Source organism: Pseudomonas sp. MS15a(2019) (assembly GCF_013277805.1).
In the GTDB taxonomy this organism is placed as follows: domain Bacteria; phylum Pseudomonadota; class Gammaproteobacteria; order Pseudomonadales; family Pseudomonadaceae; genus Chryseomonas; species Chryseomonas benzopyrenica.
Genome location: NZ_VBTN01000016.1, coordinates 1 through 55026 on the forward strand (window position 1 = coordinate 1; position 55026 = coordinate 55026).

Here is a 55026-nt window from a genome sequence, read left to right on the forward strand (position 1 = left end):
ATGTGTGTTTTTAGAGGTGCCCCAAAGGCTACACTGGCGCGCTCTGGCCGGGCCTGGAGCGGACCATCCTCGCCGCCAACAGCTTCATCGTCGCCACCGAACCCGTGACCGGCGAGGCAGCGGCGAGCATCCTGCCCGGCGGCGAAACCGCGTCCACCGCTCAACGCTTGCTGCTCTACCTGCGCCGCGATGCCGAGGGTCGGCTATTGATGGGCGGTCGTGGCCATTTCGACGATCCCCAAGGCGCGGGTGATTTCGCCCATCTGGAGCGTTCCCTGGAATTGCTTTTTCCTCAACTCGGCAAGCCGCGCTACGGCCATCGCTGGGCAGGACGCATCGCCATCACTCGTGATTTCTTGCCGCACCTGCACGAACCGGCGCCGGGGGTCACCCTGGCCCTTGGTTGCAATGGCCGTGGCATCGCCCTGTGCACCAGCCTCGGACGCCAATCTGGCGAACCGCCTGACGGACACCGGAGCGGACTTCCCCTATCCGCTCAGCCCCTTGAGCCCCATCCCGCTGCACCGCTTGCAGCGTTTTTACATAGGCGCCGGAGTTGCCTGGTACTGAATCACCCCGGGTTTCGTGGAGGCCTCAACTCTTGAGAAGATGAGGCCATGAAAAAGACTACGACCTACTCCCCTGAAGTCCGTGAACGTGCCGTGCGCATGGTTCTGGAGCATTTGAACGACTATCCCTCCGAGTGGGCCGCCATTGAAGCCATCGCGCCGAAGATTGGCTGTGCAGCGCAGGCGTTGCATGGCTGGATTCGCCGTCATCAGACCGACGCAGGTCAGCGTCCAGGCCCGACAACCGAAGAGCGCGAACGCATCAAGGCGTTGGAGCGGGAGAACCGCGAACTGCGCAAAGCCAATGAAATTCTGCGTCTGGCCAGTGCGTATTTTGCCCAGGCGGAGCTCGACCGCCGCACCAAGTCCTGAGGGCTTTTATCGATCAGTACCGTGACCGTCTTGGGGTCGAGTCGATCTGCCGCGTCTTACAGATCGCCCCGTCCGGTTACCGTAGGCATGCGGCCCAGCAGCGCAACCCCGAATTACGTTGCTGCCGCGCTCGACGCGATGACGCATTGATCATGGAAATCCAGCGCGTATGGGACACCAACATGCAGTGCTATGGCGCAGTGAAGGTCTGGAAGCAGTTACGGCGAGAAGGCATCGCAGCTGCCAGGTGCACGGTAGAGCGATTGATGCGTCGTGCTGGATTACAGGGCATAAGGCGTGGCCAGGTCGTGCGCACAACGGTGGCTGGCGACAAGGCTCTTTGCCCGCTGGATCGCGTCCAACGCCAGTTCCATGCCGACCGCCCGAACCAGTTGTGGGTGTCGGACTTCACCTATGTATCGACCTGGCAGGGCTGGCTGTACGTGGCGTTCGTGATCGACGTCTTTGCACGCCGGATCGTCGGCTGGCGAGTCAGTACTAGCATGAAGACAGACTTCGTACTGGATGCCCTGGAGCAAGCCCTGTATGCCCGTCAGCCGCATTGCACAGGTGGGCTGATCCATCACAGCGACCGTGGCAGTCAGTACGTCTCCATTCGCTACACTGAGCGATTGGCAGAGGCCGGTATAGAGCCCTCGGTGGGTAGCAAGGGAGACAGCTACGATAACGCCCCGGCCGAAACCATCAACGGGCTGTACAAGGCCGAGCTGATTTACCGTCAGTCATGGAAGAGCCGCGAAGCCGTCGAAATGGCGACCTTGAAATGGGTGCACTGGTACAACCACCAACGCCTGCTGAGCTCAATCGGCTATATCCCGCCTGCGGAGGCTGAGGCAAACTTCCACCAGCAGCAAACAGATCAGGCCGTGGCGGCCTGACTTAAACGAAACGGCCTCCACGAAACCCGGGGTGATTCAATGTTAGGCTTGTGCTTCACGAGAGGGCTCCTAATTCCAATCGCCCAGCACCGATTATTGCGTTTGTGTCTTTGGTCCTGCTAAGCCCGCATGACCTACGAGCCATGGGTCATATAATGGCCATACATAACCGCTTGTCTTAAAAATAAGACCGCTTGGTCAATCTTCCTATCTCGCGGATTTAGATTCGCCTGATTTCACCGATACATCGCTCATTCACTCTTCCAGGTAGGGGCGCGTCATGTTCAACAAAGGCCTAAAACAAGAACTGCAGCGCCTCCGCGAGCAGGTGGACTCCTTCAAGCGGCTGAAGGCCGAGCTCGACGTGGAAATGCTGGGCCTGGAACTGGATGGCCGCGGCTGCATCTCCGCGGTGAACGCCAACTTCGAAAAGGAGATGGGCGTGCGCGCCGCGGATTTGCTGGGACGCCCCCTGGCGGACCTCCTTCCGGCGCACGTCCGCAACCAGGAATACAGCCGCCGACTGCAGCAGGCGCTGAGTCGCGGCGAGCCCTATAGCGGTGCCCTGCATCTCTTGCGTGGCGACGGTCAGGAAGCCTGGTTGCGCGGCATCCTGCACCCCTTCCATGACAGCCAGGGCCAGGTGACGCGCTTCCGACTGTTCTGCAACAACCTGACGAGAACCATCGAAACCTCGCGTGAGCATGAAAGCCTGCTCAAAGCGCTGCGCCGCTCCACGGCGGTGATCGAGTTCAACCTCCAGGGCGAGGTGCTCGATGCCAACGAGCGCTTCCTGCAGGCCATGGGTTATTCCTTGGCGCAGATCAAGGGCAAGCACCATCGGCTGTTCTGCGAGCCGGCCGAGGCCAATTCCGAGGCCTACGAGCAATTCTGGGCGCGCCTGCGTCGCGGCGAATTCGTCGTGGATCGCTTCAAGCGCCTGGATGCCCATGGCCGCGATGTCTGGCTGGAAGCCTCCTACAACCCGGTGATCGATGCCCATGACCGGCTGTACAAGGTGGTCAAGTTCGCCACCGTGATCACCGATCAGGTCCAGCAGGAGCAGGCGGTGTCCGAAGCCGCCAGCGTGGCCTTCGAGACCTCCCGGCACACCGACGACACGGCCCGCAAGGGCGCGGCGGTGGCGCAGCAGACGGTGGAGGTGATGCGTGCCCTGGCCACCCAGATGCAGGAGGCGGTGAAGGGCATCGAGGCGCTGGACAACCAGTCCCAGGTGATCGGCACCATCATAAAGACCATCAGCGGCATCGCCGAGCAGACCAACCTGCTGGCGCTCAACGCGGCCATCGAGGCGGCCCGGGCCGGCGAGCAGGGCCGCGGCTTCGCCGTGGTGGCCGACGAGGTCAGGCAGCTGGCCTCGCGCACCAGCAAGGCCACCGAGGAGATCGTCGGGGTGGTGCAGCAGAATCAGCAACTGGCCGGCGAAGCGGTGACGGTGATCGAGAACGGCCGTCGCCAGGCCGAGCAGGGCCTGGAACTGGCGGGTCAGGCCGGCCAGGTGATCGTGGAGATCCAGGACGGCGCTCAGCGCGTGGTCGGCGCCGTGGGGCGCTTTGCTCAGCACCTATCGACCTAACCATGCTGTACCTGCCGACAGGTGGCGAGCGGCCGGAGGTGAAGGAGGGAGGACGAGGCCCTTCTCAAGACGCCTTCACCTATCTGGTAGGCGGCATACCTACGAGGCCTGGGTCTAGGGCCTAAGCTCAAGCGTGAATTTGCGAAATTCCCACGCCAAACCCGATCAGGCTACCGCTTTCGCACGTGTGCTTTCGCAAAGCTTACGACCACTACCAACAGTACGGTCCATTGCCATGATCGGCACGATCATCAGCAGCGACCTTGAGTTGATCGGCCAGCTGCAGCCGTACTAGACGGCGGTTCGTGGCGGTAACCCTGGAAGACGCGCTGGCCGCACGGCGTCTTTACCGTGAACGCCTGCAGCGACTGGAGCAGCTGTTGGCGAGCTAGAGAACCGTTGGCAAGCGGGTGACCCGTCGAGAGATCCTGAAGGCGTCGTTCGTAACGGACGCGTTTTCAGGATCGTCACTCCAAGAAATCCTGAATTTCGCAAAAGAGGCTGATCGACAACACCAGGGTAGGGAAGCGAGAGTCGCAGCTGGGGGCCGTATCAGGGGTAAAGCTAAAGACTGGATGGGAAGGCAAAGGGCAGTCGTTAGCCTAGACCCATATCCAATTTAACATAAGTTGTGTTATGCGAAGTGGACGTGTTACGGCCAAATAGTAATGTCGCGATCCAGCCAGATAGAAATGTCCCGATCACGTATTGCAGCTAGCCTACCGGCTTTGCAGCCGATGCGGAGCGATCAGGATGTCAGCCTACGAGCGGATCACGATGAGCCTACGTGAAGTTGGTCGCCTCAAGGTCATCCAGGCGGTGACCGAGGGGTTCCTTACGCCAACACGCGCCGCCCAGCGCCTGCAGCTGAGTTCCCGGCAGGTTCACCGCCTGGTGCAACGTTACCGGGACGCCGGCGTTTCGGGCCTGATCTCATGTAAGCGCGGCCAGCCCAGCAATCATCAGCTGAAGCCTGGTCTTGAGCAGCGCGCCGCCGCTCTAATCCGGCAGCACTACCGGGATTTCGGCCCGACACTTGCGGCCGAAAAGCTCGTTGAATGTCACGGCCTACGCCTGGCCAAGGAAACGGTCCGGCGCATCATGATGGATGCCGGCTTATGGACGCCGCGTCGGCAGCGACCGCCCAAGGTGTACCAGCCGCGCAATCGCCGAGCCTGTCTGGGCGAACTGATCCAGATCGATGGCAGCGATCATCGCTGGTTCGAGGACCGAGCACCGGCATGCACCCTTCTGGTCTACATCGACGACGCCACCAGTCGCCTGATGCACCTGGCATTCACCCGCAGCGAATCGACCTTCAGCTACTTCCAGGCTACCCAAGCCTATCTAGAGCATCACGGTAAGCCGTTGGCGCTCTACAGCGACAAGGCCAGCGTATTTCGAGTCAATAGCAAGGATGCTCAGGGCGGTGATGGCCACACCCAGTTCGCCAGAGCCATGTTCGAGCTGAACATCGATACCTTCTGCGCTAACTCCAGCCAGGCCAAGGGGCGTGTTGAGCGAGCACACCTCACCTTGCAGGATCGTCTGGTCAAGGAACTGCGACTACGAAACATCAGCACCGTCGAACCCGCTAACGCTTATCTGCCGCTCTTCATGGCCGATTACAATCGCCGCTTCGGTAAAGTTGCCCGCTCGGACTTCGATGCGCACCGGCCAGTACGCGACGACGAGGACCTATCTCTAATCTTCACATGGCGCGAACCGCGGCGGGTATCGAAAAGCCTCACGCTGCAGTACGACAGACGTCTCTATGTCCTGCACGACACGGTACAAGCACGAGCTTTACCAGGCCGGTACGCAGAGATCTATCACTACCCTGACGGCCGGATTGAGGTCCGATCAGCAGGGATTACCTTTTCCTACGAGACGTTGGATCAGTTGCCTGAGGTCAGCCAAGGCACCATCGTGGAAAACAAGCGGCTGGGCCACGTCCTGCAGGTCGCGAAGCGGATGCAAGAGCAGCGCGATAACCGTCGCTCCCAAGCGGTACCTGGCAATCCAAAGCCAACCAAAGCGCAGCGCCAAGAGCCGCCGAAGAAGAAGGCGAAAGATTTCACACCGGAGGACATCGTGGCCGCCCTCGATAAAAGGCGGTCTCCGAAGCGTAGCCGTCATGCGTCAGTCAATCAGCGCTGAAGGGCTCAGTGCGCTTGTAGCGGCCGGGGCCGCATACGACGTGCGCGCAATTCCAGGTCCCGAGGGCCATGGGTGGCAATTGCAGGTGCGTTATAGCAAAGAGAGCCGACATTTTCCTCTCCGCTCCCGGCGCGAATTAATAAGGGTGTTTCGGTCACTCGATGCGCTCAATAGGTATGCACAGGGTATTGGAATACGAGGGTTCAGGATCGAAACCTGACTCTTTTGTAATCCTCGGCTCAGTCAACTGAAAGCTTTCCAGCGCTACCTTGTGGTCCGCGGCATGTGCCGCTGTATTTGCCTGAGGTGCTTCGTCATGAACCTTTCTAAAGCTGTGTTCCTCGCTCTTGCTTTAACCCTTTCCTCGTCTGCTTTTGCTGAAGGCGGTGCCGATCGCGTCTTCACTCGCATGATGGACGCCCAACAAGCAGCGCAAAGCAAGAAAGCCGAGCCGAGGCTAGCTGGCACGTCTGCAGAAAAAAAGATGAAGACGGCAAGGCTTGCTGCTAGCGAAGCGGCCTACCCAATGCTTACAGAAATGTAATCACACCCTACAAAGCGCTGTGACATCTTCCTGACTAGTCTTCTAACTCCTGTACACGGCACCGGTGCCGTCCTCGCTACCAGGACCTGCTCGTATGGAATCAAGAACCTCTCGACGTACCTTCGTCAAAGGCCTCACGGCTGCTGGCATGCTTGGTGGGCTGGGTCTGTGGCGTTCGCCCAGTTGGGCGGCGGCTGGGTCGACAACGCCCCGCACACTGACGGGTACAGAGTTCGATCTGTCGATTGGCGAGATGCCGGTGAACATCACCGGGAAGCGCCGTACGGCGATGGTGATCAATGGCGGATTGCCGGGCCCCCTGTTGCGTTGGAGGGAGGGCGACACGGTGACGCTTCGCGTGCGCAACAGGCTTGATGCGGCTACCTCCATACACTGGCATGGCATCATCCTGCCTCCAAATATGGACGGGGTACCGGGACTGAGCTTCGCGGGTATCGAGCCAGGCGGCATGTATGTCTACCAGTTCAAGCTCCAGCAAAACGGGACCTACTGGTACCACAGCCACTCCGGCTTCCAAGAGCAGGCCGGTGTGTATGGGCCTTTGGTCATCGAGGCTAAGGAGCCGGAGCCGTTCAAATACGATCGTGAGCATGTGGTGATGCTGACGGACTGGACGGATGAAGATCCGGCTTCGCTGATGCGCACGCTGAAAAAACAGTCCGACTACTACAACTTCCACAAGCGCACCGTTGGCGACTTCGTCAACGACGTGGCTGACAAGGGCTGGGCCGCGACGCTGGCGGATCGCAAGATGTGGGCTGAGATGAAGATGAACCCCACGGATCTTGCGGACGTGAGCGGTGCAACCTACACCTATCTGCTCAATGGCCAGGCTCCAAACATGAATTGGACTGGCCTGTTCCGTCCTGGCGAGAAGCTACGCCTTCGATTCATCAATGGCTCCGCCATGACGTACTTCGACATCCGTATCCCAGGCCTGAAAATGACCGTAGTAGCGTCTGATGGTCTTTACGTGAACCCGGTTGAGGTCGACGAGCTTCGTATCGCCGTGGCCGAAACCTACGATGTCATCGTCGAGCCCACAGGGGAGGCTTACACGGTGTTCGCCCAGTCAATGGATCGTACCGGCTATGCCCGCGGCACCCTTGCCGTGCGAGATGGCTTGGTGGCTCCAGTCCCTCCGCTTGATCCTCGGCCCTTGGTCACGATGGACGACATGGGTATGGGCGGTATGGACCATGGCGGCATGGACCACGGCAGCATGAAGGGTACGAATTCTGTGGCCGGTGATGATATGCAGACCATGAGCAGCATGGGAGGCAGCCCTATGCCAGCCATGGACCACAGCAAGATGTCCTCTATGCAGGGCATGGATCACAGCGCTATGGCGGGGATGGACCACGGTTCGATGTCTGGGATGAGCGGCATGACGATGCAAAGTCATCCCACGAGTGAGAAGAACAACCCGCTGGTCGACATGCAGGCGATGACGCCTACCGCCAAATTGAATGATCCCGGCCTCGGCCTGCGTAACAACGGACGCAAGGTACTCACCTACGCCGACCTCAAAAGCACTTTTGAAGACCCTGATGGCCGCGAGCCAAGCCGTACCATCGAGCTACACCTGACAGGACACATGGAGAAGTTTGCCTGGTCCTTCGATGGGATCAAGTTCTCCGAAGCTCACCCTCTGGTTCTCAAATACGGGGAGCGGGTGAGGATCGTGCTGGTGAACGACACGATGATGACGCACCCGATTCACCTGCACGGAATGTGGAGCGACCTGGAGGACGAGGAAGGCAACTTCCTGGTTCGCAAGCACACCATCGATATGCCACCCGGATCCAAGCGCAGCTATCGCGTCACCGCCGACGCCCTGGGGCGATGGGCCTATCACTGCCATCTGCTGTACCACATGGAGATGGGTATGTTCCGCGAAGTCCGGGTAGAGGAGTGAAGCTAGTGACCGCGTTGAATCGACTCCACGTTTGTTCGCTGCTTGCCATCACCAGCTTCAGCATCGCTTCGGTTGGTGCCTTTGCTGCCGAAGCGGGCAGTTCTGACCTGGACCACAGCCAAATGCAGGGGATGGATCATTCCAAGATGCAGGGCATGGACCACAGCCAGATGCAGGGAATGGATCATTCCAAGATGCAGGGCATGGACCACAGCCAGATGCAGGGGATGGATCATTCCAAGATGCAGGGCATGGACTCTGGAATGACCACCATGGCGCCCAGCAAGCCGGCAGCCCTCGCTCAAAGCCGCACACCTATTCCGCCCATCACGGATGCCAACCGGGCGGCCGTCTATCAAAGCGGCAAAGGTCACACGGTCCATGACGATGCCCTCAACTACTTCCTGTTGTTCGATCAGCTTGAGTGGCAGGACGCTGATAACGGCAGTGTGCTGAGTTGGGACGTCAACGGTTGGGTAGGGGGGGATATTGATCGGCTGTGGATTCGCTCCGAGGGGGAGCGCACCAACGGCAAAACCGAATCCGCCGAGCTACAAGCGTTGTGGGGCCACTCGATCGGCCCGTGGTGGGACGTGGTGGGTGGCGTACGGCAGGACTTCAAACCAGGGCCGCCTCAGACGTGGGCCGCATTTGGTCTCCAGGGTCTGGCCTTATACAACTTCGAGGCCGAAGCGACCGCTTTCCTTGGAGAGGGTGGCCAAACTGCGTTGAGGCTGGAAGGCGACTACGACATCCTGCTGACCAATCGCCTGATCTTGCAGCCCACCGCCGAAGCTAATTTTTACGGGCAGAACGACCCCAAACGCGGAATCGGCTCAGGCTTGTCCGAGACGGAAGTCGGAGTGCGCTTGCGGTACGAAATCTACCGAGAGTTCGCCCCGTACATTGGCGTCAGCTGGAACCGCTCCTATGGCAACACTGCCGATTTTGCCCGGGAGGAAGGGGAAGACCGCAGCGAAGCCCGACTGGTCCTGGGTGTACGTATGTGGTTCTAACCAGACACCAAATCTCATTCCCCACGAACGCCCCTTGGGCTGTAGGAGTTCGCATGTTCAATCGTGCACCTTTCATCACGCTCTTTGCCGCTGGAATGCTGTTTAGCGCCCTGGCTCAAGCCCATCCCAAGCTGGTGTCTTCGACGCCTGCCGAAGGAACTGAAGGCGCCGCCCCGGCAAAGATCGAGCTGCACTTTTCTGAAAACCTGGTCACTCAGTTTTCCGGCGCGAAGCTGGTCATGACGGCGATGTCGGGTATGGAGCATCCGCCGATGGCGGTCAAGGCGGCTGTTTCGGGTGGCAGTGATCCTAAGACCATGGTCATCGCACCTGCCTCGCCGTTGACGGCCGGCACCTACAAGGTCGATTGGCGGGCAGTGTCATCAGATACCCACCCCATCACCGGTAGCGTGACATTCAAGGTCAAGTAAGTATGGAAGATCCGTTCAGCATCGGACTTCGCTTCGCGTTGTATGCCGATTTGATGATGCTGTTCGGGCTGGCGCTCTTCGGCCTTTATAGTTTGCGTGGCCCTGAGCGCCGCTCGGGCATGGTATTGCCGTTCTTGCCTCTGCTGGCTACAAGCGCGGCGACGGGCCTCTTGCTCTCGGTCGTGTCCATGGTGCAAATGGCCAAGGCTATGAGCGGGGTTGAGGAATGGGGCGAGGCCATACCGCATGTTGAGATGATGATCGCCGAGACGGAGCTTGGCACCGCCTGGCTTATCCGTATGGCCGCCCTCGTGGCCGCTGCTGTGACCATTGCCTTCAATCCTCGTTGGCCAATGGCGAGCCTGACCGTGGTTTCGCTGCTGGCAGGCGTGGCGCTGGCCACACTGGCGTGGGCCGGGCACGGCGCCATGGACGAAGGCTCCCGCCGCTTCTGGCACTTCAGCGCAGACATACTTCACCTATGGGCCTCCAGTGGCTGGTTCGGCGCGCTGGTGGCTTTTGCCTTATTGCTGCGGCCCAGCAAATCGGAAACGCAGGCATCAGTCCAGATCCTATCGCGCACGCTTACCGGCTTCGAGCGAGCCGGGGCGGTGATCGTGGTGCTGATCGTCTTCACAGGTGTGATGAACTATCTGCTCATCGTCGGACCCCAAATCAGGGGACTGGCGCAAAGCACCTATGGCCTGCTGCTGCTGGGAAAGCTGGGCCTTTTCGGCGTGATGATCGGGCTGGCTTCGGCCAACCGCTTTCTCTTGAGCCCGGCATTGGAGCAAGCAGTCCACCAAGGCGATTACACGCGTGCGGCACGGTCTATTCGCTACAGCATGGCCTTAGAACTGGGTTCCGCCATTTTGGTGCTTGGGTTGATTGCTTGGCTTGGTACGCTGTCTCCCGAGATGGAAGCGGGGAAGTAAGTTTGCCTTCCCCCGTCGTGCCGTCTCGCCAAGATCGTGTCCCCGAGGGTGAAGCATGAAACTGCTGGTAGCCGAAGACGAACCCAAGACCGGAATCTATCTGCAGCAGGGCCTGCGAGAGGCTGGCTTCACGGTAGATCGAGTGGTCACTGGAACGGATGCCATCGATCAGATGCAGACTGAAGCCTATGACCTGCTGATTCTCGACGTGATGATGCCCGGCCTCGATGGTTGGGGGGTGGTAACACGCCTGCGTGCTGCAGGTCAGTCGGTACCGGTGCTGTTTCTGACGGCACGGGATGGCGTGGATGACCGAGTCAAAGGATTAGAGCTGGGCGCCGATGACTACCTGGTCAAGCCCTTTGCCTTTTCAGAACTGCTGGCACGTGTTCGAACGCTATTAAGGCGCGGGCATGGTAGCCCACCGATTCAAACGAACCTGCAGATCGGAGATCTGCAGGTTGACCTACTCAAGCGCCGCACTACGCGAGGCGGCAAGCGAATTGACCTTACGGCTAAGGAGTTTGCCTTGCTGGAGTTGCTGATGCGTCGGCGAGGCGAGGTTCTGTCAAAGTCTCTTATAGCATCACAAGTATGGGACATGAATTTCGATAGCGACACCAATGTCATCGAGGTGGCGATTCGGCGGTTGAGGGCCAAGATTGACGATGACTTCGAGGCGAAACTGCTCCACACCTGCCGAGGAATGGGCTACATGCTGGACGCACAGGACGAAGGATGAAGCCAGGTTCACTCACGCTACGCTTGAGCCTCTTATTCGTAGTAGCAGTTTCTGCCGTCCTTATGATCGTGGGCATTGCCTTCAACGAGTTAAGCCGTCACCACTTCCGCGCGCTTGATGCGCAGGCGCTGGAAGAAAAGCTTGAAGCGATCACCCAGATTGCTCAAGAGCCCGGCGCGAATTCGGACCAGCTCAAGATTCGCTGGCATACGCTGCTGGGAGCACATTCCGAGCTCAGCGCGGTGTTTCTCCAGGCTGACGGAAGCCTCTTTTTTGCGGAGCCTCCCAGATCATCGGTGCCGTCCCTTGCTCAGGCGACCGAGCACGATGGCGTGTGGGAGTGGGAAAGTGACGGACACATGTTCAGGGCCTTGAAGGCGCCAGTCTCGTCGTCGGAAGCCACTGCTCCGCTGACCATGTGGTTGGTACTGGACGTCACGACGCATATGCACTTCTTCGCCATGCTGGAGCGCTGGTTCTGGGGCGTTCTGCTAGCCAGCACCGTGCTGAGTGCCGCACTTGGTTGGCTGGTTGCCAAGAATGGGCTGCGGCCGGTGGCCAAGGTGACCCAGACAGCCGCCTCGATGTCCGCAGGCTCCTTGAAGGAGCGTATTCCTCTGGAGCCCGTGCCCGATGAGTTACGCGAGCTCATCACCGCCTTCAATTCCATGCTCGGTCGCCTGGACGACTCGTTCATACGTCTATCGAATTTTTCTGCCGACATCGCACACGAGCTACGAACCCCGATCAGCAACCTGCGGACTCATACCGAGGTGATCCTGGCCCAAAAGCGGGACTCGGACGTGTACGAGGAGAATCTGACCTCCAACCTGGAAGAGCTCAATCGCCTGTCGGGAATCATCGACGGCATGCTGTTCCTGGCCAAGTCCGACAACGGCCTGATCGTACCTGAACCGGTCGAGCTGGATTTGGGTAGGGTCATCGGCAAGCTGTTCGGATACTACGAGCTTCTGGCTGAGGATAAGGGTATCCAGCTCAAGGCATCGGGAAGCGCCTTGATCTTTGCGGATAGCGTGATGATCGACCGTGTCGTGTCGAATCTGCTGTCCAATGCCCTGCGCTATACACCGTCCGGGGCGACGATTGAGGTCAACATCGAGGATCACGGCAGCAGCGTTGAGCTTCGCGTCGAAAACCCCGGCCCCAAAATTCCACCGGAGCACCAGGCGAGGATCTTCGACCGGTTCTATCGGGTGGATCCAGCACGTCGCGAAGGTGACGGCAATGCGGGGCTCGGGTTGGCCATCGCCCGGTCGCTGATGACGGCGCATGGTGGCACGATCAACTGTACATCCCAAAGAGGCCGAACGGCCTTCACCCTGACGTTCTTGCGACCTGTTGGCATGCAAACCTGAGCGGATGGCTACCGGTGAGCGGGCCATACCTACGGGCGCTTTCAAAACTACCATCGGGAATGGCTTACAGAATTGTAATGTTCCAGGCAAAACCAATTGCGGCAGGCGCCGGTCGCATATTTTGGGTCCTCTGGACCGAGGTCGGCAGCCGCTCACGCGAGTGGAGTTGCCTACTCACTTCGGGGCCACTCAGGTTCGTCACTCTTTCCCAATCTGGAGATTTACCATGACAAACTCTATGTTCGAATCTTGTATCCAGGCCTGCTCCAACTGCGCTATCGTCTGTGAAACCTGCGCCTCCGCCTGCCTGCGCGAAGACGACGTGAAGATGATGGCGCGCTGCATCGAGCTCGACCGAGACTGCGCCGACATTTGCTACATGGCTGCCACGCTAATGGCTCGCGAGAGCGAGTACGCCAAGCAGTTCTGTGCCCTGTGCGCCACGATCTGCCGTGCCTGTGGCGAAGAGTGCGCCAAGCACGAGGCGCAGCATTGTCAGGCGTGTGCCGAGGCCTGCATGCGCTGTGCCGAGGAATGCGAGCGAATGGCCGCCTGATATCGGTCAGTCAGAGGTGGGGCGGCTCGGCTGCCCTCACCATCTATGCCTCCGTCACACTTAATTGCATCAGTCACTTCACTGACCTGTAACGGCTTCAGGGCATTGGGCGTCCCGGTCCGGCCATGTACGCCTGCACTCAGCTGCCCAAACCTGGCGGAAACCACCGTGAACAGCACGAAGCCTCTGGTAGAAGCCAGTACCGAGCTGCGATTGTCATCGCTGCTTTCGTGAAGCTAGAAGACGGCGGCTACTATCAGCAGTCCTGCAGCTAGGTACCAACTATTGATGTCACTCCGATAAGAGTTAGGCTCGGACGTAAGGTCATAATGACATTTTTACTTAGCTGTCAGAGCGACATCTCTACTTAGCCTTGACAGGACGCGCAGCCGGGCAGGGCGGCCGTGCGTGCCTACAACCGGTCATGGCGCAAGATCAGATCCAGAATCCGTGCACGCGGTTCGAAACGATGTGCAGCCAGCAAGGATGACGAAAAATGCCTTACTGGTTAGAAAACTTTTACAACTGACGGGATTATTTAAATCCTACACTGTTATCAGCCATTTTAAAAAAATCATCACGCGCACTTTTCTCGAATGGCTTCATTTCGGCGATATCCTTCTTCATGCTCGCCATGCAGGCATTCATTGTGTTTTGCAATGCATAAATAGTTTGTGCCCGGTGCCTGGCCATTTGGTATTTGTAGCTATATTCGTTCGGCTGATAAATTTTTAGAAAGTATGCGGAATCCGAGTATAAAATCGAAGCGACCGCGGAGTTGACAGAAAAATCAGTGAACAGCTGGTCTGTAGCACCCTTGGCTTTTTCGATTTCTTCATTTAATACAGACGCCATTGCTGAGCAACGTGCATAAAACTCCGCTTTTTCTGGGCTATGAGGACGCTTGGGTGATAGACCAACAACGATAGGCTCAGAAATGATAGTGGTACCCGCTACCTTGCCCTCCTGACCCTTTAGCAGACTGCGGGCCATGCTTACCTTTTCCGCTCCAAGCTTGCTTTCGGCTGCGTCTATCAGAAGCTTGATTTTTGGAAGGTCGTCTGACTTGAGCTTAGTGCTCATCAGTAGCTCTTGAGCGAGCTGAATCTGCGAATCGGCGTTGCCATCGTCAGACTCGAATCGGAGTGTATCGATATAAACATCGTAGCGAGAGGTGGGAGCTTCGCCTTCTTCCTGAGCTTTCCACTCGACGGACGTCCTTGGGAAGTCAGCGTGAGCCCAATTGCAAGCGAGCACGCTCGATACCAGAATAAATTTCCATGCCCTACCGTTCATATCCACCTTCCATACTGAGTTCTGGCATGATTATCGGCGGTAGATAGAAAAGCTTTAGGCACAAAAAACGTCGAAGCGGGGCTTGTACGGGGAAGCTATCGAGCTTCCTCGGGCTCCATACATCCTAGGCGTCGTCATGCTATTCAAGAGGGCCGCAAGGAAAAAAGTTCTCGCAGTCGGACTCAACATACTGCGTCCGGCCGCCGAACTGAAGGGTAAGTACGCTGGCGTCATCTGATCCATCTGCTATCGCATCTTGCGCAGCATGGCTTTTGTACCAGTGGCCATCTGTACATACGATTAGCCGATCCGGTTGAGCATAGGTAACGCTGCAGCTTTCTGGGACGTGCGCACGATGCACCTTTAAGCATCGCGTCAGCACATGCCGTGCATCGACCGGCGCTGAAATCCCCAGCAGTTCCGCTTGGCGACTGAGCGTATGCGGAACCGTTATCCAGGTAACCGACTCATCGGTCTTCAGGATGCCTAGCTGGCAGTCGCCTGCATAAAGTACCTCCACTTGGAGGACGCGTAGGTCAACGAATACGCAACAATAAGCCGCTTTCTCAATCGAAAACTTCGATCTCAGCCGGTCTTGCTCAGCGTTGATAAGCGCGCGGAGTGAGTCTCCATCAAGCGGCGAAGAAGACTCTTGTGTAGCGATGACGATAGACCTTGCCCAGTGCTGCGCAAATGCGGCCCCATCGCCATCTTCGGCCGCGTCAACTACTACCGCCATTACGCCATATTCTGTATACCCTACCGCAGCAGCATCGTTATTGCTGCTGCGCCCTACGCCTTGGCGGCTCTGCCACGTAACGTGCATCAGCCGACTTCCCCGATCAAGGCTCGCATACGCTCGTACAGCAATCTTTCACGCTCGGGATCGTTTCTGGTTTGGTCGCTGATGGCCTCTGGAAATTGGGGGCAGTCGCTGAATAAAAGGCCGATCTCGGCAGCAATGTAATTTCGAACATCGTCACCTGCCTCTTGGATCTCATCCAAAAGCTCTTCGCGGCCCTCAATAAGATTAAAGATGTCTTCTAGGTCCCGGTTGGCGACCGGCTTTCCATTTCCCCTGCCCTTCCATGCTTCGAGTTTGGTCGCGATGAAGTACACCGGATTGACCAGTTTGATTGAAGTGTGCTCGTCCAATCGGTATCGACTTGAGCTCTTGATCGCATCTTGGTACCAGCGATTCGTAAATCCCAGTGAGTCGTCGGCCGGCATAAAATCAACGCGGAGGTCGCCAAGCATCATCGTGCAAATTGGAACGTTTTGCTTCGCAAGGTGGGGCGTCCTAAACCCAGACGCTCGCAGGCGGTTCTGTAGCTCTAAATATTTAATCGCTCCCATTACGGGTACGATCAAGTCGACGTCATCCGTAGCCCGCACTTGATCGCGAATGAACTCGTCTGTGAGCAGTAGACCGGTTGTACACCCTCCTACGAACGTCATGTCTTCGCACAAATCAGGCCCTAGAGCGTGCGCCACCTTGCATATCATCTCTTTCAAAATCGGAAAGACGTTCATGTCATCTCCAGGCGTTCGCGCAGAAGCTCAATAGCCAAATTTCGCTCCCGTGGTTGGCCAACACGAATGGAATCCACTAGCGCCAACAACGCGTACATCTCTGGATCCTTTCGAGCTGCTAGCACTGCGGTCTTGAAGAGTGGTTCAACTTTCATTCCCATCGTTTTCCCTCGGGCATATGGCCACACCGGGATATGTTCACCGCTGCTGATCAGTGAGCGCGAAAGGACAGGAGCGGCGAATCCGGTCGCAATGCCTCTGGTCAGTTCGCCGTACCGAGCTGGAAAGACGAACCGCAGTCCATAGACGAGAAACTCTAATAGAGCCTGGGTGTTGACCCGGGGAAGCTGAGAGCGCACATCCACCCTAGCTAGGCCGATCTCTACGCAATGCTTCAGAGCCAGGGCGATCTGTGATTTGCTGATCCCGGTCTGTTCCTCCAACGCGCGTGCGGTGTAGTAGGAGGCGCCTGGTGACATATCGTCGAGATCGAAATCCGGTTGATACGAGAAGGCGGCATCTTCCTCATTATGGTGCCAGTCGCGCCAATCGTGTGGCCACGTCGCTACAACCTTGTCTCTCGCCTCGTGTTTTTGCAGACATACGAGTCTGAGCATCACGCCTACGTCTTGACCTTTCATTTTTTGCTCGCTCTACTTGTCCCAAGTCCTAGGACACGGGACAATAAGAACAGCAAATTACCTGTTGCGCAAGCGCGCGAGGTCGGCGAGGTTGGGAATAATTGGCCTGCAGCGCGCTTTTAGATACTTAGAGCGGGCGTGAAAAGCTGGCTCGCACGCGTGCCGCAGAAGACCAGTTCTAGGCTACACGCTGGGCGACACCGGTAACGGCCGGTCTGGGTTAGGCGAGGGTCGGTCCCCCGCTTCCACCATCTTCTGCTACCAGCGGCTCGCCAACGCCGTTGTACAGCGCCGCGTCAGCCTCGCGCGCACGTTGCATGCGGATGACCTCGGCCCCGGTGCAACTGTAACGCCGCCAGTACCGCCGTGCTTCGCATCAATCTACCAGCAGGAGCGGAAAGCCGGTCCGCTGAGCGGCCGCAAGTAGGCTATCCAAGAAGGTATTCCAATCGAAGCAGCGGCGGTCGACCCAGCCCTTACCTAAGTGGCGCGCAGGCGATCTGAGGGATATTGACGAAGGAACTCGCTCGCTGCTTCGGCTGGCGCCTGCAGCCATTCCTTGATCGAGCCATTCGGCAGTATCGCCAACATCCGCTTCTCATCTTCAGGCCGATGGTAGTTCTTCATGAAGGGGTGATCGTCAGCGTTGACGGTCAGCATGGTGAAGCTGAAGCGCCCCTTGCCATCTGGATCGCTCCATTCCTCCCACAGCCCAGCGATCGCCATCAGGCCGCCGTCGGCACGCTCGATCCGCGTGGGCACAGCCTTCCCGCTGCGCCAGTCGGGCTCATAGATCGCTGCTGCAGGGATGATGCAGTGCTGGACCCTCTTCCAGGCGGTGCGAAAGGAGTTCTTTGTGGCAGCCGTTTCGGAGCGGCAGTTGTAGGTGCTGCGCCCGAGCTTTCTGCCCTTTGCCCAACCAGGCAGCAAGCCGAACTGGCCTACCGATATGTCGTACTCCGGTGCGCCGTCATCCTGCGCCTCGGCTGGGTTCAGCCGAACGAAGGGTCCCATGTAGAGGGGCCAGAGCTCGCCTTGGTATTGCTCGTCGACGGAAGCGCCGAATGCGCTTTTCAACCGCGCCGGCGTCGGCGCCTCATAGTGACTGCACATGCCCTGTCGCCTCCGGGAAATCTAACCTGGTGCAGCCGCCTTGTTGGCCGCGCCACCTTGTTTGACCCGTTGGCCACGCTGCGTTCCAGATGGGCTGCTGCCACCTTATCGGTCAAGGAGCCGCAAGCACCCCCGCCTCCCAGCCGCAGGCTCAGCGCCAGGGACAGGTGAGTGGGTCCACCCACCATGGGATTCGAGCATGATCATCAGCAGATATCTGAGTTCCACCGATAGCATCGCGGTCCTCTGAAGCGGGGCAATAGCTAAGCTGCTCCCCAATTCTCCGGGCGAAATGTGGCCCTACTTCACCAGATCCAAGATCTCAGGTCCTGAAATTGGAATGCCAGCAGGGACGCTCACGAAATCGCTGATTCGGCCCAAGAATGCAGCGGCGTCGTCTGTGTTCGAGAGGGGGCGGCCGAAGAGCAATACGTTCGCCGGGTAGCCATTCTGATCCCAGTCGATCGAGAGGCGCTCCAGCTGGTACAGCACACCGTTGCGGAGCCGCTGAACAATCCCGTCTTTCTCGTACCCAGCCTGCCCCAGCGCGTGCTCGCAAATAAAGCGCCTGATCGCAGAGCTCTTGAACAACGCGTCAATCTGCGCCTCAGGTGAAGCGTTGCGCACCTGCTCCCAGACTTCCGGCTCCGCCATCATGAGCACGCTCATCAGCTCGGTGCGCAGCCGCGCGATGTAGCTGTTCAGCCGGTGGGACATTGGGACCTCAGATCTGTTGTCGCTGGTATACGGTGATCGCTAGCAGACCGGACCGGTCCAGCGCGGGCCTCGTCACGAGCTGCCAGCCCGCCATGCTGCCAAGGTACCGCACGCCGTCTTGGTTACCTGCGTGGCGATGCTGCTTATGCCGAAGTACCTCGGCAGGGAGCGTCACTTCGCGATTCAGGTCACGGACCACCCGCGCCAGCCGCGGGAAGACGTTCTCCGGCTTGCACTCACCCTTCGTCTCGTCCAGGTACTCGACCAGGGTGTGATGGGTCAGATAGATCTTGCCGAATACCGGGTTCTCTACCGACGGTTGCGGAGGGGGCGTTCCGTCCCACTTAACGCAGAAGGCCTGGTGATCCCCACGGGTCCAGGGCTTGTTCTTCTCGACGCTGATACCGCTGAGGCCGAAGAACTGGGTGCGCAGCGCGTTCGACGTCTCGTAGAGCTCGCCCTTGGAGCTGTCTGAGAGCAACAGGCGCTTCACCGCACCGCGTGACACCACAAGCTTCAGGTTTCCGCAGTTACGCTGGTGCCCGGCCAGCTCGAATTGCACCAGGGCGCACCACAAGCCGTAGAGCTCGATGAAGTCGAGCACGTTGTCGCCGAGGTCTCGGCTCAGGTGGACCTCGATCCGGCGGAAAAAGCGGTCGTCACCATTGAACAGGACGCTGTAGACGCCTGGCGCGTCCGTGGCCGCGGTGCTCACTTTGCAAACTTTATAGGTCATCGTTTGGATCTCGGCAGGTAACTGGAACCTAGTCTCCATGCCTTTCGAAAATTGCAAACGCCGATTCTAGCGCGGTTGTGGGTCGAACCTTCCAGTGCGTCATACGATCACTCAGAAGTCGTCGTAGCTGACCTTCCAGAACAGGTCGACGCTACCGTCATCGCGGTGGGCAATGATGACGCCCTCCATCTCGCTGATCGCCTCGAGCAGCTGGTCCCAGTCCTGATCTCTCGCGTCGCGTCGTTCAACGTGGACGTGCTTTTCTCGGACGCCAGGCGCGCTCATGACTTGCCTATGAACCCTAGCGGCAAGCTGGTCATAGGGCGTCAATGCCGGCGGTGGGGTGCGGGCCATCTCCACAGGTCCCATGGGGATGTTCTTTTATACAGTATTAAACCGGCCGGCCTGCTGGCAACCGGTGCGTGCCTGGCGAGACGAAAGGCATCTGCGTTGATCGCGAGGCAAAAAAAAGGGTCAGCGTGCGCTGACCCTTTCAGGGTGTTCGGTCTGACCGAACAAGGTGTTGATGATGAGCTGAGCCAAAGGCCGGTACCCAGACTCAAGCGCGACGCTTCCGGAACCTGGCGTTCCTGGCGCTCACCATCAGGGGTGTCACTGCCAAGCGCTCGCCCATCGCGGCCATATCGCTCCGGCTAGAGCTCGCGGGGTGACACTCCGAGGCAGCGCGCGATGAGCGACTGCAGGCCGACATGCGGCAAACGGCCGAGGCTATCGAAGACCTTCCGCGTCACACTGGCATGATGGGCAAGGTGCTCGAGGACGAACTGCCGCTGCTGCAGCCTTGCCTTGATCCAACGAAGCCGGCCTGGCTCAGTGCGAGGACATTCCTGCAAAGGCTGCGGGCGCGTCTCCCATTGGGCGACATGCTTCCCGAAGCCTTCCATACCGGCCTGTGCTGCTGTGGCGCCGCTCAGCTGTTCGAGCAGCGCATCGAAGGCCTGCTGTGCGACCTCCGACCACGGTACGCCATAACGCTCCGGGAAGAGCGCTTCCACCGTCACCTGAAGCGTCTCGGCTTTAGCCGCTTCTTCCGCAGGTACGCGTAATATTTTCTCGTTAATGATCCGGACGTTCCGTTTGGCACTTTTAGTAGGCTGCTATGGCAATTCCCTAGAAGCCGCGGTTTGGACTTTAAAAGGGCAATCCAAGGCGCTGCTTCTCGTCAACACGGGTTTATCAGCGGTCCGTTACGTCGGATCAGCCAAGGCCGCGAGTCCTTCGAGAAAGGCCAATTCCGCCGAACTCATCTTTTGCTCGCGGTTCCAGAGCACATGGATGTCGGCGTCGATCACGCCGTCATCCGGAGGCAGGCGCCAGAGCACGCCACGAGCCACATCGTCGGCGGCGAGGTGCTCGGGCAGGCAGCCGATCCCGAAACCGGCACATACCAGCCGGCGCACCTCGTCGACGCTGGAGGAAGACGCCACTACCCGTCCTTCCAGGCCCTGCTGATCACGAAAAATCGCCAGCGGGGAAAGATTGCCGCCGATCTGGTCACTGGTGAAGCTGACGAAGGACTCCCCACGCAGGTCGTCCACCGTCAGCCCCTTCACACCGAAATGGCGATGTGGACGACCGCAGAAGAAGGCGTAACGCTGCGGCACCAGGCGCCGCTGCTCCAGCCTGGGCGGCACACGGCGGCACAGTCCCAGCCCCAAGGTGGCGGTCCTTTGTTGCAGGGCGCTGAGGATGTCCGCGCTGCGCAAGACCTCCACCTCGATTTCCACGCGTGGAAAACGCCGGTGGAATTCCGCGAGATAGCCATCGTAGGCGGATGACTCGACACGGCTGACGCTGAGCAAGCGGACCTTGCCCACTACGCTATCGCGCTCTTCGCCCAGGGCCGCACCGATCCGCGAGACGTTGCCATAGATGTCAGCGGCGATCCGCAGGACTTCCTCACCGGTCCCGGTCAGGTCGAAGCGCTGGCCCCGGCGCAAGATCAGGGTGGCGCCGAGTTGTTCCTCGAGCCGCTTGAGCGCCTGGCTGACCGCCGACTGGGTAATGTACAGCCGCGCCGCCGCTTTGCTGATACTGCCCTCCTGGCCAATGAACAGGAAGGTACGCAACAGGCTCCAGTCCAGCCGATCATTGAGCACGCGCCGGGGATCGCTGTGGATGGCCTGTCGCTGATCAAATATCTCTCCCATATTAGATCCTCTAATACCAGACATTAAAACTAGAAAATTGACTAATTCTAGGTCTGGCGCGATAACGATGGGAAGCGCCCCAGAGCGCTACCGTGATCTGCCTTGCCAACCATACCTGCCTAGAAACTGCTCGCCGGGCCACGTGCCGTCGCCGGTTTCGTATAACGATTTCAACAACAGGGCCTCTCGTATGTCTCGTTCGCCGCAATCCCGCCGTGCCGCCGCGTCCGCCTTTTTCGGCACAACCATCGAGTTCTACGACTTTTACATTTACGCCACGGCGGCCGCACTAGTATTGGGTCCGCTGTTCTTTCCCAGCCACAATCCGGCACTGAGTACTCTGGCCGCCTTCGGCACCTTCGCCGTGGGCTTCGTCGCCCGGCCACTGGCCGGCATGGTCTTCGGTCATCTGGGCGATCGCCTGGGCCGCAAGCGGATGCTGTTGTTCACCATGACGCTGATGGGCCTAGCTACTGCTGCCATCGGTCTTCTCCCCACCTACGCCAGCGCCGGAATCTGGGCACCCATCGCGTTGGTCGCCCTGCGTTTCATCCAGGGCATCTCAGTGGGCGGCGAGTGGGGCGGCGCGGTGCTGATGGCCAGCGAGCACGCTCCTGCCGGACGCAAGACATTCTTTGCCTCCTTCGCCCAGCTCGGCAGCCCCGCAGGGCTGTTGCTGGCGCTGATCGCCTTTCGCCTGGTCAGTTCGCTGGACCCGGCTGACTTTCATAGCTGGGGCTGGCGCCTACCGTTCGTGGCCAGTGGCGTGCTGATGTGTGTGGGCCTGCTGATTCGCTGCGGGGTCGAGGAGTCTCCCGAGTTCGCGGCGCTAGAACGCGCCGGGCGCAAGGTGGACAAGCCGGTCGCCCAGGTGATCCGCCGCTGCTGGCGGCAGATCCTCTGTGGCGCCGCCGCCGTCACTATCGGCTCGGCCGGCTTCTTCTTCACCAATACTTTCATGATTTCCTACGTCACCCAGTACCAGGGCATCGCTCGCACCACCATCTTGGACTGCCTGTTCTTGGTGACGATCTGCCAGTTCCTTACCCAGCCGCTCGCCGCTCTATGGGCGGAGCGGATCGGCACCGCCCGCTTCCTGCGCGCGGTGGCCCTGGCCTGCATCGCCGTGCCCTATCCGATGTTCCTGCTGGTGCAGACCGGCAACCTGGTGGCGATGACCGCTGGCATCGCCCTGGCCGTGGTCACCCTGTCGGCGCTCTATGCGGTGATCGCCGGATACCTGGCGGAAGCCTTTCCCGCCGAGCTGCGCTACTCCGGAATCTCGCTGGCCTACCAACTGATCTGCGCCATGGCCGGCGGCACCACCCCTTTGATCGGCACCCTGCTGGCGCAGCAATACGCCGGGCAGTGGCTGCCGCTGGCGTTGTTCTTCAGCGCCCTGTCCGCCTTGTCGTTGATCGGCGTAATCGGCCTGGCCCGTCTGCGCGACGAGACCAGACGGCCGGCTACGCTGCCGCGCGTGGCCTGAGCAGGCTCGCCTTTGTCTAGCCCTGGAGTGACCATGAACAAGCCTTCCACCATGACCGATGCCGAATGGACCGCCCGCTGCGAACTCGCAGCGCTGTACCGGCTGGTCGCCCATTTCCGCATGACCGATCTGATCGACACCCACATCACCCTGCGCCTGCCCGGTCCGCAACATCACTTCCTGATCAATCGCTATGGCGTGCTGTTCGATCACATGAAGGCCTCCGATCTGGTGCTGATCAACGAGCATGGCGAGGTGGTCGACGAACACTTCGGCCCGCGCCGGGTGAATGCGGCAGGCTTCGTCATCCATTCGGCGATCCACCTGGCGCGCCCTGACATGGCCTGTGTGATCCATACTCACACCGCCGCCGGTATGGCGGTGGCAGCCCAGGAGCAGGGCCTGCTGCCCATCAGCCAGCATGCCCTGAAGTTCTACGGCAAGCTGGCTTACCACACCTACGAAGGCATCGCCCTGTCGCTGGACGAACGCGAGCGGTTGATCGCCGACCTAGGACCGCACAAGGCGATGATCCTGCGCAACCATGGCCTGCTGGCGGGTGGCAGCAGCGTGGCGGAGGCCTTCCATCAGATCCACTTCCTCGAACGTGCCTGCCAGGCGCAGATCCAGGCGCTGGCTGGCGGCACCCCGCTGGTCTATCCCAGCGAGACGGTGCGGCACCTGGTGGCGCAACAGTTTGAGCGCGACGAGTCCGCCGAGATCGTCTGCCTCACCTGGACGGCGGCGCTGAGTCTGATCGCCCATCAGCGCGAGGACTACTGCGCATGACTACCGTCGTCCTGCTCACTAGAGACGCCGACCTCATCGGTGAATTGCAGGCCGCCTTCGCCGCCCATGCCCCGCAGCTCACGGTGGTGACGCAAGACGATGCCCGCGCGAGCACGGCGACTGTCGCCGCCTGTTGGTTTCCCCCCGTCGGCAGTCTCGCCGCGCTCCCACGGCTCCAACTGGTGCATTCGGTGGCCGCGGGCGTCGAGCACCTCGTCGCCGCCGGCCCCTATCCGGCACTGCCGGTCTGCCGTGTGGTGGATCCGGCGCATCGCCAGGGCATGCTCGAATACATGCGCTGGGCGGTCCTGCACTACCAGCGCGGTTTCGATCAGGTGCTCGCGCACCAGCCCAGCCAGACCTGGCGCCGCCCACCCCAGGTGCCGGCCGGCGACTACCGCGTCGGAGTGATGGGCCTGGGCTCCCTGGGCGCGGCCGTGGCCGAGGATCTGGCCGACGCCGGCTATGCCGTGCGCGGTTGGGCACGCACGCCCAAGTACCTGCGCGGCGTAGATTGCCAGGCCGGCGACGCCGCGCTGTCCCGTTTTCTCGACGGTCTCGATCTGCTAATCAACCTGCTGCCGCTGACCCCGGCCACCGCCGGCATCCTGGGCCACGCCACCTTCACCCGGCTGGCGCGCGGCGCGGTGATCGTCAACGGCGGCCGTGGCGGTCATCTCGACGCCCAGGCGCTGGCCACGGCGCTTAGCGAAGGCCAAGTACGCGCCGCGCTGCTGGATGTGTTCACCCACGAACCCTTGCCCGCCACCGACCCGCTCTGGCACCTGCCGGGCGTGACCGTCACCCCGCACATGGCCTCGGCCGCGTCCTACCCTTGCATCGCCACCCAGGTCGCCGAGAACACCCGGCGCCTGGCCGCGGGCGAGCCCCTGCTGCACACCGTCGATCCCGCGCTCGGCTACTAGGTCGCGCGCCCTGAAAGGAGATTTTTCATGCTCGAAGTCAACGGCGAACGCCTCTGGAATAGCCTGATGGAGATGGCCGCGATCGGCGCCACCGCCGGCGGCGGCAATAGCCGCCTGGCGCTCACCGAGGAAGATCGCCAAGGCCGGGCGCTGTTCGTCGCCTGGTGCGAAGCCGCCGGCCTGAGCGTGCAGCGCGACGCCATCGGCAATCTCTTCGCCCGTCGCCAAGGCCGCGACGCCGACGCGGCGCCAGTGGTGATGGGCAGCCACCTGGACACCCAGCCCAAGGGCGGTCGCTTCGACGGCATCTTTGGCGTGCTCGCCGCCCTGGAGGTGATCCGCCGTCTGAACGAGGAAAACCTCGAGACCCGCCTGCCGTTAGAAATCGCCGTCTGGACCAACGAGGAAGGCGCGCGCTTCACCCCGGCCATGCTCGGCTCGGCGGTATTCACCGGGGCGCTGCCGCTGGCGCGCGCCCTGGCCACCGAGGATCGCCAGGGCGTCAGCATCGCCCAGGCCCTGGCCAGCACTGGCGAAGCCGGCGAGCGAGCCTTGCAGCGGCCGCTGGCCGCCTACTTCGAGGCGCACATCGAGCAGGGGCCGGTGCTGGAAGCCGCTGGCCTGCCAATCGGCGTAGTCACTGGGGGTCAGGCCATCTGCTGGCTCGACGTGCGCGTCGGCGGCACCCCGGCCCACGCCGGCACCACGCCCATGGCGATGCGCAAGGACGCCCTGTTCGGCGTCGGCGAAATGCTCGCGGCGCTGGAAACTCTGGCCTCTGAGTTCGCCCCCGCCGGGCTGGTCACGGTCGGACAGGTGGACATCGCCCAATCCTCGCGCAACACCATCGCCGGCCAAGTGGACTGGACCCTGGACCTGCGCCATCCCGACGACGCCCAGTTGGCCGCCTTGGAAGTCGCCGCCCGCGAACGGCTGGCCGCCATCGCCACCCGTCGCGGGCTGACGCTCGCCATCGAGCGCCACTGGCTGAGTCCAGCCACGCCCTTCGCCGCCGACTGCGTGCAGGCGGTGCGCGACGCCGTGCAGGGGTTGGGCTATGGACACCAAGAGATCATCAGCGGCGCCGGCCACGACGCCATCCATCTGGCCCGTCATTGCCCAACCAGCATGATCTTCATCCCCTGCCGCGACGGCCTCAGCCACAACGAAGCCGAGTGGGCCGAGCCCTTCCACATCGCCCAGGGCGCCGCCGTGCTGCTCAATGCCGTCCTGGCGCAAGCGGGGCACTGATCCCGCGCCAATAAACAACACCCTCCGCCCCGGCCACGGGCGCGGCCTGGCGTGGTGCCTGGCGCCACGCCCTTGCCTCCTGCCAAGACAACAACGCCAACCCCTATGCCCGGAGGATTCACCGTGACCACCACCACGCTTAGCTCCAGCCAGAGCCTGCCCGCGCAGGCCCCCACAGACATGAAGCGCGTCGCCGTCGCCAGCGTCATCGGGACCACCATCGAATGGTATGACCTGTTCGTCTTCGCCACGGCCTCGGCCTTGGTCTTCAACAAAATCTTCTTTCCCGGCTTCGACCCGTTGGTCGGCACCCTGCTGGCCTTTGGCACCTTCGCCTCGGCCTATGGCGCGCGCATCATCGGCGCGGCGCTGTTCGGCCACTTCGGCGATCGCCTGGGACGCAAATCCATGCTGCTGGTGTCGCTGCTGCTGATGGGGGGCGCCACCTTTCTCATCGGCCTGCTGCCCTCCTACGCCACCCTCGGCGTCTGGGCGCCGATCCTGCTGCTGACCTTGCGTATCATCCAGGGCCTGGCACTGGGTGGCGAATGGGGCGGCGCGGTGCTGATGGCGGTGGAGCACGCACCCGCGCGACAACGCGGCCTATACGGCTCCTGGGTACAGATCGGCGTACCAGCCGGTACCCTGATCGCCAACCTGGTGTTCCTGCTCATCGCCAGCGGGCTGTCCGACGAGCAATTGCTAAACTGGGGCTGGCGCCTGCCGTTCCTGGCCAGTGCGCTGTTGATCGTGGTCGGCCTGTACATCCGCCTCAACATCACCGAAACGCCCGCCTTCGAACGCCAGGCCACCCAGCACGAGGTGTCGCGCATCCCGCTGCTCGAAGTGCTGCGCAACCACGGCTGGCAGGTGCTGCTGGGCGGCGTCGCCACCCTGTCCACCGGCACCGCCTTCAACATTATCGTCGCCTTCGGCCTCACCTACGGCACCCAGACCCTGGGCTTCACCCGTAGCGCCATGCTCGCCATCGTGCTGCTCTCCTGCCTGCTCTGCATCGCCCTGTTGCCGCTGTTCGGCGCGCTGTCCGACCGCATCGGCCGCAAGCCGGTGATCGTCGCTGGCATCTTGGGCGAGGCCCTGGTGGCGCTGCCGCTGTTCTGGCTGATGGACACCCACGTCTGGAGCCTGGCCCTGCTCGGCTACTGCCTGCTGATGACCGCCTTCGCCGCCAACTATGGCCCCATCGCCACCTTCCTCGCCGAGCTGTTCGGCACCCGCGTACGCTATTCCGGGCTGTCGGTGGCCTACATGCTCTCCGGCCTGCTCGGCAGCGCCGCCACCCCCATCGTCACCACCGCCCTGCTCTCCGCCACGGGCAAGGGCTCTTCGGTCGCCTGGTACCTGATGGCCTCGGCCGGCGTGTCCCTGGTGGCCCTGCTCCTGCTCACCGAAACCTTCAAGCGCCCGCTCGACGCCCGCGCCTGATCCCCTACCTGGCCCGCCCCAAGTGGGCCCTTGGAGTCGCCATGCAACGCATCACTGCCGCCCTCGCCGGCCCGCAACCGGTCGGTCCCTACTCCCAGGCCGTCGTCACCGGCCATCTGGTGTTCACCGCCGGGCAGATCCCCGCCAACCCCCATGGACAGATCCCCGCCGACTTCAGCGACCAGGTGCGCCAGACACTGCGCAATCTCGGCGCCGTGCTCGAAGCCGCCGGTTCCGGCCTGGATCGCCTGGTCAAGGTCAACGCCTACCTCACCGATCCCGCCCAGCTCGAACCCTTCAACGCCGTCTACCGCGAACTGCTCGGGCACGCTCCGCCGGCCCGCACCACCGTGTGCGTGCAACTCTGGGGCGTGGCCCTCGAAATCGACTGCGTGGCCGCAGTGCGGGAGGCGCCATGAGCGACGTGGCCGCCCTGCTCGCCGACCTCGCCCAGGTCAGCTTTCCCACCCTCGGCCACGTACTCGAGGAGGGTTTCGCCGATCCGCTGCTACGCCAGCAAACTCCCGGCCGGCGCCTACTGGGCCGCGCCGCCACCCTGCAACTGGCCGATCACGATGCCTGCGCGGTCAACCACGCGCTGCTTCGCCTACAGCCTGGGGAGGTCCTGGTCATCGCCACCGGCGGCGACAGGCGCCATGCCTGCATCGGCCTGGTCACCGCCAGCGCGGCCCTAGTGGCGGGCGCCCATGGCCTGGTGGTTGACGGCCTGGTGACCGACAGCCGCGAACTTGTCGATCTCGGCCTGCCGGTGTTCGCCTACGGTACCAGCCTGTGTACAACCAAGCTGCGCGACCTTGGTACCAGCCGCTTTGGAGTCGAGATACACTGCGCTGGCGTCAAGGTCCGGCCGGGCGACCTAGTACTGGGCGACGACAACGGAGTGCTGTTCCTATCGCCCAGTGCCGACCTGGCCGCGACCGTTATCGCGGCGCTCGCGACGGACGCCGCCGAGCCGCAGTTGCTACAACGACTGCGTGACGGCAACCCCCTCGCCGAGGTGCTCGCCATCACCTGCTCCACCGTCGACACTAGCCACTAGGGCGTGTCTGAACAGTAGCCGAGCGAAGGTCAGGCAAGGTAATGATCTTTGAAGAAGCGGATCGGACTCGCGCTCGACCGGGCTCGAGAGCGGGTTTACGAATGATCAATGAGCATTCCGACGGCGCTACCTTGGCCGGACTGGCGATCCAGCTAATTTTAACGCAGCCTGACCTTCGCTCGGCGACTTTTCGTACAGACCCTAGAGCCTCGCTTAGTGCGCTTGTGACTTGCGTATTTCAAAAGGCAGACAGGGTAGGCATTTTCTTAAGCGAGTCGCCGACCATGTCCTCCCCTTTCACCTGGAATATCGCGTTCCACTCTGGCTTTCCTGCCGACAGCGACCTTCAAGCCGCACTCGACGTTGGGATAGCAGTTGGGGTCGTCGCCGATCAAGTGATGCTCAGGCAGCAGCTGCGGGCCCTACCTGACCACCTGGACAGGGCGGTAAAGTCTTCGTCGACTCCGGCACATTCACCGCATTTTGCCGGCAGCTAGCCATGGATTGGCCCTGGCTTCTCACGCTCTGGGTCGCCCGGTCGCCGTGGCCAAGAACCACTCTGCAAAAGCCATCAGCATGCACACCGCCAACCATCCGGCGGCTAGGCATTTCACCACAGATGTCTTCGAGGGCGACCCAGACACCGAGTGCGGCGGCCGCCGGGTGGGCTGGTTTCACATGTCGCCCGACTGCACCCACCACAGCCAGGCGGCCGGCGGCCACCCTCGCTCATCTGCGCGGTAATTGCGATGCCCGCTCCCTCGAGGAACCGCTGCACACCATCAGCGCCTCCGGCCAGCACCACGGCGCGGTCACCGCCTTCCTATCCCGGCAGTTCGGCGGCTCCGTTGGCCAACGCGTCGACGAGCCGGCACCGACCATCACCGCCGGCGGCGGGGGCAAGACCTCGGTAGTCGAGCTGCAGCTCTCGCCCGAGGTCGAAGCCGGTGGCCTGCGCGTCGCCGCATTCCTGATGAGCTACTACGGTGCGGACAACACGAGCCGGCCGGATGAGCCCTCCCCTACTGTCACCACGAAGGACCGCCTTGCGCTCGTCACCGTCACGATCCAAGGCATCCCCTACGTTGTGGTCGACATCGGCCTGCGCATGCTGCAGCCGCGAGAGTTGTACCGCGCCCAGGGCTTCCCCGACTCCTACCAGATCGAATTTGGCCACGACGGCAAGCCGTTCACCAAGTCCGAGCAGGTCCACATGTGCGGCAACAGCGTCTCACCGCCGCACATGGCGGCCATTGCCCGGGCCAACGACCCCTGGCGCGCCGCAGTGGCGACTCCGCGGCGAACAGCTGCGGCGTAGCGTCAAGTCACCGATCCGGCCGGTGGCAGCGCCGCCTGGCCGATCGGTGCAACACCCTTTGCTCAGGAGAAGAACGACGTGAACGACTCATTTCAAGGCGCAACGGTGGAGGCGGCGCAGCGCCGTCGCCGCTTAGTGATGAACACAGCCCAGAGCCCCCGGGCGGACCAGCCATGAGCGGCGCAACGATCTACGTGTCGGCCGAGGACCTGGATGCCTTGCAGGAAGCCGACGGTATTCTGTACGCGCTTTTCGAAGCCGCCGACGCTGAGGCGACCAGTCTAAAACTCGCGCGCGATGGCCTTCGCCGCGTGATCGGAAAAACGCAGAAGGCCGCACGTGCCGCCGGCGGCCGTCGTCTCGTTCAGACCGCACTACGCTACGCGGAAACCCTTAAAGGAGAAAATCGTGCCCCAGATGGACTATGAACCGTTTGCAGGAATCATCCAGCGGGCGCTCCAAGCACGCGGTACCGCGGAGGGTGATCTCGCCCGCGATCCGAGATATCTCGCGCCCGGCTATGTCGTCCGAATGTGCGCAGCGCTGGCCCGGGCCGCTGCTGAGTGCAGCGGGCGCGACGTGGCGCTCGACGAAGTTATCCGCCTGGAGCGCACCTGCACCGGTGCCGACTACCACCACAAGCTGGCACTGCGCTGCGCCCAGCTCGCCGGTTGAGCGTCGGCTGTGGTCCACGATCCCGCGGCGTAGAGAATTGCGCGTGCGGAGGAGCGCTCCTCGCTATTGAGGCCCCGCCGCAGGCGGTATTGGCGCTAGCGCGTCGATGAAGATGGGTTACGGTGGCCACTACCTAGACCTTCGCCTCACCGGAGTAGCGAATGAGCGCAAGCTGGATCCTCACCCAGTCTGGAAAGCAATTTGACCTGCTGGCGCCTGAAGCCGACATGGTGGTGATGGATGACATCGCCCATGCACTGGCGAACATCTGCAGATTCGCGGGTTACACCCAGACCCACTACAGCGTTGGCCAGCACAGCGTATTGGCCAGCCACCTGGTACCGCCGGCGGACGCGCTTCACGCGCTGCTGCATGATGCCGCCGAGGCCTACGTCGGCGACATGGTGAGTCCACTCAAGGACCTGCTGCCAGGCTTCAAGGCAATCGAGGCGCGGATCTGGATGGCCATCGCAGCGCGCTTCGAGATCGCTGCGCAGATGCCGGCCAGCATCAAGGAGGCAGACCTGGTGCTGATGGCAACCGAGCGCCGCGACCTGCTACCCCCAGGCCCCCCATGGCCGTCACTCGAGGGGATCCAGCCGCTTCCCAACCAGATAGTGCCCTGGGCGCCGGCCTTCACGCGGCTGGCATTCAAAAGACGCTTCAGGCAGCTGGTGCGGTCCAGTGGCAATTTCGCGCGGTTGCGCCAGGCGGCCGAGGCCTAGGCCACCTATGCACGGTGGCACGCTATAGGCGGTTTCGCCGTGTAAGAATCTTACAAAGGCGTAGCGGCAGCAGAGGTCCGGCCAGGCGGTATCCAGGGAGCGAAAGAATCTTTCGCCGGCTCTCTGGCCTAGTCCTCACCACCAGCAAGGGGATAGGGATCGATCCCTTGGTCAGCGGTATCGAGCGGACAGGCCACGACGTCCGCGAGGCGCGGCGCCCGATCACCCAGGGACTCGTTCAGCCGCTTGAACCAATCACCGCAGTCCAGCAGCGGGACCTGGAACGACTCCTCGCGCTCGAGCAGCAGCCCGTTGCTTCCTACTTGCTGGTTGACGACCTTGTCGCGGGGCGTCAGGCACGTCGCCTCCAGCCGCGGCTGCAAAAAGGTTGGGATCGAATCCTGGTACTCCATCGGCCGCTGCGGCCAGGTCGCCATCTTGTCTGAGACGACTTGGTAGGCGTCGGGCTCGCCCAGCAGCTCATAGTGCACGCGATGCACGATCAGCTGCTCCGCCGCTACCGCCCAGCGATACACCACGGTGAATGGCTGGGCCGGCCGGAGCGTATCGATCAGCAGACCTACCCGCGCCAGGCGGCCACGCTTGCTGCAGCCGATCGCCATGCGCTTGTTCGGCATCGGCCGGCGCGTGGCCAGGTCCACCCGATCACGCAGGAGCAGGCCGATGGAGTCGATCCGCAGGTCGATCAGTTGGACGTGCGGCCCCGAAACCGGACAGGTCAGGAACCGCGGTACCAGATGAATGAGCATTAGCGGCTGCCTCGTGCGTCGGGGTGCTAGCCGGCCGGCAGTTGGGAGCTCGTTCGCTTGAACAGCGGATCGGCGCCCTCAAAGACGTCATCCGGCGCTTCCGGCCACTCGCGGCGGATGGCGTCGAAGTCGCCTTCATTCCAGCACCGCAGGAAAGTCATGCCCTCGTCGGTCTCCAGCGCGAAAGCGATCGCGGCCGTGGATGCGTCAGGTGCCTGGTCGACTTTCTTCAACGCGTCGTCAATCGCGGCGGCATAGCCTTCACGGTAAGCGTCATCTGGATGGGCCTTGGTGGGGCCAGCCGTGGGGATCAGTGCACCGATCATGTTGTACAGGTCGAGCATGGGGCCGTCCTCGATAGAAGTGGTCCGTCCCAGATCAACGCGCTTTCCCACTTGGCAGCAAAGGCGTCGACCCGGGCGGTCGGCCTAGTGTGCAGCTGGCGCCCTTAGCGCAAGCGGCGATTCACGCCCTTCTTGGTAGGGGATTCGGGGGTTGCCCGAGATGCTGCATCGAGCTCGGCCTGGAGCTCACCAGGCGTGCCGGTGAGCTCTGCCAGGAGCTGCCGGGCCAACGCGTGCGCATCGTGATCCGCCGTCGGCGCCGACCGAGCGCGCGCTGGCCCATCGATTGTTGGGCCCAATGCCCGTGCACGAGGTTGAGTCATGTTCACCCTCCGAAACGTGGGCCGCTGACTGTCATTCCGGTAGCACGCGACGTCAAGAGGACATCTAGCCAGCCGCCGGCACCGGGCGCCTTCGACAGGCGCCGGGGGCGTATCAGGCCGGCGGCGTGTGCCGGCGCGAACGTTCCGCAGCCAGGAAGCCCTTCACCAGAACCGAGCCCCAGGTGTAGAGGGTCTGTCCAAACACCCCGTAGTAGAAGGCGAGTAGCCAGGGGCCCGGTGTAGGCGCGTCGAGCATACGTGCCAACCCGAAGGGGGCGCCGGCCAGGGATGCAATCAGCGCGAGGAAAAGAAGGTAGTCGCCCATCTGGCTGCCATGGCTCACCGGCGGAGCCACTGGCTCCGGGGCTTTAAAGGGAGTGGTGTCCCAGGTCTCGACCAGGCCCAGCGCGCTGCGGACGGCCGCCGGCGCCAGAGATACTTTCGGATCGACGTCCAACCGAAGCATCTGGATGCCGCGCATCTCGTCCCAACTCAATCCGTACCCTTCTGCAGCAAGCTGCTCCAGGGCGCTGATCAGCGCAGTATGGGTCGCCTTGCCATGCCACAGCCCGTCGCGGTGGTCGATCCAGATGCTCCTGGCACCTTGCGCCTGGGCGCAAGCCAGGCGGGCCTTGATGGCCTTGAGATAAATGGCCGGATCGACTGGCAGGGTGCGACCGCCCCTGTGCTCGAGCGCGTATTTCATGCCTGGAATCCCGACTGGAAGAAGGGATCAGTATCATCGCGCTACTACTCTCTGGGCTGGTGATTCACGCCCGTCCTGGGCGGGAACCGGGCCGGTACACGCCCTTTAGAGGGGCAAACTCGCGACTTTTTCGGCGTTGCTCTCGCGACACTGGCGGTCTGATACCCGCCACGAGGTTCCAATGTCCGAACACGACACCACGCTGCTTCCCGAACTCATCCGCGACCTCATCAAAGAGCGGCGCGCTTCCCGCCGGCTGAAGCTGCTCAAGTATTCCTTCTGGGGTACCGGCCTGCTGCTGATTGCAGGCGCGGTACTGGTCGAGCACCTGCAACTCGACGAGGTGGATGAAGCCAAGCAGATCACGGCCGTCATCCAGGTGCGGGGCGAGATCGCCGACGGCGCCGAGGCAAACGCCGCCGCGCTGAAGAAGGCCATCGGACGCGCGTTCGATGACGAGCGCGCCAAAGCCGTGGTTCTCAAGATCAACTCGCCCGGCGGCAGCCCGGTACAGGCCGGCCAGGTGTTCGACGAGATCAAGCGCCAGCGCGGCCTGCATCCGAAGGTGCCGGTCTACGCCGTCATCGAGGACCTGGGCGCCTCAGGTGCCTACTACATCGCCGCGGCCGCCGACGAGATCGTGGCCGATAAAGCCTCGCTGGTCGGCTCCATCGGCGTGACGGCGGCGTCGTTCGGCTTCGTCGACCTGATGAACCGCGTCGGGGTGGAACGCCGGGCCTACACCTCCGGCGCGCACAAGGCGTTCCTGGATCCGTTCCAGCCGAAAAACCCCGAAGAGACCGTCTTCTGGAATGACGTGCTCAAGCAGACACACCAGCAGTTCATCCAGTCGGTGAAGACCGGCCGCGGCGATCGCCTGAAGGATGCCGATCATCCGGAGCTGTTCTCCGGCCTGATCTGGACCGGCGAGCAGGCCAAGCAGCTGGGCCTGATCGATAAGCTGGGGGATGTCGACTATGTCGCCCGGGACCTGGTGGGCGCCACCAGCCAGGTCGACTTCACCGTCAAGGACAATGCCTTCGATCGCTTCGCGAAGCGCCTGGGCGCCTCCGCCGCGCAGCAGCTGTCGATGGCGCTCGGCTTCAGTGGCGTATCGCTCCGATGAGTCACATGGTGAAGATGTCCCCAATGCTGCTTCAGGCCTCTATCGCACCAGCGCTAGCCCCGGCAAATGAAGTACGTCTGGTTCAGGTATTCGATCCGATGGGCACTCAATACCCCAGCACCTCTTGGCAGCGTGCTGAAGAGCTGGTGCTCAGCAATCGAGCCGAATGGATGCCAGGTCGGGGCGAAGGCGAGCTTTCCGCACTCCAACTGACCTACGTACCGTTCATGATCGTTGCGCAGGTCGATCCTACCCAGGACCAGATGGGAGAAACGAAGTCGGCGAGGGCCCGTCGACATAACGTAGCCACACTGCGTAAACGCGATGGGGATCTGTGCTTCTACTGCCTGAATGAGATGACGCGCGAGGAAATGACGCGCGAGCATTTGCTCGCTTCACATACGGGCGGATCTGACCGCAATGAAAATCTTGTGCTCGCCCACGCGCGGTGCAACAAGGCGGTCGGGCATCTCCGCATTGCGGAGAAAGTCCGCGTACGAGAACGCAACCTCGCCCGCATTCTGCTCACTGCCGGCCCTGACTTTACCCATCGCCTTCTGCAGCAGCTGAAGATCATGCCGGTGGAGAACTGACGGGTACCCGGACGCGACAATCGAAGACGGCGTGATCGTCGACGGCGTGGAGAATCTGAATGGGCAATTCGAAATGCTTGCCCTGGCTAATGACCTAATCGTCCCCCCCATACAGATGCGCTACACCGCATTACAAGGCATGGCATGAGATCAGCAGCCCCAGGTAAATATCCCCTGGAAGGGGGCCTCTTAGGCGGCCAAGTTTCAAAGCGTGGCCGAATAACCCAAACAGGTAGCAAGCATAATGACGCTCGATGAAGCGATGGATGAGGAAAGAATGGTGACCCGTGAAGACGCGGAACGTGAATGCCGGAAGCACACGCTCGATCCGTCTGAAATGTTCGCAGAGCTGGGCGACCACCCCGAGTACAAAGCCTGCGATGTGCTTATCTGGCTCGGTTACTGAATCCAGGCAAAACGACTCATGGGCCGTGAACCTGCTGCATCGGCTCGTGAGCTTGATGCTAAAGGCGAGCCCGAGGACCTTGCCGCGCTACGTGTCGGTTAGTGGGCGGCGCTCCCTGGCTGCTCGCGTACTCGCGGCCGGCGACGGGAGATGGTGCAGACGATCGTGGGCCACCAGCACCTCAACCACTCAAAGCCTTATTTGACGGTAGATCTGGCGACGATTCGCCGGGCATTCGAGTTGGCTGTTCGAAGTCACTCACCTTGCAGCTTGTAGCGAATTTATGTAGATTTATCTAAATCCGATAAACCTCCAAAGGTTTGTATAGCTATGGACCCTATCAGTAATCCTTATTCTCCGGGGGCCGGCACGCCGCCACCCGAGTTGGCTGGCCGAGGTGAACTTCGTGAGCGCGTGAGGATTGGCATTGCAAGATTGCGCCGAGGAAACCCGGCCAAAAGCGTTTTGATGGTCGGGTTGCGCGGCGTGGGCAAGACCGTGTTGCTCGACCAAATGCGTACAGATGCCGAGGCCGCAGGGGTTCATACGATCCGTATCGAGGCACCTGAAGGTCGCTCCCTGCCAGCGCTGCTGGCCCCCCAATTGCGCCTCGCATTACTTCGGTTAAGCCGGGTTGAGGCAGCGAAAGACATGGCTCAGCGTGGCCTGCGCGCCTTGGCAGGCTTCGCCAAGGCCTTGAAGGTGACCTACAACGACATTGAGGTAGGGCTGGACTTCGACCCTGAGCCAGGCCTTGCCGACAACGGTGATCTCGAAAGCGATTTGGCTGCCTTGCTTGAGCAAGCAGGCTCAGCCGCTCGGCAAGGCGATACCGCGCTGGTCATCTTTATCGACGAACTTCAGTACGTGGGTGAAGGTGAGCTTGCCGCATTAATCTCTGCTCTCCATCGGTGCGCTCAGAGCCGGCTGCCAGTGACTGTGGTAGGTGCTGGCCTGCCTCAACTGCGCGGGCGAGCTGGTAACGCAAAGTCCTATGCAGAGCGGCTTTTCGACTACCCGGAAATTGGCCCGCTGAGCCAGGCTGAAGCGGCAATAGCTATCGTAAAGCCGGCTGATGACGAGGGTGTCAAGTTCGAAGCCGAGGCTGTGGGGCTTGTTGTGGATCAGACCAGGGGCTATCCCTATTTCCTTCAGGAGTGGGGTAAGCATGCGTGGGATGTGGCAGAGCAGAGCCCCATCACGAAGATGGACGTAGAGCGCGCCACTGGCGAGGCCGTAGCCGCTCTTGATGAGAGCTTCTTCCGGGTTCGTTTTGATCGGCTCACACCAGCTGAGAAAAAGTACCTCCGCGCCATGGCTGAGCTTGGTGCAGGGCCGCATAGGTCAGGGGATATTGCAGAAAAGCTCGGGCGACGTGTGACAGCCCTTGGGCCGACCCGCAATAGCCTGATTGCCAAAGGCATGATCTGGAGCCCTAACCATGGTGATACTGCGTTCACCGTGCCGCTCTTTGACGAGTTCATGAAGCGGATTATGCCGGGGGATGAGTGGGATGCCACGTGACACGAACCGCCTGGGCGGGCGTCCAGCAAGAGGCTGGCTGAAGGGCTAGGCACTGGGCCCTTTGGGTGAATCCGGCGAGCGATGGAATAGGAGCGCGAAAGGGCCAAAGAGGCAGAAGGCTGAAAGCAACATCCAGAAGGTGATGAACGACGCCTCGCCTCGTTCATAGCGCGGCGCTTCACTGCCAAGCGCGCCCTGGCCCCGCCACAGCAACAAGGCGCCCAACGCCAGGCCTATCGCCCACAGGGCCGGAGCGTAGTCCTGCCGGATATCTAGGTTGATGAGGAGCTTCCACAGCCACGAACCGGCGCTGCAGACGCTGGCTATCACGCAGAGCCACATCAGTGCATACATGACGTCGGCGCCGAAGGCAGGAACGATTTCCATGTTCCACTACCCCGCGAGCTTAGCCGTCAGCTCGTAGGAAACGAGCCAATCGCTAACCGCCTCACCGGCCTCGCCCACAATGCCGCTATCCAGCTGCTCACGCAGGCGGGCTGCAAGCTCGTCGACCGAGTCGCACCCCATGTCCTCGAGCTCGTCCGTCGTTACCTCAATGCGTACCTTCATCATTGGTCTCCTATAGGCCAGATGACCGTCATCCTCGCATAGCTCAGTACTGCCGCGGGCGAGGTTCACGCCGGCCAGGGGTGTGAACCTGCAGTTAGCTCGTCTCAGGCGCTAGCCGGCACGCTCGCAGGGCGCAGCCGTGTCGGATTGGAACGCGATGAGCGAGGCGCGCGCCTGGCGGCACGCCTCAAGGCACCCAGGAAAGGAACACGGAACATCGGCCAGCGCATCGGCAAGCGCCTGGCAAAAGTTTGCGAGCGCGAAGGGCTCGTCTATCCCCTCTCCCCCGCCGACCAGGTAGTTTGGCGCGACTTCGACGACCAGCCCGGGATTTGAATCTGCCTCGCGCTGCAGTGTGAAGCGGCCGCCCGAAAGCTCGCGGATCAGCCGCCCCAGCGGTATCCGCGCAAAGCTGCGAGCGTCATCGAAGATTCCGGCGAGCTCACGGATCCGGGCGAAGGGCGCGCGCCAGCGTCCCTCCTCATCTGCTCGCGCTCGCGCAGCCCTCTCCAGGTACCACCGTTCGTACTCCACCACCGGTAACCCTCGGTACAACACATCCTCGAGCTTCTTTTGCTCAGGACTATCGATCCAGCGGTCTCGGGTCTGCGACACGTAGGCAATCAGCAGGTTCGCGCACCCATGCTGCCGCAGGCGCTCAACCTGGTGTTCAAGTGAGGCGGCCGGAGCCCACATCCACGCCGGCGCAAAGCACTCGATCTGCGCCGCGAGCGCGGCGGTCACAGCGTGCACGTCAGCCAGTACCTCGAACCACAGCTCCCCCGTGGTGGCGCCAACCTGGTGATCGAGCGGGAGCCGAGACAGGCGGTGAGGCAGGGCCAGGGCCAGATCCACGAACCCGGGCAGCCGCCGAACGCCGAAGGTGTAGCGTTCCGCGGGGCGGTGGTGCCGCGCCCGTGATTCGGCCTGTAGCGCCCGCTGCAGGATGTCCGGCAGCCACGGCAGCGCTGCGGCCATCCGGCCGCGCTCGGCAAAGTGGCGAGCGCTGAACGTCCCGTTCTTGCCGTTCGGCACTACGAACCAACCACACTGGACAGCTTCGGCTATGAGCTGGACGGGCTGCTGCAGGTTAAAGGACACCGCGCCCAGTACATCGCGAACACCTCCCGACTGCAGGGAGGCGAGGTACCGCCGCGCCCAGGGATAGGCCTCCTTGCACAGGATCGCCTGGCGGTAGTGCTCGAGGGGGAAGGATGCCCGTTCCGGGCCGAGGGGTTCTATAGATCTCATCTTGGCTTCCTGCAGTTGATGCAGCCAGCGTACGGAGAATCGATAGAACGCAAGTTGTCAGCTTTCGACCCAAAGCGGACGTTGAAGTAGGGCAAGTACCGGCCAATAGTAGTAGCTCGCAAACAAGTTAAGCCGGGCTCGTGGAGGACGGTCAACTCCGATAATGACCACCGCTATCGGCAGCACGCTGATCGGCGTCGGATCTCGCTAAGGTCACAAATCGGCTCTCGTTTCGCTCAAGATTCTCGCAGCATCCCGCGCAGGAGGCAGGCCGAACACCCGTGCATAATCCCGCGTGAATTGCGTGGCGCTTTCATAGCCCACCTCGAACGCGGCGGCCGTGACGCTTTTGGCGCTGGCGACCATGAGGGTTCGGGCCTGTAGCAGGCGAACCCGTTTCTGGTACTGCAATGGGCTCAGCGTAGTGACGGCTTTGAAATGCCGGTGAAACGCTGAGACGCTCATGGCCGCCTTTTGCGCCAGGCTTTCTACTCTGATCGGTTCAGCAAAGTCCCGCCGAATCCACTGAATGGCCAGGCTCACGCGGGCCATGGCAGTGTCTGGTGCGGCGATCTCTCGCAACATCCAGCCATGCGGGCCTTGTAGAACGCGAAACAATATCTCGCGCTCGTACGCTGGGGCGAGCGCGGCAATAGCATCAGGGTTGCCCATGAGTCGAAGCATGCGCACCCAGGCGTCCATCAACTCTGGCGTGATGGCAGCAACCGAAAAGCCGGGGTCGCTTTCGTACCGCCCCATAGGTTTCGGAAGGTCAGCCAGCAATGTAGCGAGCACTGTCGGATCGAGGGTCAGGCTAACGGCTAGGTAGGGCTCGCCTGTCTCCGCAGGGTGGACAGCCCCTACCGCGGGCAGCTCGATGGACATCACAAAATACGTCGCAGGGTCATACCGAAGGGTGCGGTCGCCCACCGTCATCGTTTTGCTGCCTTGCAGGATCAGGTTGATCATCGGGTCGTAGACGGCAGCGAGCATGTGCTCGGGGATATCGCCCTGAACCATGGCGACGCGCGGAATGCCCGTCTCGGTGCGGCGATTTTCGGCCTTGGCGGCCAAAATGCGTAGCTCATTCAGTTGATTTTTCATGGAAGGGATGTTGACTGGAGACCGACGCGCCGTACAAGAAAAAAGCAGAAACAGGCAAGTTTGGAGTAGGAAAGGCTGCGTCGGCGAAGCGGTGTGTCGCTACTGTGGTGACTCATTACATCAACAGCGGAGCACCATATGAGCGTGATCGTCATTACCGGCGGCAGCCGTGGTATCGGTGCCAGTACGGCACGGCACATTGCCCAGCGTGGCACGGGTGTCATCCTGACTTACAACAACAATCCCCAAGCAGCGGCGGAGGTCGTAGGGAGTATCGAATAGGCCGGCGGTAAAGCCGTTGCGCTCAAACTCGATGTTGGCAACGCGGGCAGTTTCGAAGCGTTTCGAGAAGCGGTCGTGATGACCTTAAGAGACGTCTGGAACATCAGCACGCTCACTGGCTTGGTCAACAATGCGGGGTATGGCCTATTCAACCCGCTGCAGACTGTCAGCGAAGCCCAGTTCGACGGCTTGTTCAATGTTCACTTGAAAGGTCCGTTCTTCCTGACCAAGGCACTTCTTCCATTGCTGGAAGAAAACGCCAGCATCGTCAACCTGACCAGCGCCACCACCCGCGTCGCCACGGCCGGGGTGGCGCCTTATGCGGCTTTTAAAGGTGGGCTGGAAGTGCTCACGCGCTATATGGCCAAGGAGTTCGGTGATCGGCGTATACGGGCGAATGCGGTTTCACCTGGAGCGATTCGAACTGAGTTGGGAGGCGGGCTCAACGACGAGTTCGAGGCGATGCTGGCTGGGCAAACCGCTCTGGGCAGGGTGGGTGAGCCTGAAGATGTAGCGCAGGTCATTACCATGCTGTTGTCCGAAGACGGCGCCTGGATCAATGCCCAGACCATCGAAGTGGCAGGCGGCTACAACATCTGAACAAGCGAGGACTATGACGTGCTGGATCATGTTTTCCTATCGGTTAGCGACATCGAACGCTCCATTCGTTTTTACGAAGCGGCACTGTCGCCGCTTGGCATCAACGCACGTCTGGACTATGACGGCAAGAACGGCCCGCCAGGTCATCCGGATCTCAAAGGCTTCGGCGCCAATGGCCGAGTGTTCTTCTGGCTGCGCGAGGGTGTGGTCGAGGGACGGGCTGCTCACGTCGGATTTGTCGCGAGCAGCAAGGCCGAGGTCAAGGCTGCCTATGCCGCCGCTATGAGCCATGGGGCCGTTGACAATGGCGCGCCTGGTGCCCGGCTGCATTACGACCCGAATTATTACGCCGCGAACGTGCTAGACCCGGATGGCTACAGTGTGGAATTCGTCTACAAAAACTGGCAGCACGCGCAATGAAGACACTACTGATTTACGGCGCGACGGGTTACACCGGGCGCATGGCCGCTGAGCGAGCGAAAGCACTAGGTCTAACTTTCGAAATAGCGGGACGTACTGTTGATCGACTTGAAGATCTTGCCGCGCAACTGGATGTTTCTTACCGCGTGTTCGGAGCAGATGCTCAGGCGGCAGAGGCGCTGGATGGTATAGACGTCCTGTTGGACTTCGCAGGGCCTTTCGCGCAAACGGCTGAGGCGTTGATGCGGGCGTGTATGCAGGCTGGTGTCGACTACCTAGACATCACGGCCGAGATCAATGTCTACAGGCTCGCGGAGCGGCTGGGTGCTCAAGCTGGCGAGGCGGGCGTGATGCTTCTGCCTGGCGTCGGCTGGGACGTTGTCCCCACGGACTGCCTAGCCATGCATGTGGCCCAGCGGGTTGCGGACCCTCATGCGCTGAACATTGCGCTGCAGGTTCCCGGGTCCATGTCGCGGGGTTCGGCGATGAGCGTCAGCGAAATTATCGGCGCAGGGTTGCTCGCAAGGGTCGACGGGGAACTCGTGGTAACGCCTGATGCGCAGTCACGCCAGTTTGATTTTGGCGACGGGCCGGTGACGTGCCAGCCGTTATCTTTCGGTGATCTAGTGACGGGGTGGCATTCGACAGGCATCCCCAACATCGCGATGTTCGTGCATATCTCGGGCGAGGCTTTTCCCAAGGGTGACTTATCACAACTGCCTGATGGTCCCAGCGCCCATGAGCGGGACACCCACCGGGCTTGCGCGGTTGCAGAAGTCACCGGGGCGGATGGCAGCGTTGCCATATCCATGATCGAAACGGTAAACGGATATTCCTACACGCCGCTGGCCGCCATTGAAGCTGCGCGCCGGGTGTTAAGCGGCGAGCGCAAGCCTGGTTTTGAAACGCCAGCTCGCATTTTCGGCGGTGAATTTGCCGAGAGTATTGCCGGAACGATCATCACTGATCGCTGACTTCCTTAGTACGCATCAATCTGCTCAGCCCTGGCCCCGTGAACACCCCGTCCCTGCGCAACGTTCTAGGTGAGCGTGCCTAGGAGGTGATTGATGCCCTCAGCGAGGGGGAGCACGCTCGGTCGGATCAGCCAGGCATATGAGATCGGTCAGGCCGCGCTCTTCCTGACGAGCGATACATCGAGCGGCGCTTGATCAACATGCTGTTCCCTTGTCTCACTTGGGACATACAGAAGCGCGTCCGACTTGAACGGCTTTTACCAAATTTCTACGGACAGGTTTGGCTCGGATACCGCTACTGCCGAATGGCTTTTTTTGAATCATTGATCTGCCCGCGAAGTATTTAGGCGCTCGTCAAAGGCAGATTTTGGCCGTAAACAGCCTGCCGAAACCGTCCGCTTTGGGTCGATTGCTGTCAGTGGCTATTTCAGGTTTGGGTAGCTTCAGAATGTCGCGGCAATCCTGGAAATTGTCGCAAGGCGCTGGGTAGCCGCCTGCTTGCGTTCTGAAAAGCTGTGTCAGGGTGGAGGCCAGATATCAACCAGGAGCCTTACCATGAAAAGCGAAACCCTCCCCTCCTCTACCACCGATACGGCACAGAGCACCGTCGTACCGGGCCGCCTGGTCTTTCATCGCGACGAGCCGTCCCGCTTCGGTGCCATTGAAGTAATGAGTCAGGATGGCCTGGTGAAGGGCCTCTCGATGAAGCAGCACCAGATCCTACCGTTTGAGCCGGAGGCGCTCCTCACTGCCGCGCAGCTGGCCGAAGTCATCATTGATCTCGCCGGCAAAGCGGCGACACCGGCGAGCGCTGACCAGTTGGCGGCCTACGCTCGTACCTTGGCTGAGGCCTATGGAGCGCACAGCCAAGCGGGTGACCTGGCCGTCGGCGACTTCGCGTTCTATCACGAGGATCCGGATGCATACGGGCCTCTCGCCATCCAGGCGGTCGCTTCGAAGGTCAGCGCCTATAGCAAGTACAAAGAGCTTGAGTTGGACTTCGACCAGGCGGATCTGAGCACTGCCGACCAGCTGGCTGAGGGGCTCATCTGCGCTCTCGCCATCGAAAACGCCGAGCTGCGCCAGCTGAAGGTGTCAGCTCACGCAACAGCCCTCGCCGCGGCATTCGCCAGCTAGCCATTCCGACCGACCCTAGCCCCCGCCTCAGCAGGCCCTTGTCGCACGTGCCTGTCCTCTTGCTTACCCTCTCGCCGGCACACCCGGCGAGTTGTCTCGCACCTACCTACCATCGTACGGTGCCGGGTCTCGCTATCGCAGATCCGCGTTCTGCAGGTAACCCTCTAGCCACCGCAGCGGGATCCGAGGATGCTCCCAGGTACCCCTCGGCAGCACCGGCTGGAGGAGGTCAGGCAGCGCACGCAGTCGCTCGGCGTTTTCCCTCAACGCCAGCCATAGCCTCTCCGGGTCGTCCCATACCGCCAAAAGCTGGCAGACCTCCCGCCAGTTGATGGTGCCGGCCTGCTCCACCGGCGCCGGCCACTTTGTCGCCCGGGTTACACCCTGCTCATCCATCACCATTGGCGCCAGGTCGTAGATCGGCGCCAGCCGTACGCCCTCTCCGTCGCGCAGGATGGCGGTATTGCGGCCGTGGTTGTCCGTGTTGCCGACCACCTGATTCAGAAGGTCTCGCAAAAGGTACTCATCAAGTAGGCCTGGAATGGCCGCTTCCTGGCCGGAAGCCCGCCACACCCTTACCAGCGCCTCAATAGCGTCGAGGTACCCTAGGTAGCTCCCGGGCACCAGCGTGTCCGTCAACGAATAGATTGACTCGACAGCGACCCGCTCAAGACCCGCGGCACCTGGCCGGCGGTCGAAGCGCGGCAACCATAGGCTCGTCTGCCTACCCTCCTCAAGCGCAAGCCCATTAACGGGGATCGTCTCCAGCCCCAGGCTATCGAGCGCCAGGTAGTAGCGGTATTCGCTACGAAGCACGTTTTGGTCAGAAGCGCGCCCCTGGTTGCGGGGAAATTTGACGAGCCAGTGCCGAGCGGCCAAGTCATCAGCAAGCGTTCCGTCCAGGCGAAGCTCGCCCTGATTACCCTCGGTCAGCAGCAGCTTTGGCGCATTGCCTCCGGCGCCGGTGGCGCTTCCCAAGGGGACACCTTGCGGACAGGGGCGGAGCGGACGCATAGCCCGCTGATTGGCGATGGAGGCCAATCGTGGTTAGCCTCAATTGCCGGTGGCACAACTCGCTATAAGCAAGGCCATCCAGTTTGTATGCATACGACAAATCCGAAGCAACCTGATCGGACACCTGGTGCAGGTCGGAAGCCATGACGATTTTGTCGTATGCATACGACAGATCCTGTGCGTCGAGCGCGGACGTGGTCAGCTCAGCGAAGCGATTGACCGTTTTGTCGTATGCATACGACAAAGCATAATCAGCCGTCTAAGTGTTTGTGGCGCTGTAGCTGCCGGGAGCACGGGTAGGACTCTGTCTAACGTCAGGCGAGTACCCACTATCTATTTTTGGAGCGCACGCCCGAGCTCTCGTGATGACTCGTTGGAAGCGCTAAAATTTCTTGCGGCGCTCCTAAACGCTACTAGGCCAGCCACCTATCGATGGCAGCGGTACTGGAGCAAGAAACCTCAGCAAGCCGGGCAATGCGTAACAACTTCTAGCCACTACGTGCTTACTTAAGCACTTATTCGCTTATGCACTTACATGAATGCTTATCACCTATTTATGAGGGAGTACGTCGCAGTGGTGGCCGATCTCTTTTAGGAACTCGTGCGGCCCTCACGCGTCGGACGCTACCGGTGGACGCTCGAACCGGCGACGCGCCTCGGACAGCATCGATAGGCTGAGCTTGCGGACCTCGATCTTGCTCTGCTCGATATGGGCCCTCAGCATCAGCAGGGTGTCATCGCGCTTGCGCAGGCGCAGTGCCTTGAGGATGCTCACGTGCTCGTTGTAGGTCTCTTCGATGCGGGCGCGCTGGGAGAAGTCCAGACGCCGGACGATGCGGATGTGCTCCGTCACCTCGCGGTGCACCCGCAGCATCTCCCGGTTCCCCGTCGCGGCCACCAGCCCGCTGTGAAAGGCTTCGTCCAGTTCGGCAACGGTTTGCATGTCGGTGTGGCGCTGTTCCTGCGGCACGATCCAGACCTGGCACAGGGCTTCCAGCATTTCCGGCAGGTCGACCAGCCCGCACAGCCGATCCACGGCGGCGGACTCGAGCACAATGCGCAGGTCGTAGAGCTCGTCGATACGGGCGAAGTCGAGCGGCTTGACCATCCAGCCGCGGCGGAACTCCACCTCCAGATAGCCTTCGCGCTGTAAGCGATAGAGGGCGTCGCGGACCGGCGTACGGGACACCTGGTAGCGCTCGGCGATCTGCGTCTCTGTGAAGCGGTCATGAGGCAGCAGATAGAAATCGAAGATTTCCTGCTTGATTCTCAGGTAGATCTGCTCGCCCAGGGCGTTGGTCTGGAACTGGGTCATGGGTTATCCCGGGTGTCCAAGGTGTCCAGGTCGATACTGACGTGGGCGGCGACGACCTTCCACTCCCCTTCCAGACACAGCCAGGTCTGCATCTGGCGTCCGACCCGTGCGGTAACGCCATCGCTGAATTCGGTGCTGACGGTGGCGCAGTCCTCGCCGAAGGTGGTGATCACCGTGTGGTGCAGACGTCTGCCCGCCCCGACCGGTTGGCAGAGCCGTCGATACGCGGCGATGGCCTCGCTGCCATAGAGATTTTCCGCCACCCCGAAGCGCACCGTGTGGGGCGACGACCAGAAGTACCCGTCGAGCGTTTCCAGCTCGTTGGCGATCAGCGCCCGCTCGTAATCGCGAAAGGCCGCCGTTACCGCGGCCACTACCTCGGGAAGATTGATTGCGGAAACCGAAGTCATGGCAGGTCCTTGTGCAGAGCGGCTTCCAGAGCCGCCAAAGAGGCCGTCCGGCCGACGATGCCGCCCTGGGCGACGATCATGTCCAGTGTCGCGCGTTTGAACGCCGGGAAATAGCTTTCCGTGGCGTCCTCGATCAGCAGACAACGATAGCCGCGATCATTGGCTTCCCGCATGCTGGTCTGCACGCAGACCTCGGTGGTGACGCCGGCGAACACCAGGTGACTGACGCCCTCGGCTTGCAGTCGCTCGTGCAGACCGGTCGCATGGAACATGCCCTTGCCCGGTTTGTCGATCACCCACTCGCCCTCTATCGGGGCGACCTCGGCGAGGAGCTGGTTGCCGGGTTCGCCACGAACCAGGATGCGCCCCATCGGCCCGGGGTCGCCGATCCGCAGTCCGGGCAGTCCGTGGGCGTGTTTGGCAGGGGGGCAATCGGACAGGTCGGGAAGGTGGGATTCGCGGGTATGGACCACCAGCACCCGGTGCTGACGGGCCAACGCCAGCAGCCGCTGCACGGCTGGGATGATGGCTTTCAGCGGCGTCACATCGTTGCCCAGCGCCGCGCCGAAGCCGCCAGGTTCGATGAAATCCCGCTGCATGTCGATCACCACGAGCGCCGTACTGGCCGGCTCGAAGGCGAAGGTGTCGGGACGGGCGCTCACCTGGATCATACGGCCTCCGCCTGCGTCGCACCGCCCGCCATATGGTGACCCAGCACGGCCCGGTCGGCCTGGGCGATGGCGGTCTCGAAGCCGATATGGCCGTCATGCATCACCAGAATGCGGTCGGCCAGTTCCAGCAGTTCATCCAGGTCTTCGCTCAACAGCAGCACCGCCGCACCGGAATTCCTGGCCGCGACGATCCGTTGGTGAATGAGCGCCGCCGACGCGAAGTCCAGTCCGAACACCGGATTGGAGACGATCAGTACCGCGACCCCCTCGGTCAACTCCCGCGCCAGGACGGCACGCTGGACGTTCCCCCCCGACAGGGTACCGATGGGCCGCTCCGGATCGGCCGGCGTCACCTGGAAGCGCGCGATAAGGTCGCGCGCCTGAGTACGGATGGCTCGGCGATCAAGGCGCCAGCCCTGGCGGCACAGCGGTGCCTGGTCGAAATTGCGCAAGGCCAGGTTCTCCGCCACGCTCAGGCTGGCGATGCAGGCATTGCGCAGCGGCTCCTCCGGCAGGCTGTAGAGGCGCAGGTGCTGCATCTCGCGGCGGGTGGCGTGATAGCGCTGGCCGTTCACCCGGATCTCGCCGGCACCGGCCTTGCGCTGCCCCAGCAGGGCCTCGGTGAGCTCACGCTGGCCGTTACCGGAAATCCCGGCGATACCCACGATCTCGCCGGGGCGTACGGCCAGCGACAGCCCGCTGACCGCCAGCGTCCCCTTGTCGCCTGGCACATCCAGCTTAACCACCTCCAGGCGAGGTGCCGCCTCGATCACGCCGGACCGCTCGAGCTTGGCCGCGGCGGCGCCCGCCTCGCCCATCATCCAGCTGGCCAGGAATTCGGGCGAAGTGTCTGCAACGGCTGTGCTACCAACCAGCCGGCCCTTGCGCAGGACCGTGACGTCATCGGCGAAGGCGGTCACTTCACGAAACTTATGGGTGATCATCAGCACCGAGATATCTCCTCGATGGGCCATCTGCTGCATCAACCCCAAGACTTCATCGGCCTCCTGGGGCGTCAGGACCGAGGTCGGCTCATCAAGGATGATGAGGTGCCTTTCCAGGTACAGCTGCTTGAGGATCTCGAGCTTCTGTTTTTCACCCGCCGCCAGGCTGCTCACGGGACGCTCCAGGTCCAGGCGGAACGGCATGCCCGCCATGAAAGCGGCCAGCCGCTCGCGCTCTTGCGACCAGTCGATACGCCAGGCCAGGTCGCCGCGCGACAGCACCAGGTTTTCCGCGACGCTGAGCCCCGGTGCCACGGTGAAGTGCTGATAGACCATGCCGATTCCGAGGGCGTGGGCGTCCCTCGGCGTGCGGATCTGTCGCTCGCGATCGTTCACCAGGATCGCGCCTTCGTCGAGCGGGCCATAGCCGACGATGCCCTTAACCAGGGTGCTCTTGCCCGCCCCGTTTTCGCCCAGTAAAGCGTGCACGGTCCCGGCCCTGACCTTCAGGGAGACCTCAGCCAGGGCGCGAAAGCTGCCGAAGGTCTTGCCGGCACCGATGATCTCCAGATCCAGGGCGCGCATGGCTCAGTCCCCTGCCAGCACGGCGAGCAGCATGGACGAGTCGCCCACCGCACCAAAGACCCCACCCTGCATCTTGACCATGTTGAGCGCGGCCAAGTGGTTGCCGTGGTCCGTGGCGCCGCAGCAGTCTTCGAGCAGGATGCATTCGAAGCCGCGGTCGTTGCCCTCGCGCATGGTGGTATGGACACAGACATCCGTGGTGATCCCGGTGAGGATCAGGTTGGCGATGCCGCGGGTGCGCAGGATGAGTTCAAGATCCGTGGCGTAGAACGACCCCTTGCCGGGCTTGTCGATGACGATCTCGCCGGGTAGCGGCGCCAGCTCCGGAATGATCTCCCACCCCGGCTCACCCCGGATCAGGATGCGACCGCAGGGACCGTCATCGCCAATGCCGGCGCCGATGTTCCGCGAGCGCCAGCGCTTGTTGGCCGGCAAGTCGGACAGGTCGGGACGATGGCCCTCCCGGGTATGGATGATGGGAAATCCCTGGGCCCGCATGACCTCGAGCACCGACCTTATTGGCTCGATGGGCGCGCGGGTCAGCGACAGGTCGTAGCCCATGGCATCGACATAGCCGCCGACGCCACAGAAGTCGGTCTGCATGTCGATGATCACCAGGGCGGTGTTGGCCGGATCGAGCCGACCGTCATAGGGCCAGGGGTAAGGCGCTGAGGCGAGCAGACGTGGACTCATGGGTCACTCCTGAGCTGAGGGCGTGAACGGGCGCTCCGGTGCGGGCATTCCGCAGGAGGTGCCATCGGTGTGGACCACCTGGTCCTCCCACGGCAGCCGATAGCGACCCGCCGCCAGGTCATGCATGTAGGTGTAGGGGCAATCCTGGGCGCCGCCCTTGACGGCGGAATAGCCACGGTGGCCGAATTGGTAGATGTTGTTCTCCACGCCCCAGTGCACTCGCGCTTCACGCACCAGGTCCGGACGCATTTCACAGCAGACGATCTCGTCGGCACGACCGCCGCCCTGGTTCATCACGCTACCGTCGAAATCGACGAACATGGCTTCGCCCATCGAGTCGAAGGTGCCATCGGACCCACACATGCAGACGCTCGCGGTCTGCATCAGATTGCAGAAGGCATTGGCCTGGTTGGTGATCTGCCAGGCATGACGGATCGGGGCGGTATAGCCCGCGGTACGAATCATGATCTCGGCACCCTTGTAGGCGCACTCGCGCGCCATTTCCGGGAACATGCCATCGTGACAGATGATCAATGCCAGCTTGCTGCCACGCGGACCGTCACAGACTGGAATGCCCTGGTCGCCCGGCTCCCAGGGCTCGACCGGCACCCAAGGGTGCATCTTGCGGTAGTACAGGCGGATCTCGCCGGTATCGTCGACGATGAGACCACTGTTGAAAGGGTTGCCCGCTGGATTGGCCTCCATGATGGAGAAGCAACCCCAGATGCGGTTATCGACGCAGGCCTGGCGTAGCGCCGCCACTTCCGGCCCTTCCAGGGAGCAGAGGATCTCCGGTGAGGTATCCATGGACAGCCCGTGCAGCGAGTATTCCGGGAAGACGATCAGATCCAGGCTCGGCATGCCCCGCCGGGCCTTGCCGACCATTTCCACCACCCTCTGGGTCTGCGCCCACAGGGCCTCCCGGGTATGGGGATCCGGCAGCGACAGCTGCGCCAGACCGATCACGACGCCATTGGGCGACTTGTTCAAACCACCAAGACCACTGGACATGAGCTTTTACCTCTAGCGGGTGAGACTGAGCTCGCCGGGAGCGCCAGTCAGGGTTCGATTTGGCCGGCAGGTGACGAACATCACCAGCAGCGTCAGGGCATAGGGCGCGGCGGCGAACAGGTAGTAACCCGTACTGATACCCACTGCCTGCAGGGCGGGGCCAATGGCGCCGGCCGCGCCGAACAACAAGGAGGCCCACAGGCAATTCAGCGGTTGCCAGCGCGCGAAGATCACCAGGGCCACGGCCATCAACCCCTGGCCACTGGAAAGCCCCTCGTTCCAGCTGCCGGGGTAATACAGCGAGAGATAGGCGCCGCCGACGCCGGCGAGAAAGCCGCCGACCGACGTCGCCCAGATGCGTACCCTGATCGGGTGATAGCCCAGGGCCTGGGCCGATTCGGCATGATCACCGACCAGGCGCAGCATCAGGCCCCAGCGGGTGCTGCGCAGCCCCCAGTGCAGCAGGATGGCCAGGGCTACACCCAGGAAGAACAGCACATTGATGTTCAGTGCCGAGCGCACCCGCTCATCCGCGGACCAGTGCCCCAGCGAAAACGACGGCAGCATGGGTGCCTGCGGCTGGATGAAGGCCTTGCCGAGAAAGAACGCCAGGCCCGTTCCCAGCAGGATCAGGGCGATACCGAAGGCGATGTCGTTGACCTTGGGTAGCGAGCAGACGATGCCATGCAGCAACCCCAACAGCAGGCCGGTACAGCCTGCCGCGAGCACGCCCAGCCAGGGTGAGCCGGACAGGTAGGACGCGGCATAGCCGGTCATGGCCCCCGCGACTAGGATGCCTTCCAGGCCCAGGTTGATGCGTCCGCCTTTCTCGGTGAGGCACTCGCCCAGACTGACGAACAGAAAGGGCGTACCCACCCGCACCGCGCCGGCCAGCAGCGCCAGGAAGAAGGTCAGCCAATCGAGGTTAGCCATGTTCGGGAACGCCTCCGACCGGGGTTGCCGCCTTCGCCAACAGCCGCAGACGCCAGGCCGTGAGGCGTGGGCTCAGGGCTTCCCAGGCCAGCAGATTGGTGAACAGGATGCCCTCGAGGATCAGCGTCGTCGCATCGGGCAGGTCCAGGCGCCGCTGCAACAGGCTGCCGCTGGCCTCTACCCCGCCCAGCAGCGTGGCGCAGAGGATGATGGCCAGGGGGTTATGCCGGGCGGCGAAGGCCACCAGAATGCCGCTGGTGCTATAGCCGGCGATCAGCGCCGCGTTCGCACTGCCCTGCACCGCCGCGACCTCGAACATCCCGGCGAGCCCCGCCGCCGCCCCGCCGAGCAGGCAGGTCATCAGTACCAGGCGATTGACGGAAAGTCCCAGCATCCGCGCGGTTCGCACGTTGCCGCCGACGATGCCCAGGGCGAAGCCGCTGACACTATGGCGCAACAGGACATAGGCCAGCAGGCAGGCGATGACGCCCGCCACCAATCCCCAGTGCACGGCAAAGGCGTCGCTCACGGTACCGATGAGATAGGTATCCTCGAGCGGTACGGTCGAGGGCTTGTTCAGACTCGCCGGATCGCGCAGCGGGCCTTCGACCAATTGCCGAAACAGCGCGATGCCGATGTAGGAGAGCAGCAGGCTGCCGATCGTCTCGTTGAGGCCGCGGCTCTGCCGCATCCAGCCCGCCAGCCCGATCCACAGACCGCCGACCAGCATGGCCGCCAGGCCCATCAGTACCAGCATCAAAGGCCCGGGAAGCGCGGGTAGCCACAGGGGCAGCACCGCGGCGGCCAGACCGCCCAGTACCAGGGCCCCTTCCCCGCCGATGATGATCAGCCCGGCCCGGGCTGGCAGCGCGACGCACAGGGCGGTCAGCATCAGGGGCGCGGCGCGCTGGAGGGTATTTTCCCAGGCGAAGGAAGAGCTGAAGGCGCCTTCGAAGACCAAGGCGCCCGCCGCCAGCGCCGGCTTGTTCTGCACGGCGAGGAAGAGCAGAAACAGTGCGCCCGAGGACAGCACGGCGAGCAGCGTGGGCAGTCCGGGCAGCGCCCTGGCCGCCAGCCGTTGCAGCTTGTGTTCGAGGCTATTCATGCCACCCTCAGATCTGGCCCTGGACGCCTTCGACCAGGTAGTTCATCCGCTCCAGCACCACGTCGGTCTGCGGCTGGCTGGTACCTTCCGCGATGACGACAGTGCCCTTGTTGTCCTTGATCGGGCCCTTGAAGATGACGAAGCTGCCCGCGAGCATCTGGGCCTTGATGGCGTCGGCCTGCTGCTTGGCCGCGTCGCTCACCTTCGGGCCGTAGGCCGAGGTCTTCACGAAGCCGTCCTTGAGCCCGCCACGCATGAAGTTGATCATCGGCTTGCCGGCCTGGGCGGCCTCGACATGGGCGCGATAAGGGGTTTCCCAATTCCACTCGGCACCGGTGAGATAGCCCTCAGGCGCCAGGGCCGCCTGGCTAGCGTGGTAGCCGCAGGTCATGACGCCCCGCTTTTCGGCGGTTTCGACGATCACCTTGGGACCATCCACGTGACAGGTCAGGACGTCGCAGCCGCGGTCGATCAGGCTGTTGGCCGCCTCGGCTTCCTTGACCGGCAGCGACCAGTCACCGGTGAAGATCACCGTGACGGTGATGCTCGGATCGACCGAGCGCGCACCGAGGGTGAAGGCATTGAGGTTGCGCAGCACCTGGGGCACGGGCTTGGCCGCGATGAAGCCGAGCTTCTTCGACTGGCTCATATGGCCCGCCACCACGCCGTTGAGGTACTGACCCTCATCGATGTAGCCGAAGAAACTGCCCGCATTGAGCGGATCCTTACCCTCCTGCCAGAGGCCACCGCAGTGGGCGAAGCGGACATCCGGATACTTCTTCGCCATCTTGAGCACATGGGGGTCGAAGTAGCCAAAGGAGGTGGGGAAGATCAGGGTGGCGCCATCCTGGCGGATCATCGCCTCCATGGATTTCTGCACCGCCACCGTCTCCGGGACATTCTCCTCTTCGATCACCTTGACGTTGGGCAGGGTCTTGATGATCGCAGCGGCCTGCGCATGGGCCTGGTTGTAGCCGAAATCATCGCGGGCGCCGACATAGATGAAGCCGACGACGAGGGGCTTGTCGGCAGCCCGGGCCAGGCTGAACGGGAGTGCGGCACTGGCGCCGATCAGCCCTGCCAGCTTGATGAAATTGCGACGGTCGATAGGATTCATGTCAAGGTCCTCGGTGGGTGTCGGGATCAGAGCGAAGCGCGATAGGCGCGCCAGCCTCCAAAGCGGGTGATGTCTTGGGCGCCATCGAGGCCGGCAGGCTCACAGATGAAGCCCTTGACCCAGCGTCCATCGGCCAACTCGACCGAGCCGATGCCGAGCGGCGCGGGAATCGCGGCGACGAAGGCGCCGAAGAGGCGCAGTGGCATGGTCCAGACCTCGAGGTCGATCGCCGCGCCCTCCTCCGCCACCCTGACCAGGCCAGGCTTGGCCGGCTGGGTATTGGCCAGGGCATAGAGTCGGTAGTGGTCACTGGTGGTGGTGCTGGACAGGCGCCGGGCACCGCTTTCGAGCAGTTGCCAGTTCAGCGGCTGGCCCCAGAGATGCGCGCCCACGACGGCCACTTCCACCTGGGGTTCACCGGCGTCCAGCGGCGCGAGGGCGATGGCGTCGCCTTGGTCTTCGCCTCCGAATAGCGATTGCCAGCGGGCGGCGGTCTCGGCCAGGTACTGGTCCGAACCAGCCCGGCCGATCAGGGTGATACCTGCCGGCAGACCATCGCCCCGGGGTACCCCTGGCAAAGCAAAGGCCGCCATGTTCATCAAATTGACGAAATTGGTGTAGTAGCCCAGGCGCGCATTGCTCTGGACGGGATCCGCCATGACCTCGGCGATGGTGGGCATGCACGGCGCCGTGGGCACCACCAGCAGGTCGAAGCCCGCCAGCAGTCGCTCGGCGTCCCGGGTCAGGGCTTGCAGCCGGTATTGCGCCTCAAAGGTATCGACCGCGGTAAAACGATCCGCGCCAGCCAGGATGCCCTTGACCACGGGATGGAGGGCAGCCGGTCGTTCAGCATAGAACTGCCCTACGGCAGCCCGTCTTTCGGCCACCCAGGGTCCCTGATAAAGCAGTGCGGCTGCTTCGGCCAGGACGGCATAGGGTATTTCGTCGATCGTGACGCTGGGATCCTGGCGCAACCGCGCCAGGCTCTGCGCGTAGGCTTGCGCGGCCTGGCCGTCGCCGAAGAATTCCGGCTGCGCCGGTACCGCCACCCTACGCCGCCGGCGCTGCACGGGCCGGGTCAGGGGTTGGCGCGCATAGGCGTCCTCGGCATCGTAGTGGGCCGCCACCTGCATGACCTGCCAGGCACTGGCGGCATCCGCGGCGAAGATGGACAGGGTATCGACGCTCCGGCAGGCCGGCACGACGCCGCGGCTGCTCAGCAGTCCCAGGCTCGGCTTGAGCCCGACGATCCCATTGAATCCGGCGGGCACCCGCCCGGAGCCGGCCGTATCCGTCCCCAGGGCGAAGGCGACATAGCCCAGGGCGACGGCGACGGCCGAGCCGGAGCTGGAGCCACCGGACACGTAGCGCTCATCGACCGCGTTGCGCACGGCGCCATAGGGCGAGCGGACGCCCACCAGGCCCGTGGCGAACTGATCGAGGTTGGTCTTGCCGACCAGGATGGCGCCGGCATCCAGCAGACGCTGGACGACGTAGGCGTTTTCCCGGGCCACGTAGGCGAACTCCGGACAGGCCACCGTGGTGGGGAGTCCTGCCACATCGATGTTGTCCTTGACCGCGAAGGGAATGCCAAAGAGTGGAAACCGCTCCTGCAGCGCGCCGCCGAGCTCGTTGGCCTGCTGCTCCAACTCCCGGGCCCGCGCCTGCAGGGCCGCCTGCGGCAGACGGTGAATCCATACCTCCGGTCGATCACTGAGCTCCAGCATCTCGAGCAAGGTCTGTACGGTCTGGCTGGGCGTCAGATCACCTGCGGCATAGCGCTGGGTCAGGGTACTGATGGGGTACGGATTCATGAGCATCCATTCCTGTATACAAGTGTGAATTCAAGATTTGCATGCTCTGTGCCAAGTTGTGCTTGGTGTCCAAGGGCGGCTTCTATTCCCCGTCCTTGAGCCTTCAGACACCAGCTAAAAGAACGGAGGTGACGGCCCAATGTGCGCCCCGTGCACCGGTAGCGTGCAGTCGGCTGATGCACGCACCGCTTTGGTTGGCGCCGCTTGGGCGGTTACGCCGGCCGCCAGTCGAGCACCTTCCATCCTGCGGCCTGGGCCTGAG

57 protein-coding genes, 4 pseudogenes and 1 other annotated feature (1 of these 62 only partly in view) are annotated in these 55026 nt (G+C 62.1%); of the genes and pseudogenes, 33 read left to right on the top strand and 28 right to left on the bottom strand.

Features of this window, described 5'->3' with window-relative positions:
- Window positions 1–26 precede the first annotated feature (26 nt).
- The 13 genes and pseudogenes from FEZ61_RS22350 to FEZ61_RS22405 all read left to right on the top strand — a co-directional run.
- Window positions 27–570 (top strand): annotated as a pseudogene (locus tag FEZ61_RS22350) (FAD-binding oxidoreductase); the annotation flags it as partial.
- Window positions 571–617: 47 nt separating this feature from the next.
- Window positions 618–1840 (top strand): IS3 family transposase gene (locus tag FEZ61_RS22355; RefSeq protein ID WP_085984312.1). Its coding sequence is split into 2 segments (ribosomal slippage): window positions 618–903 and window positions 903–1840, totalling 1224 coding nucleotides; the frame shifts between segments, so codons are not numbered across the junction.
- Window positions 896–1012 (top strand) — a sequence feature (AL1L pseudoknot). (Overlaps the previous gene by 117 nt.)
- 280 nt (window positions 1841–2120) lie before the next feature.
- Entirely contained in the window at window positions 2121–3437 is a 1317-nt protein-coding gene (locus FEZ61_RS22360; protein WP_017641155.1) for a PAS domain-containing methyl-accepting chemotaxis protein, read from the top strand.
- Window positions 3438–3669: 232 nt separating this feature from the next.
- Window positions 3670–3829: pseudogene (locus FEZ61_RS24535) on the top strand (allophanate hydrolase); the annotation flags it as partial.
- 361 nt (window positions 3830–4190) lie between these two features.
- Complete coding sequence (locus FEZ61_RS22365; RefSeq protein ID WP_064308075.1) at window positions 4191–5597, top strand: ISNCY family transposase; 1407 nt, start codon at window positions 4191–4193, stop codon at window positions 5595–5597.
- A 316-nt stretch (window positions 5598–5913) separates the two neighbouring features.
- Entirely contained in the window at window positions 5914–6141 is a 228-nt protein-coding gene (locus FEZ61_RS22370; RefSeq protein ID WP_064308076.1) for a co-regulatory protein PtrA N-terminal domain-containing protein, read from the top strand.
- A 94-nt stretch (window positions 6142–6235) separates the two neighbouring features.
- Entirely contained in the window at window positions 6236–8080 is a 1845-nt protein-coding gene (locus tag FEZ61_RS22375; RefSeq protein WP_017641154.1) for a copper resistance system multicopper oxidase, read from the top strand.
- Between the two features lie 5 nt (window positions 8081–8085).
- Window positions 8086–9096: a copper resistance protein B gene (locus FEZ61_RS22380; protein ID WP_017641153.1), complete on the top strand. Its 1011-nt coding sequence runs from the start codon at window positions 8086–8088 to the stop codon at window positions 9094–9096.
- Window positions 9097–9149: 53 nt separating this feature from the next.
- Window positions 9150–9527, top strand: a complete 378-nt coding sequence (gene copC / locus FEZ61_RS22385) for a copper resistance system chaperone CopC (RefSeq protein WP_007163121.1) — start codon at window positions 9150–9152, stop codon at window positions 9525–9527.
- Between the two features lie 2 nt (window positions 9528–9529).
- On the top strand, window positions 9530–10462 hold the full coding sequence (gene copD, locus FEZ61_RS22390) for a copper homeostasis membrane protein CopD (protein WP_017641152.1): 933 nt from the start codon (window positions 9530–9532) through the stop codon (window positions 10460–10462).
- A gap of 55 nt (window positions 10463–10517) precedes the next feature.
- Entirely contained in the window at window positions 10518–11204 is a 687-nt protein-coding gene (locus FEZ61_RS22395) for a heavy metal response regulator transcription factor (protein WP_007163124.1), read from the top strand.
- Window positions 11201–12580, top strand: a complete 1380-nt coding sequence (locus tag FEZ61_RS22400) for a heavy metal sensor histidine kinase (RefSeq protein WP_017641151.1) — start codon at window positions 11201–11203, stop codon at window positions 12578–12580. The genes FEZ61_RS22395 and FEZ61_RS22400 overlap by 4 nt, the downstream gene beginning before the upstream one ends.
- 226 nt (window positions 12581–12806) lie before the next feature.
- Window positions 12807–13136, top strand: coding sequence for a four-helix bundle copper-binding protein (locus FEZ61_RS22405; RefSeq protein WP_007162846.1), 330 nt, complete (start codon window positions 12807–12809; stop codon window positions 13134–13136).
- 534 nt (window positions 13137–13670) lie between these two features.
- Here FEZ61_RS22405 and FEZ61_RS22410 read toward each other — a convergent pair.
- The 8 genes from FEZ61_RS22410 to FEZ61_RS22445 form a co-directional block, all read right to left on the bottom strand.
- Complete coding sequence (locus FEZ61_RS22410) at window positions 13671–14219, bottom strand: hypothetical protein (RefSeq protein WP_169854969.1); 549 nt, start codon at window positions 14217–14219, stop codon at window positions 13671–13673.
- A 352-nt stretch (window positions 14220–14571) separates the two neighbouring features.
- A complete protein-coding gene (locus FEZ61_RS22415) occupies window positions 14572–15258 on the bottom strand; it encodes a PP2C family serine/threonine-protein phosphatase (RefSeq protein ID WP_132833155.1) in 687 nt (228 codons plus the stop codon).
- Window positions 15258–15965 (bottom strand): nucleotidyl transferase AbiEii/AbiGii toxin family protein, encoded by a 708-nt coding sequence (locus FEZ61_RS22420; protein WP_007162844.1) that lies wholly within the window; start codon window positions 15963–15965, stop codon window positions 15258–15260. Before FEZ61_RS22420 ends, FEZ61_RS22415 begins: the two co-directional genes overlap by 1 nt.
- Window positions 15962–16606 carry a hypothetical protein gene (locus FEZ61_RS22425; RefSeq protein WP_007162843.1) on the bottom strand — a complete coding sequence of 215 codons (645 nt, stop codon included), beginning with the start codon at window positions 16604–16606 and terminating at the stop codon, window positions 15962–15964. The genes FEZ61_RS22420 and FEZ61_RS22425 overlap by 4 nt, the downstream gene beginning before the upstream one ends.
- A gap of 480 nt (window positions 16607–17086) precedes the next feature.
- Window positions 17087–17719: an SOS response-associated peptidase family protein gene (locus FEZ61_RS22430; RefSeq protein ID WP_007162842.1), complete on the bottom strand. Its 633-nt coding sequence runs from the start codon at window positions 17717–17719 to the stop codon at window positions 17087–17089.
- A gap of 300 nt (window positions 17720–18019) precedes the next feature.
- On the bottom strand, window positions 18020–18436 hold the full coding sequence (locus tag FEZ61_RS22435; RefSeq protein WP_007162841.1) for a hypothetical protein: 417 nt from the start codon (window positions 18434–18436) through the stop codon (window positions 18020–18022).
- Window positions 18437–18443: 7 nt separating this feature from the next.
- Window positions 18444–19172 carry a hypothetical protein gene (locus FEZ61_RS22440; RefSeq protein WP_231893055.1) on the bottom strand — a complete coding sequence of 243 codons (729 nt, stop codon included), beginning with the start codon at window positions 19170–19172 and terminating at the stop codon, window positions 18444–18446.
- A 111-nt stretch (window positions 19173–19283) separates the two neighbouring features.
- Window positions 19284–19526: a DUF1654 domain-containing protein gene (locus FEZ61_RS22445; protein WP_231893056.1), complete on the bottom strand. Its 243-nt coding sequence runs from the start codon at window positions 19524–19526 to the stop codon at window positions 19284–19286.
- A gap of 356 nt (window positions 19527–19882) precedes the next feature.
- On the opposite strand from FEZ61_RS22445, the gene FEZ61_RS24285 reads away from it, so the two are divergent.
- Window positions 19883–20239 carry a hypothetical protein gene (locus FEZ61_RS24285; protein ID WP_007162838.1) on the top strand — a complete coding sequence of 119 codons (357 nt, stop codon included), beginning with the start codon at window positions 19883–19885 and terminating at the stop codon, window positions 20237–20239.
- 141 nt (window positions 20240–20380) lie between these two features.
- On the opposite strand, the gene FEZ61_RS22455 is transcribed toward FEZ61_RS24285, so the two are convergent.
- Window positions 20381–21343 (bottom strand): LysR family transcriptional regulator, encoded by a 963-nt coding sequence (locus tag FEZ61_RS22455; protein WP_007162837.1) that lies wholly within the window; start codon window positions 21341–21343, stop codon window positions 20381–20383.
- A gap of 190 nt (window positions 21344–21533) precedes the next feature.
- Here FEZ61_RS22455 and FEZ61_RS22460 point away from each other — a divergent pair, with 190 nt between their 5' ends.
- From FEZ61_RS22460 to FEZ61_RS22510, 11 genes and pseudogenes are all read left to right on the top strand, one after another.
- The gene (locus FEZ61_RS22460) at window positions 21534–22832 is read left to right on the top strand and encodes an MFS transporter (protein ID WP_007162836.1); all 1299 of its coding nucleotides are present in this window, start codon (window positions 21534–21536) and stop codon (window positions 22830–22832) included.
- 33 nt (window positions 22833–22865) lie between these two features.
- On the top strand, window positions 22866–23621 hold the full coding sequence (locus tag FEZ61_RS22465) for a class II aldolase/adducin family protein (RefSeq protein ID WP_007162835.1): 756 nt from the start codon (window positions 22866–22868) through the stop codon (window positions 23619–23621).
- The gene (locus FEZ61_RS22470; protein WP_007162834.1) at window positions 23618–24547 is read left to right on the top strand and encodes a glyoxylate/hydroxypyruvate reductase A; all 930 of its coding nucleotides are present in this window, start codon (window positions 23618–23620) and stop codon (window positions 24545–24547) included. Before FEZ61_RS22465 ends, FEZ61_RS22470 begins: the two co-directional genes overlap by 4 nt.
- A gap of 27 nt (window positions 24548–24574) precedes the next feature.
- On the top strand, window positions 24575–25798 hold the full coding sequence (locus tag FEZ61_RS22475) for a Zn-dependent hydrolase (RefSeq protein ID WP_007162833.1): 1224 nt from the start codon (window positions 24575–24577) through the stop codon (window positions 25796–25798).
- A gap of 180 nt (window positions 25799–25978) precedes the next feature.
- Window positions 25979–27244 (top strand): MFS transporter, encoded by a 1266-nt coding sequence (locus FEZ61_RS22480; protein WP_017638709.1) that lies wholly within the window; start codon window positions 25979–25981, stop codon window positions 27242–27244.
- 41 nt (window positions 27245–27285) lie between these two features.
- Window positions 27286–27663, top strand: a complete 378-nt coding sequence (locus FEZ61_RS22485; RefSeq protein ID WP_007162831.1) for a RidA family protein — start codon at window positions 27286–27288, stop codon at window positions 27661–27663.
- On the top strand, window positions 27660–28304 hold the full coding sequence (locus FEZ61_RS22490; protein ID WP_007162830.1) for an RraA family protein: 645 nt from the start codon (window positions 27660–27662) through the stop codon (window positions 28302–28304). Before FEZ61_RS22485 ends, FEZ61_RS22490 begins: the two co-directional genes overlap by 4 nt.
- 715 nt (window positions 28305–29019) lie before the next feature.
- A pseudogene (locus tag FEZ61_RS22495) lies at window positions 29020–29622 on the top strand (DNA cytosine methyltransferase); the annotation flags it as partial.
- Between the two features lie 173 nt (window positions 29623–29795).
- Window positions 29796–30050: a hypothetical protein gene (locus tag FEZ61_RS22500; protein ID WP_017638710.1), complete on the top strand. Its 255-nt coding sequence runs from the start codon at window positions 29796–29798 to the stop codon at window positions 30048–30050.
- Complete coding sequence (locus FEZ61_RS22505; protein WP_178121687.1) at window positions 30040–30297, top strand: hypothetical protein; 258 nt, start codon at window positions 30040–30042, stop codon at window positions 30295–30297. The genes FEZ61_RS22500 and FEZ61_RS22505 overlap by 11 nt, the downstream gene beginning before the upstream one ends.
- 161 nt (window positions 30298–30458) lie before the next feature.
- Window positions 30459–31022, top strand: coding sequence for a hypothetical protein (locus tag FEZ61_RS22510; RefSeq protein ID WP_007162819.1), 564 nt, complete (start codon window positions 30459–30461; stop codon window positions 31020–31022).
- A gap of 128 nt (window positions 31023–31150) precedes the next feature.
- On the opposite strand, the gene FEZ61_RS22515 is transcribed toward FEZ61_RS22510, so the two are convergent.
- From FEZ61_RS22515 to FEZ61_RS22525, 3 genes are all read right to left on the bottom strand, one after another.
- Window positions 31151–31792 (bottom strand): DUF6012 family protein, encoded by a 642-nt coding sequence (locus tag FEZ61_RS22515; RefSeq protein WP_017638711.1) that lies wholly within the window; start codon window positions 31790–31792, stop codon window positions 31151–31153.
- Between the two features lie 26 nt (window positions 31793–31818).
- Complete coding sequence (locus FEZ61_RS22520) at window positions 31819–32136, bottom strand: hypothetical protein (protein WP_017638712.1); 318 nt, start codon at window positions 32134–32136, stop codon at window positions 31819–31821.
- 435 nt (window positions 32137–32571) lie between these two features.
- On the bottom strand, window positions 32572–33165 hold the full coding sequence (locus FEZ61_RS22525) for a hypothetical protein (protein WP_017638713.1): 594 nt from the start codon (window positions 33163–33165) through the stop codon (window positions 32572–32574).
- A gap of 181 nt (window positions 33166–33346) precedes the next feature.
- Between FEZ61_RS22525 and sppA the strand changes: the two genes are divergently transcribed.
- The 4 genes from sppA to FEZ61_RS22545 all read left to right on the top strand — a co-directional run bounded on the left by sppA (window position 33347) and on the right by FEZ61_RS22545 (window position 36814).
- Complete coding sequence (gene sppA, locus FEZ61_RS22530) at window positions 33347–34291, top strand: signal peptide peptidase SppA (protein WP_017638714.1); 945 nt, start codon at window positions 33347–33349, stop codon at window positions 34289–34291.
- 5 nt (window positions 34292–34296) lie between these two features.
- Complete coding sequence (locus tag FEZ61_RS22535) at window positions 34297–34884, top strand: HNH endonuclease (protein ID WP_007162817.1); 588 nt, start codon at window positions 34297–34299, stop codon at window positions 34882–34884.
- 244 nt (window positions 34885–35128) lie between these two features.
- Complete coding sequence (locus FEZ61_RS22540) at window positions 35129–35290, top strand: hypothetical protein (protein WP_017638716.1); 162 nt, start codon at window positions 35129–35131, stop codon at window positions 35288–35290.
- A gap of 330 nt (window positions 35291–35620) precedes the next feature.
- Window positions 35621–36814, top strand: coding sequence for an ATP-binding protein (locus FEZ61_RS22545; protein WP_026083557.1), 1194 nt, complete (start codon window positions 35621–35623; stop codon window positions 36812–36814).
- A 45-nt stretch (window positions 36815–36859) separates the two neighbouring features.
- Here the strand turns inward: FEZ61_RS22545 and FEZ61_RS22550 are convergent, their stop codons facing one another.
- From FEZ61_RS22550 to FEZ61_RS22565, 4 genes are all read right to left on the bottom strand, one after another.
- Window positions 36860–37201: a hypothetical protein gene (locus tag FEZ61_RS22550; protein ID WP_007162815.1), complete on the bottom strand. Its 342-nt coding sequence runs from the start codon at window positions 37199–37201 to the stop codon at window positions 36860–36862.
- 6 nt (window positions 37202–37207) lie between these two features.
- The gene (locus FEZ61_RS22555) at window positions 37208–37387 is read right to left on the bottom strand and encodes a hypothetical protein (protein WP_039976421.1); all 180 of its coding nucleotides are present in this window, start codon (window positions 37385–37387) and stop codon (window positions 37208–37210) included.
- A gap of 108 nt (window positions 37388–37495) precedes the next feature.
- Window positions 37496–38635: a hypothetical protein gene (locus FEZ61_RS22560; RefSeq protein WP_007162813.1), complete on the bottom strand. Its 1140-nt coding sequence runs from the start codon at window positions 38633–38635 to the stop codon at window positions 37496–37498.
- A gap of 213 nt (window positions 38636–38848) precedes the next feature.
- A complete protein-coding gene (locus FEZ61_RS22565) occupies window positions 38849–39739 on the bottom strand; it encodes an AraC family transcriptional regulator (protein WP_026083558.1) in 891 nt (296 codons plus the stop codon).
- A 138-nt stretch (window positions 39740–39877) separates the two neighbouring features.
- On the opposite strand from FEZ61_RS22565, the pseudogene FEZ61_RS22570 reads away from it, so the two are divergent.
- The 4 genes and pseudogenes from FEZ61_RS22570 (at window position 39878) to FEZ61_RS22585 (ending at window position 43152) form a co-directional block, all read left to right on the top strand.
- Window positions 39878–40621 (top strand): annotated as a pseudogene (locus tag FEZ61_RS22570) (SDR family oxidoreductase).
- Window positions 40622–40639: 18 nt separating this feature from the next.
- A complete protein-coding gene (locus FEZ61_RS22575; protein ID WP_007162811.1) occupies window positions 40640–41041 on the top strand; it encodes a VOC family protein in 402 nt (133 codons plus the stop codon).
- Window positions 41038–42015: a saccharopine dehydrogenase NADP-binding domain-containing protein gene (locus tag FEZ61_RS22580; protein ID WP_017638719.1), complete on the top strand. Its 978-nt coding sequence runs from the start codon at window positions 41038–41040 to the stop codon at window positions 42013–42015. The genes FEZ61_RS22575 and FEZ61_RS22580 overlap by 4 nt, the downstream gene beginning before the upstream one ends.
- A 555-nt stretch (window positions 42016–42570) precedes the next feature.
- Complete coding sequence (locus tag FEZ61_RS22585; RefSeq protein ID WP_007162808.1) at window positions 42571–43152, top strand: hypothetical protein; 582 nt, start codon at window positions 42571–42573, stop codon at window positions 43150–43152.
- Between the two features lie 132 nt (window positions 43153–43284).
- On the opposite strand, the gene FEZ61_RS22590 is transcribed toward FEZ61_RS22585, so the two are convergent.
- The 12 genes from FEZ61_RS22590 to FEZ61_RS22645 form a co-directional block, all read right to left on the bottom strand.
- Window positions 43285–44130: a HipA domain-containing protein gene (locus FEZ61_RS22590; RefSeq protein ID WP_007162807.1), complete on the bottom strand. Its 846-nt coding sequence runs from the start codon at window positions 44128–44130 to the stop codon at window positions 43285–43287.
- Between the two features lie 646 nt (window positions 44131–44776).
- Complete coding sequence (locus tag FEZ61_RS22595; protein WP_007162806.1) at window positions 44777–45481, bottom strand: GntR family transcriptional regulator; 705 nt, start codon at window positions 45479–45481, stop codon at window positions 44777–44779.
- Window positions 45478–45891 (bottom strand): oxalurate catabolism protein HpxZ, encoded by a 414-nt coding sequence (gene hpxZ / locus FEZ61_RS22600; RefSeq protein WP_007162805.1) that lies wholly within the window; start codon window positions 45889–45891, stop codon window positions 45478–45480. The genes FEZ61_RS22595 and hpxZ overlap by 4 nt, the downstream gene beginning before the upstream one ends.
- Window positions 45888–46562, bottom strand: coding sequence for an isochorismatase family cysteine hydrolase (locus tag FEZ61_RS22605; protein WP_007162804.1), 675 nt, complete (start codon window positions 46560–46562; stop codon window positions 45888–45890). Before FEZ61_RS22605 ends, hpxZ begins: the two co-directional genes overlap by 4 nt.
- Window positions 46559–48091, bottom strand: coding sequence for an ATP-binding cassette domain-containing protein (locus FEZ61_RS22610; RefSeq protein ID WP_007162803.1), 1533 nt, complete (start codon window positions 48089–48091; stop codon window positions 46559–46561). The genes FEZ61_RS22605 and FEZ61_RS22610 overlap by 4 nt, the downstream gene beginning before the upstream one ends.
- 3 nt (window positions 48092–48094) lie before the next feature.
- Window positions 48095–48784 carry an isochorismatase family cysteine hydrolase gene (locus tag FEZ61_RS22615; protein ID WP_007162802.1) on the bottom strand — a complete coding sequence of 230 codons (690 nt, stop codon included), beginning with the start codon at window positions 48782–48784 and terminating at the stop codon, window positions 48095–48097.
- Between the two features lie 3 nt (window positions 48785–48787).
- The gene (locus tag FEZ61_RS22620) at window positions 48788–49795 is read right to left on the bottom strand and encodes a formamidase (protein ID WP_007162801.1); all 1008 of its coding nucleotides are present in this window, start codon (window positions 49793–49795) and stop codon (window positions 48788–48790) included.
- 12 nt (window positions 49796–49807) lie between these two features.
- Window positions 49808–50728: an ABC transporter permease gene (locus FEZ61_RS22625; RefSeq protein ID WP_007162800.1), complete on the bottom strand. Its 921-nt coding sequence runs from the start codon at window positions 50726–50728 to the stop codon at window positions 49808–49810.
- A complete protein-coding gene (locus tag FEZ61_RS22630; protein WP_007162799.1) occupies window positions 50721–51833 on the bottom strand; it encodes an ABC transporter permease in 1113 nt (370 codons plus the stop codon). The genes FEZ61_RS22625 and FEZ61_RS22630 overlap by 8 nt, the downstream gene beginning before the upstream one ends.
- Window positions 51834–51840: 7 nt before the next feature.
- Window positions 51841–52950, bottom strand: coding sequence for a BMP family ABC transporter substrate-binding protein (locus FEZ61_RS22635; RefSeq protein ID WP_007162798.1), 1110 nt, complete (start codon window positions 52948–52950; stop codon window positions 51841–51843).
- Window positions 52951–52976: 26 nt separating this feature from the next.
- On the bottom strand, window positions 52977–54764 hold the full coding sequence (gene atzF, locus FEZ61_RS22640; RefSeq protein ID WP_007162797.1) for an allophanate hydrolase: 1788 nt from the start codon (window positions 54762–54764) through the stop codon (window positions 52977–52979).
- 212 nt (window positions 54765–54976) lie between these two features.
- Window positions 54977–55026, bottom strand: partial view of an HAD family hydrolase gene (locus FEZ61_RS22645; RefSeq protein ID WP_017638720.1) — the final stretch only. It continues 610 nt past the right edge of the window; 50 of the gene's 660 nt are visible here — the last part of the coding sequence; its start codon lies off the right edge, out of view; the stop codon is at window positions 54977–54979.

What these genes read in the sequence shown, in the direction of transcription:
- FEZ61_RS22535 (WP_007162817.1), top strand. Translation starts at nt 34,297, where the DNA reads ATGGTGAAGATGTCCCCAATGCTGCTTCAGGCCTCTATCGCACCAGCG.
- copD (WP_017641152.1), top strand. Translation starts at nt 9,530, where the DNA reads ATGGAAGATCCGTTCAGCATCGGACTTCGCTTCGCGTTGTATGCCGAT.
- FEZ61_RS22445 (WP_231893056.1), bottom strand. Translation starts at nt 19,526, where the DNA reads ATGGCCCGCACCCCACCGCCGGCATTGACGCCCTATGACCAGCTTGCC.
- FEZ61_RS22555 (WP_039976421.1), bottom strand. Translation starts at nt 37,387, where the DNA reads ATGATGAAGGTACGCATTGAGGTAACGACGGACGAGCTCGAGGACATG.
- hpxZ (WP_007162805.1), bottom strand. Translation starts at nt 45,891, where the DNA reads ATGACTTCGGTTTCCGCAATCAATCTTCCCGAGGTAGTGGCCGCGGTA.
- FEZ61_RS22365 (WP_064308075.1), top strand. Translation starts at nt 4,191, where the DNA reads ATGTCAGCCTACGAGCGGATCACGATGAGCCTACGTGAAGTTGGTCGC.
- FEZ61_RS22405 (WP_007162846.1), top strand. Translation starts at nt 12,807, where the DNA reads ATGACAAACTCTATGTTCGAATCTTGTATCCAGGCCTGCTCCAACTGC.
- FEZ61_RS22440 (WP_231893055.1), bottom strand. Translation starts at nt 19,172, where the DNA reads ATGACCTATAAAGTTTGCAAAGTGAGCACCGCGGCCACGGACGCGCCA.
- FEZ61_RS22420 (WP_007162844.1), bottom strand. Translation starts at nt 15,965, where the DNA reads ATGAACGTCTTTCCGATTTTGAAAGAGATGATATGCAAGGTGGCGCAC.
- FEZ61_RS22455 (WP_007162837.1), bottom strand. Translation starts at nt 21,343, where the DNA reads ATGGGAGAGATATTTGATCAGCGACAGGCCATCCACAGCGATCCCCGG.
- FEZ61_RS22615 (WP_007162802.1), bottom strand. Translation starts at nt 48,784, where the DNA reads ATGAGTCCACGTCTGCTCGCCTCAGCGCCTTACCCCTGGCCCTATGAC.
- FEZ61_RS22585 (WP_007162808.1), top strand. Translation starts at nt 42,571, where the DNA reads ATGAAAAGCGAAACCCTCCCCTCCTCTACCACCGATACGGCACAGAGC.
- sppA (WP_017638714.1), top strand. Translation starts at nt 33,347, where the DNA reads ATGTCCGAACACGACACCACGCTGCTTCCCGAACTCATCCGCGACCTC.
- FEZ61_RS22470 (WP_007162834.1), top strand. Translation starts at nt 23,618, where the DNA reads ATGACTACCGTCGTCCTGCTCACTAGAGACGCCGACCTCATCGGTGAA.
- FEZ61_RS22460 (WP_007162836.1), top strand. Translation starts at nt 21,534, where the DNA reads ATGTCTCGTTCGCCGCAATCCCGCCGTGCCGCCGCGTCCGCCTTTTTC.
- FEZ61_RS22435 (WP_007162841.1), bottom strand. Translation starts at nt 18,436, where the DNA reads ATGTCCCACCGGCTGAACAGCTACATCGCGCGGCTGCGCACCGAGCTG.
- FEZ61_RS22415 (WP_132833155.1), bottom strand. Translation starts at nt 15,258, where the DNA reads ATGCACGTTACGTGGCAGAGCCGCCAAGGCGTAGGGCGCAGCAGCAAT.
- FEZ61_RS22525 (WP_017638713.1), bottom strand. Translation starts at nt 33,165, where the DNA reads ATGAAATACGCGCTCGAGCACAGGGGCGGTCGCACCCTGCCAGTCGAT.
- FEZ61_RS22465 (WP_007162835.1), top strand. Translation starts at nt 22,866, where the DNA reads ATGAACAAGCCTTCCACCATGACCGATGCCGAATGGACCGCCCGCTGC.
- FEZ61_RS22410 (WP_169854969.1), bottom strand. Translation starts at nt 14,219, where the DNA reads ATGAGCACTAAGCTCAAGTCAGACGACCTTCCAAAAATCAAGCTTCTG.
- FEZ61_RS22635 (WP_007162798.1), bottom strand. Translation starts at nt 52,950, where the DNA reads ATGAATCCTATCGACCGTCGCAATTTCATCAAGCTGGCAGGGCTGATC.
- FEZ61_RS22550 (WP_007162815.1), bottom strand. Translation starts at nt 37,201, where the DNA reads ATGGAAATCGTTCCTGCCTTCGGCGCCGACGTCATGTATGCACTGATG.
- FEZ61_RS22370 (WP_064308076.1), top strand. Translation starts at nt 5,914, where the DNA reads ATGAACCTTTCTAAAGCTGTGTTCCTCGCTCTTGCTTTAACCCTTTCC.
- FEZ61_RS22395 (WP_007163124.1), top strand. Translation starts at nt 10,518, where the DNA reads ATGAAACTGCTGGTAGCCGAAGACGAACCCAAGACCGGAATCTATCTG.
- FEZ61_RS22540 (WP_017638716.1), top strand. Translation starts at nt 35,129, where the DNA reads ATGACGCTCGATGAAGCGATGGATGAGGAAAGAATGGTGACCCGTGAA.
- FEZ61_RS22515 (WP_017638711.1), bottom strand. Translation starts at nt 31,792, where the DNA reads ATGCTCATTCATCTGGTACCGCGGTTCCTGACCTGTCCGGTTTCGGGG.
- FEZ61_RS22595 (WP_007162806.1), bottom strand. Translation starts at nt 45,481, where the DNA reads ATGACCCAGTTCCAGACCAACGCCCTGGGCGAGCAGATCTACCTGAGA.
- FEZ61_RS22480 (WP_017638709.1), top strand. Translation starts at nt 25,979, where the DNA reads ATGAAGCGCGTCGCCGTCGCCAGCGTCATCGGGACCACCATCGAATGG.
- FEZ61_RS22485 (WP_007162831.1), top strand. Translation starts at nt 27,286, where the DNA reads ATGCAACGCATCACTGCCGCCCTCGCCGGCCCGCAACCGGTCGGTCCC.
- FEZ61_RS22500 (WP_017638710.1), top strand. Translation starts at nt 29,796, where the DNA reads ATGAGCGGCGCAACGATCTACGTGTCGGCCGAGGACCTGGATGCCTTG.
- FEZ61_RS24285 (WP_007162838.1), top strand. Translation starts at nt 19,883, where the DNA reads ATGCGGCAAACGGCCGAGGCTATCGAAGACCTTCCGCGTCACACTGGC.
- FEZ61_RS22560 (WP_007162813.1), bottom strand. Translation starts at nt 38,635, where the DNA reads ATGAGATCTATAGAACCCCTCGGCCCGGAACGGGCATCCTTCCCCCTC.
- FEZ61_RS22505 (WP_178121687.1), top strand. Translation starts at nt 30,040, where the DNA reads ATGGACTATGAACCGTTTGCAGGAATCATCCAGCGGGCGCTCCAAGCA.
- atzF (WP_007162797.1), bottom strand. Translation starts at nt 54,764, where the DNA reads ATGAATCCGTACCCCATCAGTACCCTGACCCAGCGCTATGCCGCAGGT.
- copC (WP_007163121.1), top strand. Translation starts at nt 9,150, where the DNA reads ATGTTCAATCGTGCACCTTTCATCACGCTCTTTGCCGCTGGAATGCTG.
- FEZ61_RS22565 (WP_026083558.1), bottom strand. Translation starts at nt 39,739, where the DNA reads ATGAAAAATCAACTGAATGAGCTACGCATTTTGGCCGCCAAGGCCGAA.
- FEZ61_RS22630 (WP_007162799.1), bottom strand. Translation starts at nt 51,833, where the DNA reads ATGAATAGCCTCGAACACAAGCTGCAACGGCTGGCGGCCAGGGCGCTG.
- FEZ61_RS22520 (WP_017638712.1), bottom strand. Translation starts at nt 32,136, where the DNA reads ATGCTCGACCTGTACAACATGATCGGTGCACTGATCCCCACGGCTGGC.
- FEZ61_RS22360 (WP_017641155.1), top strand. Translation starts at nt 2,121, where the DNA reads ATGTTCAACAAAGGCCTAAAACAAGAACTGCAGCGCCTCCGCGAGCAG.
- FEZ61_RS22375 (WP_017641154.1), top strand. Translation starts at nt 6,236, where the DNA reads ATGGAATCAAGAACCTCTCGACGTACCTTCGTCAAAGGCCTCACGGCT.
- FEZ61_RS22620 (WP_007162801.1), bottom strand. Translation starts at nt 49,795, where the DNA reads ATGTCCAGTGGTCTTGGTGGTTTGAACAAGTCGCCCAATGGCGTCGTG.
- FEZ61_RS22425 (WP_007162843.1), bottom strand. Translation starts at nt 16,606, where the DNA reads ATGAAAGGTCAAGACGTAGGCGTGATGCTCAGACTCGTATGTCTGCAA.
- FEZ61_RS22605 (WP_007162804.1), bottom strand. Translation starts at nt 46,562, where the DNA reads ATGATCCAGGTGAGCGCCCGTCCCGACACCTTCGCCTTCGAGCCGGCC.
- FEZ61_RS22580 (WP_017638719.1), top strand. Translation starts at nt 41,038, where the DNA reads ATGAAGACACTACTGATTTACGGCGCGACGGGTTACACCGGGCGCATG.
- FEZ61_RS22490 (WP_007162830.1), top strand. Translation starts at nt 27,660, where the DNA reads ATGAGCGACGTGGCCGCCCTGCTCGCCGACCTCGCCCAGGTCAGCTTT.
- FEZ61_RS22510 (WP_007162819.1), top strand. Translation starts at nt 30,459, where the DNA reads ATGAGCGCAAGCTGGATCCTCACCCAGTCTGGAAAGCAATTTGACCTG.
- FEZ61_RS22475 (WP_007162833.1), top strand. Translation starts at nt 24,575, where the DNA reads ATGCTCGAAGTCAACGGCGAACGCCTCTGGAATAGCCTGATGGAGATG.
- FEZ61_RS22625 (WP_007162800.1), bottom strand. Translation starts at nt 50,728, where the DNA reads ATGGCTAACCTCGATTGGCTGACCTTCTTCCTGGCGCTGCTGGCCGGC.
- FEZ61_RS22430 (WP_007162842.1), bottom strand. Translation starts at nt 17,719, where the DNA reads ATGTGCAGTCACTATGAGGCGCCGACGCCGGCGCGGTTGAAAAGCGCA.
- FEZ61_RS22610 (WP_007162803.1), bottom strand. Translation starts at nt 48,091, where the DNA reads ATGCGCGCCCTGGATCTGGAGATCATCGGTGCCGGCAAGACCTTCGGC.
- FEZ61_RS22545 (WP_026083557.1), top strand. Translation starts at nt 35,621, where the DNA reads ATGGACCCTATCAGTAATCCTTATTCTCCGGGGGCCGGCACGCCGCCA.
- FEZ61_RS22400 (WP_017641151.1), top strand. Translation starts at nt 11,201, where the DNA reads ATGAAGCCAGGTTCACTCACGCTACGCTTGAGCCTCTTATTCGTAGTA.